The organism is Pseudomonas sp. PME37.24/025 (assembly GCF_055556615.1).
Map to the genome: position 1 here is coordinate 228,293 of NZ_JBVHNK010000003.1, position 57,671 is coordinate 285,963.

Here is a 57,671-nt window from a genome sequence, read left to right on the forward strand (position 1 = left end):
CGTAGACACGCTTGAAGAGGTGATCCAGTACCTGGCGGCCAATACTCCAACCTGCACTTCGCAGGTGTAGAGCTACACAATCAGTCGTTTTCAGCTTCCTGGTCATATCCCGTCAGATGCCATTGTTACTATTGGTCTGCATTCGAAAAGTACAAAACGGCACGCCTGAAAACGCCACTCAATGAGTGGCGTTTTTGTGAAATATGCAGCGCAAAACCCCAATAAAAACTCGCGGGACCGTAAAGCCCCCCTTATTCCATCAGCATCCGGCGCAATACCAATGATTGCGTGGCCTGACCGTGGCTTTCAGAAAAAAACCAGCATCTGTATCGAAAGTTTTCGTTCAAAGCGTGGCGCTTTGCCTTGGTTGAACTACCTTTCAAACAAGAAGAAGACATAACGGTTCGAAATGCCACGTTAGGTTCAGCGATCAGATAGCGGCATGGCAAAAGGAGTTACCTCACTATGGTCCTGGCAAGCATTTTCCGGCTCTTTGCTTTGATTGCCGGTTGCTTTTTAGGGGAGTCAGGTCGGCGCAAAGTGCCGCCTTTAGCTGCTGTTGCTTTCGAGCCCGAGCCTATCGTTCGGCTCGACAGTTCAGGTATCTGGATCACTAAAAACCGTTTATAGCGAAGGTCGCTCGTTGTTCCGTCAGAACAGCGTATTGCAGTTGCTTGCATGTAGCACCAAGGAATATTGCCGGGGCCATTAGTCAGGGGTCTGGCGGGGTAGAGGGCCGACCAAGGCCCCTTGTAGTGATCCGAGGCAACCTAGTTAGCCTCAAAGATGGCCTATTCAGCGAGGATGCACTTAATGAGCTATCGTACCGTGCCCGCTTTCAAGCGAATTATCCATGGCCTGTTCTGGACGGGTCTCAGCGTGAATGCGGCGCAGGCCGCGCCGGCCAATTGTTCGCAACTGAATAGTTTGCCGGCAACGTTCGAGGTCGGTCAGGGACTTCAGAACGAACTGCGCGTCCCCGTGCCGGTGACAAAACTGGCGATAGGCGACCCGAAAATCGCCGACGTGCAACCCAGCGGCAACAATCTCGACGCCTTCTTACTCACCGGTATAGCGCCGGGAACCACCAGCCTGATGGTCTGGACCGCCTGTTCGAAAGAACCGCGCCAAAGCATGGTGTTCGTCAAGGGCAGGGCCACCGCGGCGCTGACCAGCGTGTCGACGGTGCCTTCAGAAGACCCGCTGCTGCCGAGCCAGGTGCAGACCGATATCCGCTTCGTTGAAGTCAGCCGGACCAAGCTCAAGGAGGCTTCCGCCTCGATTTTCGGCACCCGCGGCAACTTCCTGTTCGGCTCGCCAAGAACCTTGCCCACCATCGGCGGCATTGTCACGCCGTCGGTGCCGGTGGACAACGGCATGTTCAACCTCAATTTTGCTACCGGCAATACCTTGGTGGCGATCAACGCGCTCGAAGGCAGCGGTTTCGCCTATACCCTGGCGCGGCCAAGCCTGGTGGCGCTCAGCGGGCAGAGTGCGAGCTTCCTGGCCGGCGGTGAAGTACCGATTCCGGTGCCCAGTTCAGGCAGCGATAACGTGTCCATCGAGTACAAGGAATTCGGTATCCGCCTGACCCTGACGCCAACCATCGTCGGGAAAAACCGCATCGCGCTGAAGGTGGCGCCGGAAGTCAGTGAACTAGACTTCACCAACGCTGTGAGCATCGCCGGCACCATAGTCCCGGCGCTGACCATACGCCGTACCGACACCAGCATCTCCCTGGCCGACGGTGAAAGCTTCGTCATCAGCGGCCTGATCAGCACCCGCAACAGTTCCCAGGTGAACAAGTTTCCGGGGCTGGGCGATATCCCGATTCTGGGCGCCTTCTTCCGTGATAACTCCATCAACCGTGAAGAGCGCGAACTGCTGATGATCGTTACCCCGCATCTGGTCCAGCCCCTGGCTGCCAATGCACAACTACCGTCGTTGCCTGGCGAGCAGCTGCGCAATTACGACCCGAACTTCTACCGCATGTTCTTCCTCGAAAATGGCGATTTCGACAGTCGCTCCGGGCTCTCGCAATGAACCTGAATCAGACTTGCCTTGCCCTCACTCCTAACGGTGATGTTGAGCGCTTGCCAAACCAGCTTTATTGCCATTGGCCAGGCGTTCAACGTGTTGTAGCCAGAGGACACTCGATGAAAGCAGTCATTGCAATAGCGGCGACAATAATGCTCACAGGTTGTGCCAGCAATGGCCTGTCTTCGCGACCGGCTATGTGTGCCAAGCCCGGTTCGGAGCAAGAGCTGGCCCTGAGCCTGGCCGACAACATGGCCAACGAGGGCCGTTTGTATGCCAGCCTGGCGAATCTGGAAGGCTTGCCCGACAACCTGGTCCAGGTTCGCCTGCGCAAGGCTCGAGTACTGCGCTTGATGGGGCGAAAAGACGCGGAGCCGTTGTATCAAAGCTTGATCGGCACCTGTCTGGCCGCTGACGGGGAACATGGCCTGGGCCAGTTGGCCGCGGCCAAAAATGATTACGCCACCGCGACCACTCACCTTGAGCGTGCAGTGAAGATGGCCCCCACCGACGACAAGATGCGCAATGACCTGGGGGTCGTCTACCTCAATCAGCGACGCATCCCTGAAGCACGCTTCGAGTTCATGACCGCCATGGAACTCAAGCAGACAGATTCACTGGCGGCACTGAATATGGTGACGCTGCTGATCTATCAGGATAACTGGAAGGCAGCTTCCGAACTTGTGACTCGCGCAAGCTTGAGTCCTCAGCAAGTCGCAGAGGCTCAAACCCGCGCGGAAAAACTCAAGGCTTCTGCTAAGAAAGCGGTGGCTTCCGAGGGGAATCGCAAAACTGAGGTAGCCGATGCCTCATCCAGTGCGACCAAGTAAAACGTACGAGGAGTCGAGATGAATACCAAGAGGCTGTTGATCGTGTGCATGGCTTGCCTGTCCACCAGTGCCTGGGCTTTTGAACCAGGCCCCTCTTCGAAGGAGCAAAAAGGCACCGAGCAGTGGATGCAGCTACAGATTCGCGGCACCGTTGCTTCACCCAAACTGCAAACCGCTTCGGCCACCGAACGTGACCTGGCCATGCAGCGTTGGATCAATAGCTTCAGCCACCCGATTCCGGAGTTTTTTGACCAGGATGCAGCGGGTGAAATGACCACCGGCAACTGAGGCATGTAATGAGTGATCAGCCTCTGGCGTCGTTCAGAGTGGCCTGGCTGCAAAGCCGGGCTAGACGTCGTATGCAGGAAAGCATTGGCATCTACACATTATCCAAGCCTGGCTGAATTACCCTGTAGGAGCTGCCGTAGGCTGCGATTTTTTGCTCTTCAGCGATTCCCCTCGACCATCAAAATCAAAAGATCGCAGGCTTCGCCAGCTCCAACATCTGACCGACGTCGGTGTTCCTTAAAGGGGTGCCTGGCAACTATTGCTTCCGCCTTGACCTGCCTGTCACCGAGCGTATCGCGACAATTAGCGCCAGGTCGTGATTAACAGACGTACGCAATCTCTGTAGGCGCTGCCGCAGGCTGCGATCTTTTGCTCTTCAGCGATCCCTCCGCCGTCAAAATCAAAAGATCGCAGGCTTCGCCAGCTCCTACGCTTGACCGCGGTGTTCCTTAAAGGGGGGGTCTGGTAACTATTGCTTCTGCCTTGACCAGCCTATCACCGAGCGTGATCGCGGCAATCAGCGCCAGGTCATGATTAACAGATGGACGAAAAAACTGGGTGATCGGCCTCTGGCGTATTCCAGAGTGGCCTAAAGAGCCAGGCTCAGTCACGTGTGCAGAAAAATACAGATGAAGTACGAGGTGGAGCAGGCGATTGGAGTCAAGACCCTCCGCTCGCCTGCTCCACCTCGTGTTTACGCAGTACAACAACCCTGTTCGAAACAAACACTCCTGTTCACTTACCGAATGCCTTGAATACCCCGATCAGGGCGGGACCAATGGCTATCAGAAAGAAGCTCGGCCACAGACAGAAAATCAGAGGGAATATCATCTTGGTGCCGATTTTCGCCCCCATCTCTTCGGCGGCCTGTGTACGCCGGTCACGGAACTCATCGGCATAGATGCGCAAGGTATCGGCCACGCTGGTACCAAAACGGATACTCTGCGCCAACAGGCTGACTAACCCTTGTACGTCCTCCAGCCCGGTGCGTACGGCCAATTGTTTGAGTGCCTCGGTACTGGAGATGCCCGCGCGGATTTGCGCATTGACCGTAGCCAGTTCTTCAGCCAACTCAACCTGACTGACCGACATCTCCTCTGCCACCCGCTCAATAGTCAGAGGCAAGGCCAGACCCGACTCCACGCAGACCACCATCAGGTCCAGGGCATCCGGAAAGGCCGCCCGCAGCCTGCCCTGCCTGGCCTGCTTGCGCTTTCCGACATACAGCGCAGGCACCAGCCATCCAACAGCAGCGGCTATCAACACCAACGCCAACCCCGAAATCAGAGAAAGCTTGGGGATTATTGGCAACACCAATAGCGCTACGCCAACCAACACCAGTGGCAACAACAAGCGCACCGCCCAGTACATCTGGACTGCCGACTGTGAGCGGTAACCGGCGTGCATCAACAGGGTTTGGGTGGCGGACGTCTGAGCCGTCTCAGTCGAGCCAAAGCGTTGGCCGACCCGCTCCAGCAATAATTGCAGATTGCTCGGTGCCTCCTGCCCTGAATTCCCTGAATGACCACGCTTGATCAACGCCAGACGACGCTGCACAGGATCCTGCAGCCCCAACAGCAGTAGCATCACGGTGATGACCGCGAGGACTGCACTCAAACTCATCGCACCGACAAACAACAGGCGCGCCATCTCTTCATTGCCTGTTACTCGACTGAACAACCCGAGTAAATAGTCCATGACCTGCACCTCCACATGGCGAATAGCGCTTAAACCTGAATCCGGATGATTTTGCGAATCCAGAAAATCCCGACCAACATGGCGCAGAAAGCCCCGATGATCAGCTTATGTCCTAGGGGATCATTGAGCAGCATAGGCATGTAGGTGGGGCTTGTGATAACGATCCCAATGGCCAGCACGAAGGGAATGGCCACCAGTATCCAGGCCGACATCCGCCCTTCGGCTGACAGGGTCCTGACCTTGCGCTGAAAGCGAAAACGTCCGCGGATCAGGCGACTCAAACGCTCTAGCACCTCGGTCAGATTGCCGCCGGTTTCGCGATGGATAAGGATCGAGGTGACCAGCATCATCACCGTCATGCTCGGCATGCGCTCCAGCAGGCCGAGCATGGCCCGGCGTACATCGTTGCCATAGTTGATATCGGCGAAGGTCAGGCCAAACTCATGAGCGACCGGCCCCTTGTGCTCCTCGGCGACCAGGCGCAGGGTTTCGTTGAACGGGTGCCCGGCGCGCAGAGCCCGGCACATGGCATCCAGCGCATCCGGCAGGCCTTCCTCGAACGCAGCGAAACGTTTGCCACGGTCACGAGAAATTTTCAGCAGGGGTAACCAGAACACCCCGAAGCTCGCGAGCAGCGCCATCCACCAGACTGACGAGATTATCCAGATCGAGATGCCCACACAGGTGCTCATTAGCAGCCCGAGCAACATCACCCGATAAGCACGATATTCATGGCCGGCCTGCTCGATCATCTGTGTCAGGTTCGCCATAAAGGGCAATTGCTCGAGCATGGCCTCCAGTGGCGACAAGCGTGTCAGGTATTTCTGCCGCAACACCGTCTGCATGTTGGGCAAATTGTTGGCTTTCTCCAGAACATGCAGACGGCCGCGGATACGCTTGCGCATCTTGCCGGCCTCGCCGAACACTGGCACCACCACGCCCTGGGACAGGAGGAATACGGCGATAAACACCATGCAGAGGAATATCAGAATAAATTCACCAGGAATATGGCTCATGACTGCCGTGCCTCCATCCATTCAGGCCTGAACATGGTAAGCGGCAACTCGATACCGCGCTTGGCCAGCACATCGCGGAAGGCCGGGATCATGCCACTGGGGCGATAATCACCGAGCACTTCGCCATTTTCGCCCATGCCTTGACGGGTAAAGGAGAAGATTTCGGTCATGGTGATGATCTCGCCCTCCATGCCGTTGATCTCCTGCACGCTGACCAGCCGGCGCTTGCCGTCTTCCTGACGCTCCAGTTGAATCACCACATCGATGGCTGAAGCAATCTGCTGCCGCATGGCTTTGATCGGGAAGGTCGCCCCGGTCATCGACACCATGTTCTCGATTCGTCCCAACGCATCGCGCGCGGTGTTGGCGTGGATGGTGGTCAACGAGCCGTCGTGGCCGGTGTTCATCGCCGTCAGCATGTCCAGCGCCTCGGCGCCGCGCACTTCGCCGATCACAATGCGGTCCGGGCGCATCCGCAGACTGTTGCGCACCAACTCGCGCTGACTCACCTCGCCTCGTCCCTCTATGTTGCAAGGACGGGTTTCCAGGCGCACCACGTGGGGCTGCTGCAGTTGCAGTTCGGCCGAGTCTTCGATGGTGACGATCCGCTCGTTTTGCGGAATGAAACTGGACAGCACATTGAGCATGGTGGTCTTGCCGCTGCCGGTACCGCCGGAAATCAAAACGTTCAGGCGCCCGCGGACAATCGCCTTGAGCAGCAGGGCAATGGCCGGGGTTAATGTCCCCACCGAGATCAGGCTGTCGGTATTGAGCAGGTCCACCGCAAAGCGGCGAATCGACATGCTCGGGCCGTCGATGGCCAGCGGCGGGATAATCGCGTTGACCCGTGAACCGTCCTTGAGCCGGGCGTCCACCAATGGCGAGGACTCGTCGATACGCCGACCAAGGCTGGATACAATGCGGTCGATGATGTTCAGTAAATGCTGATCATCGCGAAAGCGCACATCGGTCCGTTGCAGTTTGCCAAAGCGCTCGACATAGACCGAGGCATGGCCGTTGACCAGAATATCGGACACGCTGTGATCGGCCAGCAACGGTTCCAGGGGACCCAGGCCGAGCACCTCGTCGGTGATTTGCTTGATGATCAACTGGCGGCTGGCGGTACTCACCGGCGCCGAATGCTCATCGAGCAGGCGCTGGCAAATGTCGCGAATCTGCCGCGTGGCCTCGGCCTGTTCGAGGGAGTCCAGCAAAGACAGGTCCATGACCTTGAGCAACTGCTGGTAGATCTTTTCCCGCCACTCGGCTTCCACTGGGGTGACCTGGCTTCTTGTTTCGTAAAGAACGTCCGGTGCCGCACGTTCCCACGCCATTATTTCCTCTGCCGGGTCCAGCAGGTCGTCGCCCAACTGAGTAGCCGACGAAGAGGCGGGTTTACCGGACTGTTTGCGCAAGCGGTTACGAAAGTCGCTGATCATGGGTCATCCCCCGAAAAAACGGTTGAAGGCGCGTTTGAGTAAGCCTTTGTTCCCGGCCACCTGTTGACCGACCAGGTCCTCGGTCATGTCGCGCAGTGCGGCAGTAATCGCTGCCCTCGGCGCATGCAGCCCCAACGGCACGCCAGTGTTCTGACTCTGGCTGACCAGGTTGAAGTCGTTGGGTAATTTCGACAGATTGGTGCAGCGCAGTGCCTCGCCAATGTCTTTGAGGCTGATCGCTCCCGCCTTGTCAAAGCGGTTGACCACTATCTGCAATTGATCCCCGCGCACGCCCAGGTCATCGCGAAGAATCCGCACCAGGGAGCTGGCATCGCGCAGATGGCTGACACTCTGCTGCACCACTACGTACACCCGATCCACCTGTTCCAGCACGGAGCCGGTGAGGTGATCGATTTGCCGCGGCAGGTCGATCACCACCCAGTCATAGCTGGCACGGGCCAACTTCAACAGGGCATCAAGCTGCTCGGGTTGGGCATCTTGCGGCAGGCACAACTCGCCGGCTCGACCACCCAGCACATGCAAGGTGGGGCTGAAGTGACTGCAAAAACCGCGTAGCGCGACGCTGTCCATGCCGTCGATCTGATGCAACACCTCGAGATGGCTGTGCGACTGCGCCACATCCAGGTAATGCGTCACGCTGCCAAATTGCAGGTCCATGTCCAGCAACAGGGTACTGCCGCCCCTGGCACTGAGCTGCTGGGCCAGGTTGCAGGCCACCAGGGTTCCGCCGGAGCCGCCCTTGGCGCTCATCACAGCGATCAATTTCCCTTCCGCCCCACTGCCGGTCCGAACCTCCATGACCAGCCGATTCAAGGCGGCAACCAATTCCGTCTCGGCGATGGGCTCGGGCAGCACGTCACGGGCGCCGGCCTGCATCGCCATACGCATGCCTTCCTGATCGCTCAGCAGACCGCAGACCAACATCGGCGGACGCTCATGGGCCGGGTGCAGCAACAGTGCCGCCAGCTCCTCGCGCCACAGGTGGCTGACGCGCAACAGCAACAGATCGGGCATCCGGTCCAGACCGTAGAGTGGGTCGACATGCCCGTTGCTCACCAGGCGAGTGCTCACCTCAAGGCAAGGCATGCGCTGGCAGACGCTCTGCAAATCGCGCAAAGAGGTGGCATCACGGCTGCTGATCAGCAACCGGAGCCCGGCTTTGCCAGTCGAAGTGGAGAGTGGTGTGTCCTTGGTATTCAGCATGGCGTGATCTCCCCGGAATCGGAATGACGCCCGAGGCTTTCGCGTGGCAAGGTTGCCCTGAATACGGGCAAGGTAATGGGCACGCCAAACCCGGGAATAAACAGATTGAAAACGAAGTTTTGCAGACTCAACCGGACATATCGGACGGCACGAAAACCGTTGACGCTGACCAGGTCGCCGGGGTTGGCCACCTGAGCACCGTTTACGTCCAGATAGGTCAGCGTCAGGTTGCTGGTGTTCAGGTTGGTGATCAGCTGGCTCGTACCGGCGTCGGTCGCGGCATTGAAGATCGCCCGCCGCAACACCACCGGATCGCTGATATTGCACACCGACGCCAGGCGCGCGCCACGGCGCACGGCTTCATCCAGCGCATTGACCGTGAAGTACAGACGGCCCATTTCCAACACGGCGAACAACAGCGTGAACATCAGCACGCCAATGATGGCGAACTCCACCGCATAAGTGCCCTGCATGCGTTTGCGATTCATCACAATGCCCTCATGACAGTAGTGGCGACCAGCGGAATACTCAGCGCAATCGGATTACCGAAAAACCCGGGAAGCGATCCGGTGCAATTGCCACCACCAATCACCGGGCAGAACGTATAAGTGATGGTGACCCGCACATGGTCGGGGTGGGCGGGATCGGCACCCAGAGCGGAGACTGTCACCATGCCGGTCGTCAACCCTGACACCACCGCGGTCCCGGTGTTTGTAGGCACACCATAGACCGCCACGTTTTTCGTCTGGGTCTCCAGCGTGCTACCACTCGGAACAACGGCAGCGCCGACGGTCGAGTTCCATGCCTGGCTGGCGACGAAACGGTCGGCATCACGACTGGCCTGTAGCAGGACGTTGTATTGATAGAGCATGCGGCCGAACTCACCGAAGGCCAGCAACAGCAACAGCAACAGCGGCAGGGTGAGGGTGAATTCCACCATGGCCAGGCCTTGCTGGCGCCGCGAATGTTTAAACGTGTGAAGTCTCATGACGCCTCCTATGAGTCAGTGCTCGGAGTGCCGCTGCCGTTAAGATAGGTTTTGTAGAGTTGAATGATCTGCGGGCCAACATCGCTCGTCGTATTAGGACCGGGCACGTTGTCGCCTTCGCACTCCTTCACGAACTGGCCGAATATCTGCGATTCCGTGCCGCCGTTGCTCATCGGCTGCACCACGAAATAGCAACCAAAACCCAGGACAGGGACCGAGGTGGTACCGCCCTGTTTACCGGTGCAGTTGCCCACCACGATTTTCAGCATCCGACGCTCGAACACCCCACCGCTCTGACAGCCACTGCCGCCTGCCACACACGCGGCAGTACTCGTACGCCAGTCGTTGTAGTCAAATATCGCGTTACTGCCCGCGGTGAGATTGCCGTTGCTCGAGGTGACGGATTGCCCCTGGTACTTCATTTGTGGCGGGGTGACCGAGTCGTCGTAAGTGATCGCGGGGTTGCTGGACGTGGTCACCAGGTCCGGCGGATAGTCCGAAGCACTGACCGGGCCGTTGTAGATGCCGAAGCGCGTATTCAACCCTTGAGAGGTAGGGCCGACCTTGTTGCCGGGGGCCGTCTGGACATTGTCCCCCACATTGCGGCAGACCGAGCCGCCTCCGGCCAGGTCATCCCTGACCGTACTGCCGCCCGAGCCAAAATCGAGCAACTGAAAGTTGCCTGGACCAATGGGAGACGAATTGCCGGCAGCCGTCTTCAATACCTGCAAATCACCAAACTGGAAGCCCCAGAACATGCCGGTACCCGGGTTGTATTTAGTCGGGTCGCCACAGACCATCAAAGGGGCAAGATCGCACGGGCTGGTAGGGCTTGGGCCTGCGGTGGCGATCGCCGACACCGCTTTGTTTCCCAGGCCGCTAGTGCCTAATGTCTGGACGAAGTTCCAGAAAAAACCCGTCAGGCTATAGGTCGGTACCGATACCCGAACGTATTTGGCATCCGAAGGCCCAGGATAGGCGAACGGGCCATAGACGCTGCTTGCCAGTTCCACCACCGCAAATGTGCCGACGCTGCCACCGATAGCCGTAGCCAATTCGCTATTACCCGTGGCATTGGCATTCCGTGTCAGCGTATTGAGAGCGGCAGTGCGTGTTACGCTGGCAATGTTGACACCACCTTCCACCTGAAGCAGGGTTTTAGCGCCACTCAGGGCGGCGGCGTCTACAGCGTTCTGCAGGCGCGACTTGTTCAACAACATGTGGCTCACGTCTAGAGCCAGACCCGCCACCATTAAAATCGCCGCCAACGCGATTACCATCAATACGCTCACCGATCCTTCCTGGCGCCTTGGCGTCGCAGTGAACGGCTGCTGAATACGAAGATTCATCATCAAGCCCTCATTTGCCGATGCTGATCCGGATCGGCTCCGCCAAGACCTGGGTGTCCAGGCACCTGTTGCGCTCTGTCAGCGAATGTTGACTACCTTGGTTTCGACCCCACGGATAATGGTGATGGCTCCGCCACGCTCGCCACTGCGGTGCTGCACTACGCGTGTTGGCACAGTGGCGGTGGCCACAGCCATGACCGGTGCGGCAGGCGCAACGGCCGCGATTTTTTTCTCGGAGTTCAGCGGGTTGCGCAGGGTCAGTTGCAATTTCCCTTCCGTTTGCGCCGTGACCAGGGTTTCAGCCTCTGCGGTCGTCATCTCCAGCGTTACCGCACGCACCACCACCGGTTGGGTCTTGTCGGTACCCGCCGTCTGGTCCACTGCCAACACCCGCAAGTTTTCGAGGATGGTCTTGGACACGGCGTTGTTGCCGGTGCCATCAGTGCGTTTGGTTGCCAGTACATCGACCCGGTTACCCGGTAACAGGAACCCGCCCACGCCGACCACGTCGTCCACGCGTACCGAGATGGCACGTTTGTCTGTCGCAATCAGAGAGGCCAGGGTACTGCCCCCCAGGTGCTCGCTCAGCCGCGCGCCGCGCATGATGTCGCCCTTCAGGATGTCGAACGTTGCGATCTTGCCTACTGCCTTTTCGCTGGAGTCGAAAGCATCGTCCGGTATCGTGTCCATGGGCATGCGCATGGTCGTGACTTGTTGAGCCTCGACCATCTGCCCGAATGGAATCTCGACCGTGGCGACTACCACGCTTCGAAGGTGGTCATCCGGGCTGGCATTGAGCCGTGCGCTCAGCCAGGAGTCGGCCATCCATGCAGCACCAAGGCCCATGACCAGGGAAACGCCTATCAGGGGAAGAGTACGAGAGCTCATGTCAGTATCTCCGTATCAAAGAAAGTCGAGCTGGACGAAATAGTTGTGCCAGGCCCATTCCAATTCTTGCGGTGACAGGGGTCCGGAACCGCCCAGATAACGCTGACGATCGAGCGCCATGTTCAGGAGATCGCGGGGATGGCAAGGCACCAGAGGCATGCCTTCACTTGCATAAAGCCTTTGCAGCACATAACGCAGCAGCAGCGGGTCGAAAGGAATACCCAGACGCTCGCTTTCCTGACGCCAGATCTTTTCGTACTCCTCAGGCTTCAGGTAACCGAATTGCAACTTGTAGCCAATCCGCCGGAGGAAGGCCTCATCGGCCAGTTCCAGAGGATTGAGGTTGGTGGAGAACACCAGAATAAGATCGAACGGCAACTCGCAATGCCGACCGCCGCCCAGGTTGAGGAAGTCGCGCTTCTCTTCCATTGGGACGATCCAGCGATTGAACAGCTCGGCGGGGGCCATGCGCTGGCGCCCCATGTCGTCGATGATGAACAGGCCATTGCTGGCCTTGAGCTGCAAGGCGGCCTGGTACTGACGGGTGGAGGGGTCAAAGCGAACGTCCAACTGCTCCATGCTCAACTCACCACCCGTAATAACGATCGGGCGTTTGCAGCACAGCAGTCGACGGTCGATCCCTTCATTGAGCATCAGATTATTTTGTTGGCTGTTGTCATCCAGACGCTGATGCACCTGCGGGTCATAGATCTCGATCACCGACTCGTTGATGATGATGGCGTGAGGCACCCAGATGGCCTCGGCGAACAAACGAATCAGCCGGCTGCTGACATAAGTCTTGCCGGTACCCGCAGGGCCATAAATCATGATTGCGCGGCCGGAGTTCAGCGCCACGCCCAACTGATCGAGCATCCCTTCGGTAAGCACCACGCCAGCGAGGGCGTTGTGCATATCGTTGGAGTTGATGCGACCATGGTGAATGGTCTGGATTTTGATCAGGGACCGATAGGTACTCACCGGTAAAGGTGCAGCTCCAATATAGCCACTGCGCGACAAGGCATCGCGGGCGGCGCTGCGACCGCGTTCGGTCAGGCCATAACGCAGCATCTGCCCACTGGATTGCCCCATCTGGCCAAGCACTTCGACACGGCCGTCCTTGCGCAGAAACGCCAGGACCTCTTCAAGTACGGCGCCGGTCAGGGCCAGGCGCTCCACCAGACGCGACATGTCCAGCACGCCGGCGTCATACAAATGCTTGCACACCAACTCGCCGAGAAAACTGTCAGTCAGACCAGTTTCGCGGATAGTGCAAGGCTGAGGAGCCAGCCGCTGCACCGCTTCTCGTTCGCTGGGGTAGGCATCACTATCGACGATGACGTGCATGACTAACCTCCGAATCCACCGACTCCACCGACAACGAGTTGCCAGTAGACGCTGTTCAACGTCCCGAGCAGGATCGCTACCGTATAAGGAAAGGGCTTGCCAGCCACCTCGTCCGAGTTCGGCGCCATATAGGCCCGCGCTCGAAACATCAGCCGATAGCGCCCCAGGGTCTGCAACAATTGACCGCGCACCAGCACGATCAGGAAACCGCACAAGCCTCCCCATAGCAGACTGAAGAACACAGCCCACAAGGCGAAATGGGGGGGTAGAAAACTGCCAACCATGGCCATCAGCTTGACGTCGCCGGCAGCCATGCCGCCCAACGCATACATGGGCAGAAACAGTGCAAAACCGATCAGGAGGCCCTGCAGGCCGTCCCCCAGCCCGCTGACTCCGCCTGAGTAAGTCTGGCCGGCCAATCCCAAGGCCAGCCCCACCAGGATCAACAGGTTGGGAATGCGGTGGCGACGCAAGTCGCTCACCACCGCCACGCCCAGCAGTCCTATCAGCACAATGGTAGCAATCAGCTGTTCCATGGACATGGTGTATCTCCCTATCAGAGTTGTTATAGGCAGAGTTGTTATGGGCAAGAACCAGCGATAATGGCATTGCAAAGTTGCCGGATTCTGGTATCCACTACCCCGCCAAGAAGGGTGAACGCCACGACAACAGCCCCTGTAATCAACCCACCGGCCACCGCGTATTCCACAATGGTCAGGCCGTCTTCATCTTTGGCGAACTTCACTGCCGAAGCTTTGATTGCTTGAATGATCATTTTGCCCACCTCACTCGAATGTTGTTTTTCCGGAAGGCAGTACGTTCTGTGCTGCCTGGATGCAACACTAGTCAGGGGCAAGGCATGTGCGTTAGGAAGATTTTGCACATCACTAGGACTTTTTTGCGGGTGAGCCAAATACGGGTCATTGGCCTTTGAAGAGATATAAAGAGGGGCAAAACGAGGGGTGGCAGGCAAAGGAGATTGCTATTGATTCACAAGCGACGAGCGGTTGACGCCGTATGTGCCAAACCACGTCAACAAACAGTTGTCCTAGACCGACTTCAGGCAACACATAGAGCAAATAGAACTAACTTTCGACTTTCTTATCAGCATTTAGTCTGCAAAGTGATAGCACGTTAGCAATACTACTCAGCGAAAGAGGGGCACTAAGAACCGCAGAGTAGAGACATGACGTCCAATTTGACCAGAAGGCCATCGCTACTGTGGTTCGATCTGACTCACGATCGTTCCACGAAGGAACTCATCGCGCAGTTCGAGGGTACCTGCGACTGCAAATTGACGAAAAACTCCGTGCTGCCCCACGGGGAACAGGCAGACATGATCTGCATCCATTTCGATCGCCCCGACACACCCGGCTTGAGGCTGTTGCTGGAGATCAAACGCACCACCCCCACCATCCCGATCACCATGTTCACCGTGCAGCACTCTGAAGAACTGGCCGTCTGGGCCATGCGTTCCAGTGTCTGGGAATACATGGTGCTCCCGCTCTCAGGCACTGAGAGGAAGCGCTATCTGACAGCAGTGGTGCAGCTGTGCGAGTTGCGCGGAAACATCAACGGCCAAGGCCAGACATCGCTGATCGATCACTCTCCGACCCTGCCGGACAGCATCCGCCTGACCTCGGGGCACCAAAAACACCAGGCGCTGAGCAACATCATGCTGTACATCGATCAGCACTTTCGCGACAGCATCGATCAGAGGGATTTGGCCAAGCGCTGCGGCATGACGACCTTTCGCTTCAGCCGCTTGTTCAAGGAAGCCAATGGCGTTGGCTTCACCGATTACATCCTGGACAAACGCATGAGCTTCGCCAAGCAACTGCTCGACAACAGCCAGATGCCCATTACCAGCATCGGCTATGAGGCCGGCTTCAAGGACCCATCCTACTTCGCTCGCGCATTCAAGCAGTTCGTCAACTGCACGCCCAGCGAGTACCGTTTGACATGCCAACTCAGAGCGGTAGCAGCACAACCAGCGCTGGAGGATACAACCGCTGAAGTGCTTGAAAGCCTGGTGCAGAGCCTCGGAAGTTGAGCCAGCTTTTTTCACGCGCATAAAAAAACGCCGCTCAAATGAGCGGCGTTTTTTTGAATTTGGAGCGGGAAACGAGACTCGAACTCGCGACCCCGACCTTGGCAAGGTCGTGCTCTACCAACTGAGCTATTCCCGCAAATGGCGTCCCCTAGGGGACTCGAACCCCTGTTACCGCCGTGAAAGGGCGGTGTCCTAGGCCACTAGACGAAGGGGACACGCTGCCCGGAACACATGGTGTGTGTTTCGGTGCCCAGATCCGCATCCGAAGATTTGGTTCTGGTTTCACTCAGCCCTGCCCGAAAGCAAAGCCGTTTAAAACTGGAGCGGGAAACGAGACTCGAACTCGCGACCCCGACCTTGGCAAGGTCGTGCTCTACCAACTGAGCTATTCCCGCATTGGCGTCCCCTAGGGGACTCGAACCCCTGTTACCGCCGTGAAAGGGCGGTGTCCTAGGCCACTAGACGAAGGGGACACACGTACAACATTCACTCCTTACCGCGTTTCGCTGTGTGCTTTACGCTGTAAGTGGCGCGCATTCTATGGATGGATTGAGGGGTCGTCAACCCCCAGATATAAATTTATTTAAATCAATGACTTCGCCCTGCTTTCAGCAGCGATTCAGGCTTTTCCGTCGACTGACCTTTGGCGCCTATATTCTGGCATCCAGCAAGGCGCTATAGTCCACGCCGAGATGATGGCAATGTGCACCTCATACGCTATTTACTTATATATGCAGCAATACGGCCGATATAAGCAGAGCCATAGCCGATTCAACTCGTCGAGCGGCCCTAGGCGCCCAAATGCCAAGCTACTACACTCGACTCGCACGCGAACCCTAATAAAAGAGGTCTTACCGGTGACACCACTCATGATCACCCTGCTAGTCGTAGCCGGGATCGCACTATTGATCGCCATTGGCTACATGAACCATGTGGTGGAAAACAACAAGCTGGAAAAGGCCCGCACCAAGGTTGAACTCAACGACCGCCTGCGTCGCTGCGGCGAAATCACCGAGACCTTCCCCGGTCAGTTGATGACACCGACGCTCAAGCTGCTATTGACCCGTCTGGAACTGAACGTCTGCCAGCGCCTGCTGAACCTGGAAAAAACCAGCGCCACGTTGAAGGCACGGATTACCGAGCTGAGTGCGTTGGTCGCCCAAGGCGAATCGATCCCGGTCAACAACCCGCCGGCACCGATCCAGACCGAAGCCAAAGCCAAAGACGTGCGCTTCCTGCTCGAAGCCCTGCATGGCCAGATCACCCGCGCGGCACAGGACGGTTTCCTGCCGACCAACGAAGCCAAGCGCTGGATCCGCGAAGTACGCCACATCCTGGTCCTGCTGCACATCGAGTTCTTCAACAACCTGGGCCAGCATGCTCTGCAACAGAACCAGCCCGGCCAGGCCCGTCTGGCCTTTGAACGCGGTGTGCAATACCTGCGCAAACAACAGGAACCGCAGATTTACGCTGAACAGCTGGAATACCTGGAGAAACTTCTGGCCCGCGCCAACGCCCAGGTCATGGACAAGATCGCTCCGGTTGAAGGCGAGGTGAACCAACTGACCGAAGGCCTCAAAGACGTCGAGGCTGATGCAGACTGGAAGAAAAAAGTCATCTACGACTGATCATCTAAATGCTGAAAAGCCACCGTTCAGGTGGCTTTTTTTTGCGTTGGGATTGATGGAGGGCAGCCCCTACAGCCTGAAGTGCCCCACCATCCCCTTCAGTTCAACCCCCAACTGCGCCAACTCAATACTCGACGCCGCATTGCCCCGCATCGCCAATGACGACTGATCCGCACTGGCGCGAATACTGGTGACACTGCGATTGATCTCCTCGGCCACTGAACTCTGCTCTTCGGCAGCCGCCGCAATCTGCTGGTTCATCTGCTGAATCAACGACACCGCTGCCGCAATGCTCCCCAACGCGCTCTCAGTCTGCAACGCATCGCTCACCGCCAGCTTCACCAATTCACCACTGTTCTGAATTTGCTGCACCGACGACTGCGCCGCCGAGCGCAAGGCACTGACCAGCCGTTCGATTTCTTCGGTCGATTGCTGGGTTCGCTTGGCCAGCGCCCGAACTTCATCGGCCACCACCGCAAAGCCCCTGCCCTGCTCGCCGGCGCGTGCCGCTTCGATGGCCGCATTGAGCGCCAACAGGTTGGTCTGCTCGGCAACGCTTTTGATCACGCTGAGCACCGTGCCAATGTTCTGGATTTCCGCACTGAGGCTTTCGATGCTGGAGCTGGCCGAGGTGGCTGAGTCCGCCAGTTGCTCGATTCGCGCCATGCTCTGACGCACCACCTGCTGACCGCTGTCGACCTTGCCGTCGGCAGTCTGCGCCGCCTGGGCGGCCTCTTCCGCGTTACGTGCGACGTCGTGCACGGTGGCGGTCATCTGATTCATCGCGGTGGCGACCTGCTCGGTTTCTTCCTTCTGGCTGCTGACTTCAAGGTTGGTCTGCTCGGTCACCGCCGACAGCGATTGCGCAGAGTTTGCCAGCTGTTCGATACCGGCCTGCAAACCACTGACGATACTGCTGAGCCCCGCCCCCATTTGCTGCATGGCTTGCATCAACTGGCCGATCTCGTCACGGCGGGTCACTTCAATCGTGGCACTCAAGTCGCCCGCGGCAATCTGCTGAGCGACACGAATCACACTGCGCAGTGGGGTAACGATCAATCGGGTAATCACCCACGAAGCAATCAGCCCCACCAGCAAGGCCAGTGCCGAAGAGCCGATGATCAACAGCGAGTTCTTTTTCAGCTCAGCCTGCATCGAATGGTCTTCGGCAACGTAGGCCTGGTCCACCCGCGCCACCACTTGAGCGGCGCGCTGGTGAAGTTGCTCGTAGACGGTCTTTTCCTGTGCCAATAGACCGGTGTACTCGGCAAGTTTTTCACTGAAACCGGCGATGTGACCGGACACTTCATTGAGGACGGTCTGGTAACCCTCATCCTTGATCGTGGTTTTCAGTTGCTCGGCCTGGGTCAGTGCCTGATCGGCTTGCTCAATCTTGCCCTGCCCACCGCTGTCGTCGCCCTTGCGACTCTGGTCCAGGCGTACGCGTGCTTCGTTCATGGCCTGCAACATCAGCCGCGAAACCTGGCTGACCTGATTGGCCTGCTCGATGAATTGCGCGCCGTCCTTGCCCTCGGACTCCTTCAAGGTATAAGCACCATCGTCGGCGAGCCCGGCCTGTAGCACATCCAGGTTATTGGCCACGCTGGACACCGACCAACTGGCCATTTCCAGCGCCAGGTCCTTGGCCTGACTCAGCGAGACGAACTCGTCAAACGCCTTGCGATAGGCCCCCAGAGATTGCTCGACGTCATTCATGACCGCCACGTTGGCCGCCGACTGTGCCTTGAGTTCGGTCGCCAGAGCGATCAGAGCGTCCACCCCGGCGTGCAAGGCGTCCGCGGTTTTCGGATTACCGTGCAAGGCGTATTCCTGCTCGAGCAGGCGAACCTTGAGCAAACCACTGTTGAGCGACGACATCTGCTTGAGCCCGTCGAAGCGTTGACTGATGGTTTGCAGGGACCATACGCCGATGGCCGCCACCAGGGCTGTCAACAGCAGCACCAGTACAAACCCGACACCCAGTTTTTTCGCCATACCGAGGTTGGCAAAACGTCCTTGCACGGCCGAAATCATTGCGCTTAGTCCCCTGCCATTGTCTGTTGATGCAGATTCGCAACGGGCTTGTGCCAACACAAGTCTCTGGCGTCGGAATAATGGCAAAAAGCTACGCCCGCGTCGCTTTCAGAACGCTTGAGGTCGATCCTCAGGGTCTGTTGACGTTCACATCGCAACGCGGTTCGTCACCAAACGTCAACAGACCCTGGCGGTGGCCTGAAAAAATGCCCGGGCGCGCGGATCACAGGCATAGGCAACGTTGATCCGCTGCCAGTCATGAGTTTGGCCGGTCGGACTGAATGCCGTTGGGCAAGACAGCACGATACCGAAGCGTCGCGCCTGAGCTCGCACATGAGCGTAGTCAGACTTGCGCGATCGCGCCCAGATAAACAGGCCGCCCGCCGGTTTGCCGAAAACCTCCCACTCCGCGTCTTCGAGCACCTGCAAGGCCGCTTCCCTGCCAGTGCTTAAACGCTGACGTTGACGCTGCACCAATTTGCGATAGGCACCACTGGCCAACAGACAAGCCAGCACCGACTCGCTAAACCGTGAAGCGCCCATGCTGCTGATCATCTTGACCTCTGCCAGTCGCGAAATTACATCGGCACTGGCCACTACAAAGCCGACCCGCAACGAACTGCTGAGGGTTTTGGAGTAACTGCCAACATAGATCACGTTGTCATCGATGCCCAGTGCCGCAAGACGCGTGCCCGGACCGCTGTGCAAATCCGCATAGACGTCGTCTTCGATCACCAGCACGCCATGTTTTTTGGCCAGTTGCAGGACCTGCTGAGCCACCCCCAGGGTCAAACTGCTGCCGGTGGGGTTGTGATAAAAACTGTTGATGAACAAGCCACGGGGCTTGTACTTCAGCAACAATACCTCGAGTGCTTCAGGGTCTGGCCCGCGAGGGGTTCGTGGCACCTCGATCATGCTGATCCCGTGCAACCTGAGCAGATCGAACAGCATCGAATAACCGGGACTCTCCACCACCATACAATCGCCCGGCTTGAACAAAGTGCGCACAATCAGATCGAGCCCATGACTGGCCCCCGCCGTGGTCAGGATTCGGCTTTCATCCACCGCAATACTCAGCTGTTTCAGTCGTTTGAGGATCTGCAGGCGCAAGGCTGGCAGGCCCAGCGACGTGCTGTAGTTGAACAACCCCGCCATGTCGGTGCGGCTGACCTGGCGTATGGCGTAGCTCAGGTCGTCAGTCTCGCGCCAGCTTTCAGGTAATCCGCCGCAACCCAGTTTCAGTTCGCCGATGAGATTGCTCTGCTGCTCAACCCCTTCGAACCAGGGAAGATCCCGTTGCTCCTGAACGGCCAGCACCGTTGCCGCGACAAAGAAACCCACCCCATTGCGCGTCGCCAATACTCCTTGAGCCACAAGCCGTTCACAGGCCTCGACGACACTGGACTGACTGAGCAGATTGATTCGCGCTATTTGCCGCACAGAAGGCAAACGCGTCCCCGGCGACACCTCGCCACGACGGAGCCAATCCGCCAATGCGTCGACAATTTGCTGCACGACAGGCACCAATGCCTGTCGATTGATTCTCAACTCCATGAGCAAGCAAACTCCTGTCTGTTTTGCGGGAAACAGTTAATCACAGGAGCGCTCCAGGGGATGTGCGACAACGCCGCCAAAACCCTCAGATCTAATCATTTGAAACACATTGACCGGCGTATTCAGGGAACCGGGGCCGATCGATAAAAAAACCTGTGGGAGCGGGCTTGCCCGCGATAGCGGTGTATCAGACAACATAGATGTCGACTGACACGCCCTCATCGCGGGCAAGCCCGCTCCCACATGGATTGCGCTTTGATACGCATTACGCGGCCTGCAGCATTAAAACGCCGTAACCCCACCATCCACCGCCAGCGAATGACCGGTGGTGAATGCCGCGCCGTCGCTGCACAGGTAGAGCACCGCGCTGGCAATTTCTTCGACTTTGCCAATTCGCCCGACCGGGTGCATGGCGTTGGCGAACTCGCCCTTCTTCGGGTCCGCTTCATAGGCACGACGGAACATGTCGGTGTCGATCACCGCCGGGCACACCGCATTCACGCGAATCTTTTTCTTGGCGTATTCGATGGCCGCCGATTTGGTCAGGCCGATCACCGCGTGTTTCGAGGCGGCGTAGATGCTCATCTTCGGCGCAGCGCCCAGGCCGGCGACTGACGCGGTGTTGACGATCGCGCCACCGCCCTGGGCCAGCAGCAACGGCAACTGATACTTCATGCACAGCCAGACGCCTTTGACGTTGACGCCCATGATCGCGTCGAACTCATCGATCGTGCCTTCGGCCAGTTTGCCTTTCTCGATTTCGATACCGGCGTTGTTGAAGGCATAGTCGAGACGGCCGTAGGTATTCACGACCTCGTCCATCAGATTTTTTACATCGCTTTCCACAGTGACATTGCAGCGCACGAAGGTCGCTTCACCGCCCGCGGTGCGAATCAGCGCCACAGTGCCTTCACCACCGGCCGCGTCCAGATCGGCGACCACCACTTTCAAACCTTCGGCGGCGAACGCCAAAGCGGTCGCGCGGCCAATACCATTGGCCGCACCTGTCACAACGGCGACCTGGCCGGAAAACGTCATGCTCATTGTTATGTCCTCGGAGGGAAGAATGCGGGGGGGATCGTGTGTGCCCAGTCTAGTCACAGGGGCATATGGCACGGCAGCACTATCAGAAGGCCGGTTGGGCACCCATGAGTTGCAGTGATAGAACCGCCGCCATGACTATCACTGCACTGGATCGATGTGCATTCGCAGCGTCAGCCAACCTTGCAGCATCGCCCATGAAGGTCTATCAACAAGACTTCATTCATCTTGAGTGCCTGTCATGACTACCCAGACCAATCGCCAGTTCCTGCTCGCCAAACGCCCCGTCGGGGCGGCCACTCGTGAGACGTTCACGTATCAAGAAGTACCGGTCGGCGAGCCGGCGACGGGTCAGATCCTGGTCAAGAATGAATACCTGTCCCTGGACCCGGCCATGCGTGGCTGGATGAACGAGGGCAAGTCCTACATCCCTCCGGTCGGTATTGGCGAAGTCATGCGCGCATTGGGCGTAGGCAAAGTCATCGCTTCGAACAATCCGGGTTTCGCCGTGGGGGACTACGTCAACGGCGCCCTCGGCGTGCAGGATTACTTCCTCGGCGAGCCGCGTGGTTTCTACAAGGTCGATCCGAAACTGGCGCCACTGCCGCGTTATTTATCCGCGCTGGGCATGACCGGGATGACCGCCTACTTCGCCCTGCTCGATGTCGGCGCGCCGAAAGCCGGCGACACCGTGGTGCTGTCGGGCGCGGCCGGTGCGGTGGGCAGCATTGCCGGGCAAATTGCCAAGATCAAAGGTTGCCGGGTGATCGGCATTGCCGGCGGCGCGGACAAGTGCAGATTCCTGATCGACGAGCTGGGTTTTGACGGTGCCATCGACTACAAAAACGAAGACGTGCAGGCCGGCCTCAAGCGCGAATGCCCGAAAGGTGTCGATGTGTATTTCGATAACGTCGGCGGCGATATTCTCGACGCTGTGCTGAGCCGCCTGAACATGAAGGCGCGGGTGGTGATTTGCGGCGCCATCAGCCAGTACAACAACAAGGAAGCGGTCAAAGGCCCGGCCAACTACCTGTCGTTGCTGGTCAACCGTGCACGGATGGAAGGCTTTGTGGTGATGGATTACGCCGCGCAGTTCGGCGCTGCCGGGCAGGAAATGGCCGGGTGGATGGCCAAGGGGCAGCTCAAGAGCAAGGAAGACATCGTTGAAGGGCTGGAAACATTCCCGGAGACGCTGATGAAATTGTTCAGCGGCGAGAATTTCGGGAAGTTGGTGTTGAAGGTTTAACCCATTACCTGACGACAACAAAACCTTGTGGGAGCGGGCTTGCCCGCGATAGCGGTGTATCAGACAACAATGATGTTGACTGACACGCCCTCATCGCGGGCAAGCCCGCTCCCACAGGTTTAGCGGCGTTTACGCGATTTCTGCGACGACCGCCGCCAACGCCTTCGCCGGATCCGCTGCCTGGCTGATCGGACGGCCGATCACCAGGTAGTCGGAACCAGCGTCCAGCGCCTGACGCGGGGTCAGGATGCGGCGTTGATCGTCCTGGGCGCTGCCCGCCGGGCGAATCCCCGGGGTCACCAATTGCAACGACGGGTGAGCGGCTTTCAAGGCCTGGGCTTCCAGGGCCGAGCAGACCAGACCGTCCATCCCGGCTTTTTCCGCCAGCGCGGCCAGGCGCAGTACCTGCTCCTGTGGCTCGATGTCCAGACCGATACCCGCCAGATCCTCACGCTCCATGCTGGTCAGCACGGTCACGCCGATCAACAACGGTTTCGGGCCGCTACGCTGATCGAGCACTTCACGGCAGGCTGCCATCATGCGCAGACCGCCGGAGCAGTGCACGTTGACCATCCACACACCCATTTCCGCGGCGGCCTTGACGGCCATGGCGGTGGTGTTCGGGATGTCGTGGAACTTGAGGTCCAGGAACACTTCGAAGCCTTTGTCGCGCAGGGTGCCGACGATTTCCGAAGCGCAACTGGTGAACAGTTCTTTACCGACTTTGACCCGGCACAGCTTCGGGTCCAGTTGATCGGCCAGCTTCAGTGCGGCATCACGGGAGGGGAAATCCAGGGCGACGATGATAGGCGTCTGGCAGGCGGACATGAGTGGGCTCTCAGGCAAGTCGAAATCGGCGCGCATTGTAGCGGAACCAGCGCCGCTGCGGGACCCGATGATCGGTAATTCGTCGTCGCGGCTAAGACAAGACTAGCTCCTGCGGCAATTGTGTCGAGTTCGATACACACACGACACGCCCACAACACCCTTCAACGCTACCCTCGGGAGCCGCAACAGGTCCTACAGCACTTCCCGCCTCACGGCCGGACGCCTATGCTGAAGCCACAACCTCGCAGCCTATCTTTGTGGTTGGCAGCCTATCTGGCAGATGAACGCACGCATGCACAACTCCCCAGCACCTCTGAACGACGATCAAAAAGCGCCGGCCGACGATAAACGCTGGAGCATTCGCGCCCTGATCGTCGACGATGACGTCCCGATCCGTGAACTGATGATCGATTACCTGGCCCGATTCAGTATCCACGCCAGCGGTGTCACCGATGGCGCCGCCATGCGTCAGGCCCTGCAAGCCGAACATTTCGACGTGGTGGTGCTCGACCTGATGCTGCCGGGCGAAGACGGTTTGTCGCTGTGCCGCTGGTTGCGCGCCGAATCGGACATTCCGATCCTGATGCTCACCGCCCGCTGCGAACCCACCGACCGGATCATCGGCCTGGAACTGGGTGCCGACGACTACATGGCCAAGCCATTCGAGCCGCGGGAACTGGTCGCACGGATTCAGACCATTCTGCGTCGGGTGCGCGACGACCGCACCGAACAGCGCGCGAATATTCGCTTCGACACCTGGCGCCTCAACAGCGTGCTGCGCCAGTTGATCGCCGCCGATGGCCTGGTGGTGCCGCTGTCCAACGCCGAATTCCGTTTGCTCTGGGTGTTCATCGAACGTCCGCGCCGGGTACTCAGCCGCGAACAACTGCTGGACGCCGCCCGTGGTCGCTCGATCGAAGCCTTTGATCGCAGCATCGACTTGCTGGTGTCGCGCCTGCGCCAGAAACTCGGCGACGACCCGAAAGCCCCGCAGCTGATCAAGACCGTTCGCGGCGAGGGTTATCTGTTCGATGCACGAGACATCGGCTGATGCGTGCGCGCTTCGATACGCTGTTCGGCCGCCTGTTTGGCGTGCTGCTGCTGGCGATCGTACTGGCGCATTTGTTAGCGTTTTTCTGGTTCAAACATTACGGGCCACCACCTCCCCCACCTCCACCGTCGGAGTTTTCCGAGCGCTTCGACGGACAACGCCCACCGATGGACCCGCGCTTCGACAATCGGCCGCCACGGCCGTGGTTCGGCGGGCCGCTGGTGCCGCTGACCTTTCAGTTTATCTCGCTGATCATCGCCGCCTGGTACGGCGCCAAGCTGCTGACCCGCCCGATTCAACGCCTGAGCGACGCCGCCGAGCGCCTGAGTGAAAATCTCGACAGCCCACCGCTGGATGAATCCGGCCCACGGGAAGCGCGGCAAGCGGCCCACACCTTCAATCTGATGCAGCAACGCATTCTTGAACAGATGCAGCAGCGCTCGCGGATGCTTGGTGCGGTGTCCCATGACCTGCGCACGCCGCTGTCGCGACTCAAACTGCGACTGGAGCAGATCGCCGACGACAAGCTGCAAGGCCAGATGCGTCAGGACCTGGACGACATGATCAACATGCTCGATTCCACCCTCACCTACCTGCACGAACAGCGCACCAGCGAGGCGCCACAATGGATGGACGTGCAAGCGCTGGTGGAATCCCTGAGCGAAAACGCCCAGGACCAGGGCGCCGACGTCCAGGCCAGCGGCCATTGCGCCCCGTTGCAGGTTCAGCCGATGGCCTTGCGCTCGTGCATCAACAACCTGCTGGACAACGCCCTGCGTTATGCCGGGGACGCGCTGATCACGCTAGAAGACAGCCGCGAGGAACTGGTGATCCGGGTTATCGACCATGGCCCGGGTATCGCGGAGGATAAACGTGAAGCGGTGTTCGAACCGTTCTTTCGCCTGGAAGGTTCACGTAATCGCAACTCCGGCGGCGTCGGCCTGGGCATGACCATCGCCCGGGAAGCAGCGGAGCGTCTGGGTGGGCAATTGAGCCTGGAAGAAACCTCCGGTGGAGGCCTTACGGCAGTCATCCGCCTACCCCGCCAATAAGTCACACACAAATCACCTGTGGGAGCGGGCTTGCCCGCGATAGCGGTCTGACAGCCAACATCGATGTTGAATGTGCTGGCCTCATCGCGGGCAAGCCCGCTCCCACAGGATCTGAGCCTGGCCAATACTTGTGTGTACCAATCGGTACAAACCCCACATACCCACGACACCTTATCCCTTGAGGCTGCATAAGCCGGTGCACCCCACCGGTTTCCCATTCCAAGGAGTGAGCACAATGATCGGTAGTGTCAGTAACTACACGAGCTATACCAGCACCAGCAGCACCTCCACCAACAGTGCCCGCAGCCAGCAATTCCAGAAAGAACTGCTCGCCAAACTCGACAGCAACAGCGACGGCGCGGTGGATCAGGACGAGCTCACGAGCGCCCTGTCGCAGAAAACCGATGACGGTCTGCTGGTCAGCCTGAGCAAGAACTTCAGCGACCTGGACAGCGACGAAAGCGGCAGCCTGAGCAGCGAAGAAATGGCCGCGATGGCTCCTCCGCCACCACCACCGAGTGATGAGGCGCCGAGCACCGAACTGGCCGATGCGCTGATCAGCGCTCTGGACACTGACGGCGACGGCGCCATCAGTAGCGATGAGCTGAGCAACGGCCTGACCAGCGCCGGCAGCACGGCCGACAGTGCAGAAATCTTCTCGGCCCTGGACAAGAACGAAGACGGCACCGTCAGCCAGGACGAACTCGTCGCCAGCCTGACCCCACCGCCGCCGCCACCTCAGCAGATGTCCGGTGAAGAGCTGTTCAGCCAGCTCGATACCGACAGCGATGGCAGTGTCACAGCCACCGAACTGAGCAGCGCCCTGGCCAGCGACAACACCTCGTCGACCAGCACCGACACCAACGCCGCGTTGCTCAAGATTCTGGATAGCGACAGCAGCGATGGCATCAGTAGCGATGAACTGAAAACCGCCCTGCACGCCAGTCGCGAGCAGAACACTGACAGCTCCACCAATCAGTTCAACGTGACCGAAGCGCTGAACAAAATGATCGCCAACCTGAGCAAACAGTACTCGCTCGACAACGTGGCGACCGTGGGCAAATACCTGAACGAGGCGACCTGAGTCAAAAGCTTCGAGGCCCTAAGCCCCAACAAAAAACCAGGGCCGGCGATATTCAACCCGGGCCTGTTTTTTTGCTTCAGAGGCACAGAGTTGGTAGATCAAAAGATCGCAGCCTTCGGCAGCTCCTATATAGGATTGTGTTCAACCGCGATATGGCGGTGAACACCGAATCTGTAGGAGCTGCCGAAGGCTGCGATCTTTTGACTTTCAAAACCCCAAACAACAAAAAACCCACCATGTCTTTCCAAAGAAATGGTGGGTTTTGTACTTTCAGCTCACACGGTATCCACCTTCAACGAATGATCATTGAGCATGCCGTTGATGATGGTCGCGGTATCGTGACCGCCGGCAATCACCCCACCCGCCCCCGGTGTCACGCCGTAGTGGCTGGCCAGGTTCACGCCGGCCAGGTCGATGGTCTGGTTCGGCGTGGCGCCGGCCATGGCGCTGACGTCGATGCTGGTGATCACCGACGCGCCACTGCCGCTGACGGTGAAGTGCAGGTAGTCATCCAGCGATGCCGCGGTGCCGTTTTCTCCTTGCAGCAGTTGCGACAGGTCGAGTTTGTCGGTGCCTGGGGTGAAGTCGGTGATGACGTCATGGCCGCTGTTGCCTTTGAGCCACTGGAAGGTGTCGGCGCCGCTGCCGCCGGTGAGGGTGTTGTTGCCGAGGCCGCCGATGAGGAAGTCGTCGCCGCCCCTTCCGTTGAGCACATCGTTACCCAAACCGCCGTTGATGATGTTGCTGTTGTTATCCCCCATGAGGCTGTCGTTGAAGTTCGAGCCGGTGAGGTTTTCGATGCCGGTCAGGGTGTCGGTGCCGGCGCCCAGGGTGTTTTGCGCGGTGAGCAGGTTCAGGTCGACGGTGACGCCGGCGGTGGCGTGCGCATAGCTCGCGGTGTCATTGCCGATGCCGCCGTCGAGCAGGTCATTGCCTGCTCCACTGAACAGCAAATCATTGCCGGCGCCACCGTGCATCTCGTTGTTGCCGGAACCCGCGGTGAGCACATCATTGCCGTCGCCGGCATTGATGACGTTGTTGCCAGCGCCCGCCACCAGTACGTCGTCGCCCGAAGTGCCGGTCAGCGTATGGCCGTCCTGATAGCTGATGGTCACATTGGCCGAATCGCTGCCGCCGTGGTTGTCGTTGGTGGTGTAGGTGCCGTGGAAATCCGGCGTGGTGTCGTGGGCTCCGGCGTAGTTGACGGTCATGGTCAGCTGGTAATTTTCCGCCCCCTTCCCGCTGTTGCCCGGACCGCCGTCGTCGATGTTGGTGATGTGGATCTGGTACGTGCCGTCCGCCGTGGCGGTGATGGTCTGGCCGTCGGCGATGGCAATGAAGGCACCGCCGTTGACCGAGTACTCCATGGTGACGTGGCCGGCCGCCAGGTTGTGGTCCAGGTTGAGGGTCTCACCCTGTTTGAGGGTGACGGTGATGCTGTCCTCATCATTGGTATTGTTGGCGCTGACCGACCCCAGTGCCCCGCTGACCACCAACATCGCCGTCATGGCCGCTGTGTTGGCGACAAATGCGCTGCGGGCGATGGTGACTGCCTGGGTGTTATTGGCGGTGAAGCTGAAGCTTGAGTTGGTACCGGTAAAGTCCGCGCCCTTGGCCCCCCATCCGGTGTTGAAGGTGGTCGGCGATGCAGTGAGCGCATCGCCATTGACGTCGGTGTCGTTGGCCAGCAGCAGTTCGCCCGGCACCACAATGCTGCCCGACAGGACGTTGGTGATGACGTGGTCATCGACCGCCACCGGTGGCGTGTTCGGAATCACGTTGATCACCAGCGTGGAGCTGGCCAGATCGCCGTCGTTGTCGCTGGCAGTGAAGCCAATGTGTTCGGTGATCGTCACGGCCGTGGTTTTCTGCGAGAGGTAGGTGTACTCGCCGGTGTCGAGGTTCACCAGCAGCGTGCCGCTGTTGTCGGTGGCGATGCTCAGAGTGTTGTTGGCGGTGTTGAAGGTGCCGTGGTTGACGCCGCCGCTGAAGATCAGCGAACCCTGATTGCTGTTGCCTTTGGGGTCATAGGTATAAGTGGTGCCATCGACGGTGATGGTTTTGATGAAGCCGCCATCGGCGCCGAACGTACCGCCCTCGCTCTCGCCCAGCAGCAAGCCGGTGACCGGCGCGCCTTGCACGGTGCCCGAGAGTACCGAGTTGAGTTGATTGAGGTCGGTCACTGCCACGGCATTGGTATCGGTGTGCGTGCTGCCGTCATAGGCCACTGGATCGAGGCTGTCATTACTGACGCCGCTGCCCAGGCCGATGGCGTAGTTTTTGATGCCATTGGCGTCGAGGAAGGCTTTGAGCGCGGCCTCGTCCGCAGTGCCGATGTCGCCTTCGTTGGGTTTGCCATCGGAGAAGAAGTAGCCGACATTCTGCGCCCCGGTGAGTTTGCCCGTTGTGTTGAACGCACTTTGCATGGTCGCCACGGCCACGTCGTAGTTGGTCCCGCCACCCGCCGTCAACGTCGCGATGATCGACTTGGCCGTCGCCACATCGACCCAGATCGACGTCTGGTCCGTGGCGCTGCTGCTGAAGGTGACGATCTGCACCTTCACGTCGCCCAGATTGTCGTACTTGTCGAGCAGTGCGCTGATCGCCTGCTTGGCCAGGTCCAGCCGCGACAGGCCCGATACGCCGGAGGGATCGTCCATGCTCCCGGACACGTCGATCACCAGCAGCAGGTTGGAGTCGATCTGCACCGCGGGCACCGAACGGTCCGAGGCGACGGCGTTAGACGGCACGTCATCGACGATGCTGACCACAAGGGTGCCGGTGGTGCTGTTGCCCACCGAATCGGTGGCGGTGTAGGTGAAGCTTTCGTTCAGGGTGTTCGCGCCGTCGTTGGCGTTGGGCGAAGTTTTCGGCGCCGAGGTCAGGGTGTAGGTGTAGCTGCCATCGGGGTTGAGCAGGATCTGCCCGTAGGTTCCGGTGGCGCTGCCAACCAGCGTGTAGGTGATCGTACCGCTGGCACCGGTGACTGAGCCGACCAGCGTACCGGAGCCGGTTTCACCGGTGTTGCCAGGCTCGCTGCCAGTGACCGAGCCCGCTGCCAGGTCCTGGCCGTTCTGGGTCAAATCCAGGGCTTTTTCGTAGACCGTCACGTCGGTATCGGTGACCGTTACGAGGCAGCTATTGGACACGTCGATGGTGAGAGTCGTGGTGCTTTCATCGCCATCGGCATCACGCACGGTGTAAGTGAACACATCTGTGGCACCCGGTTCGCCGACCGAGTTCGGGTTGCTGTGGTACACGGCATTGCCGTTGGCATCCAGCGTCAGATAGCCGTAGGTGCCGTTGATTTGCGTATTCAAACCACCGATGGCCGAGGTCGAGGTGTCGCTGCCGGCGCGCACGCCGACCACTGCGCCACCCACGGCTGGGCCATCGGCGCCGAGCACATCGTTGTCCAATACATTACCGCTGACTGTCCCGCCTTCTGACACCGAGACTGAATCGCAGTGAGCGGTCGGCACGTCATCGACGATGTTGATCACGATGGTGCTGGTGACGCTATTGCCCACGGCATCGGTGGCGGTGTAGGTGAAACTTTCGCTCAGCGTGTTCGGCCCATCGTTGGCATGGGGCGTGGTCGCGGGTGCGGACGTCAGGGTGTAGGTGTAGCTGCCGTCCGGGTTGAGCAGGATTTGCCCATAAGTCCCGGTAGCACTGCCGACCAGGGTGAAAGTGATTGCGCCAGTAGCGCCCGTGATGGCGCCGACCAACGTCCCAGAGGCGGTTTCGCCAGTGTTGCCAGGCTCACTGCCGGTAACCGTGCCCGCGGCCAGGTCCTGGCCGTCCTTGGTCAAATCCAGGGCTTTCTCCAGAACCGTCACGTCGTTATCAGGGACCACTACGAGGGAGCAGTTGGACACGTCGACGGTAATGGTCGTGGTGCTTTCATCGCCGTCGGCATCGCGTACGGTGTAGGTGAATACATCCGTAGCGCCCGGCGCGCTGACCGAGTTCGGATTGCTGTGGTACACGGCGTTGCCGTTGGCATCCAGGGTCAGGTAGCCGTAGGTGCCGTTGATTTGCGTATTCAGACCACCGATGGCCGAAGTGGATGTGTCGCTGCCGGCGCGCACGCCGACCACTGCACCACCCGACGCAGGGCCGTCAGCGCCGAGCACATCATTGCCCAACACATTACCGCTGACCGTCCCGCCCTCCGCCACCGAGACTGCATCGGCGTGAGCGGTGGGTACGTCATCGACGATGTTGATCACGATGGTGCTGGTGACGCTGTTGCCCAAGGGATCGGTCGCTTGATAGGTGAAACTTTCGCTCAGGGTATTTGGCCCATCGTTGGCATGGGGGGTGGTCGTTGGTGCGGAGATCAGGGTGTAGGTGTAGCTGCCGTCGGGGTTGAGCAGGATTTGCCCATAAGTCCCGGTGGCGCTGCCGACCAAGGTGTACGTGATCGTGCCAGTGGCACCGGTGACCGAGCCGACCAACGTGCCGGAGCCGGTTTCACCGGTGTTGCCAGGCTCACTGCCGGTGACCGTGCCTGCCGCCAGATCCTGGCCATCCTTGGTCAAATCGAGAGCTTTCTCCTGAACCGTCACGTCGCTATCGCTGGCCGCTATGAGGGTGCAGTCCGCCACATTGATGGTGATGGTCGTGGTGCTTTCATCACCGTCGGCATCGCGCACGGTGTAGGTGAATACATCCGTGGCGCCCGGCGCGCTGACGGAGTTCGGATTGCTGTGGTACACGGCGTTGCCGTTGGCATCCAGAGTCAGGTAGCCATAGGCGCCGTTGATTTGCGTATTCAGGCCACCGATGGCTGAAGTCGAAGTGTCGCTGCCGGCACGCACGCCAACCACTGCACCACTGAGTGCTGGGCCATCGGCGCCACCGATGTCATTGTCCAGCACGTTGCCCGAGGCCGTTGCGCCCTCGGCCACCGTGGCGTGATCAGGGTTGGCAGTGGGCAAGTCATCGACAATGTTGACGTTGATCTGACCCGATGCCGTACTGCCATCGATGTCGGTGGCGACGACATTGAGGTTCTCGGTGATGCTGTTGGTGCCGTCGGCGTTCGGGTGGGTTTCGTTATCCACCAGGGTGTAGCTGTAGCTGACTACACCGGTGGTGCTGTTGAAACCGGTGATGGTCAGCGTACTGCCGAGCGGCGTGACAATCGATTGCGGGAAGCCTGCGGCCACGCCACCGGTGACCACCGCGATGCCACCCACGGTCAGGGTTTGCAAACCGTCGAGGGCGGTGACGGTGAAGGTGCCGCTCTGGGTCAAGGCCGGTGTGTTGGGGCTGGTGCCGTCGCTGAGGTTTTTCTCATAAACGGTGAGTTCGCCGCCGTTGACGTTCAGGCCATCGAGCGTCACCGGGTCATCGTTGTTATGGATGTTCAGCACCAGCGTCGCGGTGCTGGTATCGCCATCGGAATCGGTGAGGGTGTAGACGAAATTCTCGGTGCCGTTGCCCCCACCACTCAGGGCTTTGAAGTCGGCATCGTTGGTATTCAGGGTGTAGGTGTAGGTGCCGTTGGGATTGAGTACCAGCGTGCCGTACGTCCCGTTGAACGTACCGCCGATGATCGGCCCGCTATTGGGGCCAGTGGCAATGCGGTCAGCGCCCTGGATGTCGTTGGGCAGTACGCTGCCGGTCAGGGTCAGCTGGGTTTCCGAGGCGGTATTGGCATTGCTGTCGTTCACGGCCTGGGGCAGGTCATCGACGATGTTCACATCGAGATTGCCGTTGGCGGTGGTGCCGTTGTCGTCCACCACGGTTACCGCGAACTGCTCGGAGATACTGTTGGCGCCGTTGGCATCCGGGTGCGTTTCGTTATCGGCGAGGGTGTAGCTATAACTGACCACGCCAGTCGCGCTGTCGAACCCGGTGATGGTCAGCGTGCTGCCGAGCGGGGTGACAATCGATTGCGGGAAACCTGCGGCCACACCACCAGTGACCACGGCGATGCCGCCGATGGTCAGGGTCTGCACGCCGTCCAGCGCAGTGAGGGTGAAGGTGCCGCTTTGGGTCAGCGCCGGTGCATCGGGGTTGCTGCCGTCCGAAAGGTTTTTCTCGTGGACAGTCAGCTCGCCGCCTTCGGCATTCAGCCCATCGATGATCACCGGATCATCGTTGTTGTGAATCTCCAGCACCAGGTTCGCGGTGCTGGTATCGCCATCGGCATCCGTAAGGGTGTAGGTGAAGGTTTCCGTAGCACTGCCGCCGCCGTGCAAGGCTTTGAAGTCGGCGTCGCTGGTATTCAGGGTGTAGGTGTAGGTGCCGTTGGGATTGAGTACCAGCGTGCCGTACGTCCCGTTGAACGTACCGCCGATGATTGGCCCGCTATTGGGGCCAGTGGCAATGCGGTCAGCCCCCTGGATGTCGTTGGGCAGCACGCTGCCAGTCAGGCTCAGCAGGGTTTCCGAGGCGGTATTGGCGTTGGTGTCGTCGATGGCTTTGGGCACATCGTCGGTGATGTTGACGTCCAGCGAACCGGTGGCGGTATCGCCGTTGCTGTCACTCGCGACCACGGTGAACTGTTCACTGAGACTGTTGGCGCCGTCGCCAGCCGAGTGGGTTTCGTTGCCAACCAGGGTATAGCTGTAACTCACCACGCCGGTGGCCGGGTTGTAGCCGGTGATCGTCAGGGTGTTGCCCAGTTGCGTGGTGATCGACTGCGGAAAACCGGCGGGCACACCGCCACTGATCACATTGATTCCGCCGATGTTCAGGCTGCTCAGCCCGTCAGCGGCAACGATTGTGAAGGTGCCGTTTTGAATCAGCGCTCCGGGGTTGCTGGCCGAACCGTCCGCCAGGTTGGCTTCATTGAGGGTCAGTTCGCCCCCCGCCGCCGACAAGCCAATGAGGGTGACCGGGTTATTCGGCGCGCCTGTCCCCCCTGCACCACCTGCACCACCCGCACCGTTATCGCCATTGCCCGGATCAGCGTCCCGGCGCTCCAGGGGGAATTCGGGAATACCGTTGAAGCCCGCAGTGGGGAAACCAATGATGGGATCGACCCGGCCCGCCACTTCCTCCAGCAACACAAAACTGTGACCGCCGCCCAGTGCGCCACCCGGTGCCCCAGTTGCGCCCGGTCCGGCAGCGGTGGCCTCACCGGTCTGGGTCGGGTCGGCGCCGGCGGCAATGGCTTTTTGCAGTTGCTCGACATCGGTCAGTTGCGCCTGGCTCGGCGTTACCGCATCGGCGGTCTCCACGTGCGGGACCTGATGCGCCAGTAATTGGGACGTCATCTGCAGGCTGCTGTCACGACCCAGGGTCAGCTCCTGGCCATTTTGCAGTTGCACCGCCACCGCGCCTTCGGCCCCGGTGACCAGTTGCTCGCCGGCAAACAGCCGATCGCCCTCGACCAAGGTACGTCGGGTGCCATCACCCGCCACTGCGTACACCTGACCGATGACTTTACTGACGATACCGATGAGCGTTGCCATGTGCATTTCCTCCGCTGCCAACTGCTGTCGGCATCCTGTTTGCGCGAAGACGTGCTCATGGTTCAGGCAGGTTGTCTGGCGGATTGTTTGCCGAGAAGGTGTTTACCTGAAGTAAACCACTGCCTCCCGACACTCGCGCCAGGCGTATCGCTCGCAAGGGGAACTTCTGGATCGGGATAAAACCCTCTGCAATCAATGGCATCGGGGTCCACTTCCAAAATAACCGGCCTGCTAACGATGCGTAACGGTTTTGAATCACTCGAGCGACAAAAAATTGTCGCCTATAAACCGTCTCGCTTCCCTCCCCTCCAGCACTTCTTCGCCCTGTGTCGAAAAGTGAATGGAACTTTTCTAAAGCCCGTTGATGTCCTGAGAGCTCATAAAAACAAGGCTTTCGCATTGAACAATGTGCTGGATTTTTCAGAGCGCATAAGTTTTTTTCGGAATAAGACTTATGAGAAATCCTTCTTAGCTTCTCTTCAGGATGTTCTTAGCTCTGTTGTAACAAGCGTGAGACGGTTTCACTTAAAAATAACGTCAAATATTTGGCGACTCGCTAAGTACCATCAGGAATCAGGGAGAGGCATTCATGCGCGTTTTAACCCCCCTCTGCAGCGCGATTTTGCTGGCCATGGCCTGCACTTCTCAGGCACAGGCGATGTCATTGACCGAGGCGATCCAGAGCACCATTGCGACCCACCCGGAACTGGCGTCGCGGGTCGATGCCCGGCTCTCGGCCGACGAGCAGATTAAAGTCGCCAAAGGGGGCTTCTATCCATCGGTGGATTTGAACGCCGGCTACGGGCGCGGGTACAGCGATAACACCACCACTCGGGCGCAGGGCAATCACCACACCGAAATCCTCAACTACACCCAATCGGAACTGCGCCTGCGGCAGATGCTGTTCGACGGTTTCAACACCTCCAACGAGGTCGCACGCACCAAAGGCGTGGCCAACTCGCGAGCCTATTACGCTCAGGGCACTGCCCAGGATCTGGCCCTGCGCACCATCGAGGTTTACCTCGAAGTGCTCAAGCGCCGCGAACTGGTGACCCTGGCCAAGAACAACCTGCAAGCGCACATGCGGGTCAACGATCAGATCGGCCTGCGCACCCAGCGCGGGGTCGGCAGCAACGCCGACTCCGACCAGTCCAACGCTCGCCGGGCGCTGGCGCAAAACAACCTCGACACCGCCGAAGTTGATCTGGCCGATGCCGAGACGAATTTTTACAGCGTCGTGGGGCGCATGCCCGATGAACTCGAAGCGCCGCCATCGACCCGCGGCGAATTGCCCGTCACCCTGCCGGAAGCCCAGCAGAGCATGGTGGAAAACAACCCGTACCTGAAATCCGCCCAGGCCGATGTGCAATCGGCCGAGAGCCAGTACGAAGTCGCCAAGTCGCCGTTCTACCCACGCTTTGACGCTGAAGCGGCGGTGGGCGCGAATAACAATATTCAGGGCGACGAAGGCCACGACAACGAATGGCGAGTGGGTGTGGTGATGAACTACAACCTGTTCCGCGGCGGCAGCGACAAGGCCCGGCTGGCCTCCGATGCGCACCAGATCAACCAGGCGCTGGACATCCGCAACAACGCCCTGCGCCAGCTCAACGAGAACATCCACCTGGCCTGGAACGCCATGCTCAACGCCAAGAAACAAACCCCGACCGCCCGTGAATACGCCGAAACCACCACCCGTGTGCGGGCCGCGTATCAGGATCAATTCGGCCTTGGGCAACGAACCTTGCTCGACTTGCTCGACAGTGAAAACGAGCTCTACAACGCCAACCGCCGCTACACCGAAGTGCGCTACACCGAGGAGTTTTCGATGTACCGCGTGCTGGCGAACATGGGTCAGTTGCTGAGCAAACAACGGGTGGTGCTGCCCGCCGATGCGATCGCCTCCACCGAAGTGAAAAACGAAGCTCGTTTGCCTGAACTGAAATGAAGTAACCCGACGTGACCAATTGTGGCGAGGGAGCTTGCTCCCGCTGGGTTGCGCAGCAACCCCGAACACCGATTGAAGATGAAGACAGTGTGAGTGCTGCGCACTCAAGCGGGAGCAAGCTCCCTCGCCACAGGCAATCAATATGACCAGCATGGAAACCGGCAACACGGGTGTCGATCCGCGTCTGAGCTTCGATGACCCGCTTCTGGACGGTCTGTTGATCCTCTGCAAACTTCATGGCGCGACGGTCAGTCGAGCCAGCCTGAGTGCCGGGCTGCCAATGGCACACCAACGTTTGAGCCTGGACCTGCTGCCGCGCGCAGCGGCCCGGGCCAGTTTGCAGGCGCGTGTGTTGCGCCGTGAACTGGGGGAGATTTCCGCGCTTAACCTGCCTGTGATGCTGATCCTCAACCATGGCCGCTGCGCGGTCTTGCGTCGCTTCGGCGATGACGGTCAGGCACTGATTCTGCCGAGTGAAGCCGACGGCGGAGAACAATGGGTCAGCACGGACGAGCTGGCCGCCAACTACAGTGGCCAGGCCTTGTTCGCCCGGCCGCGGCACGAACTCGAAGACTTGCGCGCGCCCCTGGTGCCGCGCGTCGAGGCGTGGTTTCGCGACACGTTGAAGTTGTCCAAATGGCTGTACAGCGATGCGATTCTGGCGAGTTTTCTGATCAACCTGCTGGGCCTGATGGTGCCGCTGTTCGTGATGCAGACCTACGACCGGGTAGTGCCGAACCAGGCCACTTCAACGTTGTGGGTGCTGTCGATCGGCTTGCTGATCGGCACTGGTTTCGAACTGGTGCTGCGGGTGGTTCGCGCGCACTTGCTGGACACCGCCGGGAAGAAAACCGACGTGATTCTTTCGGCGACCTTGTTCGAACGCATCACCGGCATGGCGATGAAAGCGCGGCCAGCGACCATCGGTGGTTTCGCCCAGAGCATTCATGACTTTCAGGGCCTGCGGGAGTTTCTCACCGCCGTCACGCTGACCAGCCTGATCGACTTGCCCTTCGCGGTGCTGATGCTGGTGGTGATCGGCCTGCTCGGTGGCTGGCTGGTGGCGATTCCGCTGTTGGCCTTCCCCATCACGATCATCTTTGCCATGGTGATTCAGGCACGTCTGCGCGACACCGTGCAGAAGAGTCTGAGCCTCGGCGCCGAGCGCCAGGCCCTGCTGATCGAAACCCTCGGCGGCCTGGAAACCCTCAAGGCGTGCAGCGCCGAAAGCGAACGCCAGCACAAATGGGAAAGCACCCACGGCGCCCTCACCCGCCTCGACAGCCATGCACGCAACCTCTCGGCGCTGGCCACCAACGGCACGCTGTTCATTCAGCAATTCTCCGGCATGGCGACCATCGTCGCCGGGGTCTACAGCATCATCGCCGGCAACCTCAGCGTTGGCGCGCTGGTGGCGACCTACATGCTCGGCAGTCGTGTGCTCGCGCCGCTGGGGCAGATCGCCGGGCTGATCACCCGTTATCAGCAAGCGCAACTGACCATGAAAAGCACCGATGCGCTGATGTCGTTGCCGCAAGAACGTGACGCCAAACAGCGGCCATTGGAGCGCACGCAACTGCAAGGCGCACTCGACGTCAGCGGCGTGACGTTCCACTACAACGGCCAGAATGCTCCGGCCCTGGCCAACGTCAGCTTCAGCATGAAACCGGGCGAACGGATCGGCATCATCGGTCGCAGCGGCTCGGGCAAAAGCACATTGGCGCGACTGGTGATGGGGTTCTATGCGCCGGAAGAAGGCCAGTTGCTGCTCGATGGCCTGGACCTGCGGCAACTGGACGTCGCCGACCTGCGTCAACAGATCGGCTACGTCGCCCACGACCTGCCATTGCTCGCCGGCAGCCTGCGCGACAACCTGACCCTCGGCGCGCGTTACGTCAGCGATGCCCGGATGCTTGAAGTCGCCGAACTGACCGGCGTCACTGAATTGGCTCGTCAACATCCACAGGGTTTCGACCGTCCGGTGGGCGAACGCGGTCAGTTGCTGTCGGGCGGTCAACGCCAAGCCGTGTTGCTGGCGCGGGCCTTGTTGCTCGACCCGCCGATCATGCTGCTCGACGAACCCACCAGCGCCATGGACAACAGCAGCGAAGACGTCCTGCGGCAAAAACTCCACGGCTGGATTCAGGGTAAAACCCTGCTGTTGGTCACTCACCGCACCTCGATGCTCAGCCTGGTGGACCGGTTGGTGGTGCTGGACAACGGGCGGATCGTCGCCGACGGCCCGAAAGAAGCGGTCATCGATGCATTGCGCAAGGGCCGTGTCGGCTCTGCGACGGTTTAGGGGCGCCCACTCGATGCCAATACAAAACCTGTGGCGAGGGGGCTTGCCCCCGTTGGGTCGCGAAGCGGCCCCAAAGCCATTCGCCCCGTTAGCTGGCAGGTTTACGACTGCTTCGCAGCCGAGCGGGAGCAAGCTCCCTCGCCACAGGTTTGTGTTCGGCTTGATTTTTCTTAACTGACGGGTATTGCCCATGTCTGCTCAAACACCGGATTCAGCGGCTCGAAGCTACCTCGGCAGTTTCAGCAAAAGCGCCGAAAGCGAATTCATGCCGGAAACCGCCGGCGCCTCGTTGCAGGATTCGCCGCGCTGGTCGCGGATCACCGTGTGGCTGGCGGCGGCACTGCTGATCACCGCGCTGGTCTGGGCCAAGTTCGCCGTGTTGCAGGAAGTCACCACGGGCGAAGGCAAGGCGATTCCGTCGAGCAAGATTCAGGTGATCCAGAACCTGGAGGGCGGCATCGTCACGGAAATTTTTGTTCGCGAAGGGCAAATGGTGAACAAGGGCGACACCTTGCTGCGCCTGGATGACACGCGATTCCTGTCGAACAAGGGTGAAAGCGAAGCGGACCGCTATGCGCTGACCGCGCAGGTCGAACGGCTATCGGCCGAAGCGGAAGGTCGGCCGTTCAAGCTGTCTGCGCAAGTCATTGCCAAAGCCCCGCAAGTGGCCGAGGACGAACGCTCGCTGTACGAACAACGTCAGCGCCGACTGGCCAGCGAACAGCGCACGCTGACCGAACAACTTCGGCAGAAAACCCAGGAACTGGCGGAATTCCGCTCCAAACAGGGGCAGTTCAGTTCCAGCCTGGCATTGCTGCAACAAGAGATGAATATGTCTGCGCCGCTGGTGGGCACCGGGGCGGTTTCGCCGGTGGAAATCCTGCGACTCAAACGCAGCGCCGTGGAAATCCGCGGCTCGCTGAACGCCACGACCCTGGCGATTCCCCGTGCCGAATCGGCGATCAATGAGATCAAAAGCAAGATCGATGAGTCCGAACAATCCTTCCGCTCGGACGCGGCAAAAGAGCTGAATGAAAAACGCACCGACCTGTCGAAAATAACCGCGACGAGCATCGCCATCGACGACCGGGTGACGCGCACCACCGTGGTGTCGCCGGTTCACGGCATTATCAAAATGCTGAAGGTCAACACCATCGGCGGCGTGGTCCAGCCGGGCAACGACATGGTGGAAATCGTGCCGCTGGAAGACAACCTGCTGATCGAAGCCAAGGTCCGCCCTCAAGACGTGGCGTTCCTGCACCCGGGCCAGAAAGCCATGGTCAAGTTCAGCGCTTACGACTACACGATTTACGGCGGGCTGAGTGCCAAGCTGGAGTTGATTGGCGCGGACACCATCACCGATGACAAGGGCAACAGCTTTTATCTGATTCAGGTCAGAACCGACAAGAATCACTTGGGCGGGGATGTGAAACCGCTGCTGATCATTCCGGGAATGGTGGCGACGGTGGACATTATTACCGGGGAGAAGAGCGTGCTGGATTATCTGCTTAAACCGGTGTTGAAAGCGCGGACTGAGGCGATGCGGGAAAGGTAGGCCTGACTCATTCCCTGTGGCGAGGGAGCTTGCTCCCGCTGGAGTGCGAAGCACTCCAAAAACCTACCAACACGGTACCCCTGACCCACCGGGGTGAATGGTTTTGGGTCTGCTGCGCAGCCCAGCGGGAGCAAGCTCCCTCGCCACAGGGGATCATCGCCCGTGATTTTTCTGATAGGTATCCTCCCCCATCGCCTCAATCTGCCCCTCGATCAACGCCTCGAATGGTTTCAACAACAGCTCAAAAGTGCTCGGCGCTTCGAGGGTCTGCAACGCCTGCACAATCGCCTCCACCGTCGACAACGCCCCCGGCCCCGGAGCCTTGCGCAAGCGATAACGCGACACCCCGCCCTCGGCCAATGTCACTCTGGGCAATGCCGCCAACAATGGATTGAGATGCAGCATTTTGCGCGCCTTGCGCCAGGTGCCGTCCGGAACCACCAGCAGCAACGGCTCATCATTAGCGGTGTAGGCCTGCATCGGCTGCGCCTCCTCGCCGGGAAACAGCAACCGTGCCTGATAGCCCGGCTGATTCAACAGCGCCGGCAAATCCTCGAACACCTCGCCAACAATCAACTCGGCATTCTTCAACCCCAGCGCCGCCAATCGCGCGGTGTTCAGCGCGTGGTTCACTTCGCTTGGATGCTGAAGCAGCAACACCCGAGTGCGACTATCGAGGCTCGGGATCAGCGGGCACAGGCAATGGGTTTGCGGACGCAGGCAACGCGGGCACTGGATTCTGGACATTGTCTTAAGCCTGATTGAGCTGCGCTTTGAGCAGGTCGCGGAAGGTCTGGATCAGCGGTTCGCGGCTGCGGCCACGGCGCACGATCATCGAAAACGGTGCCTGATAACCGAACGTCGCTGGCAGCAACACGCGCAAATCCCCTTTGTCGGCCCAAGCCTGGGCATAGTGCTCCGGCAGGTAACCGATGTAGGCGCCGGACAGCACCAGAATCAACTGGGCTTCCATACTTTCCACGGTCGCCGCGCTGTGCTTGAAACCGTGCCGGGCCAGTTCGGCCTGGCTCCAATAGCCGCGACCGACCATGCGCTGTTGGGTGATGACTTGCTCGGGGATGCGCCGCTCGGTGAACAGCGGATGACGGCTGCTGCAATACAGCCAGTGTTGCTCGCGGTACAGCGGCATGTAGACCAGACCGCTCATGCGCGTGGAAAAGGCACCGATGGCCAGGTCGAGGCGGTTGTCCTGCACACCGAGTTGCAGTTCGTAGGGGCTCATGACCGACAGATGCAAATGCACCGCTGGGTGTTCCTGACTGTAGGCGCCGATGGCTTCGGCGAACGGCAAGGCCTTGTCGCTGACGGTGGAGTCGATCACCCCCAGGTTCAAAGTGCCGCGCAACTCGCCTTTGAGGGCGGCGGCGTATTGTTCGAAACCTTCGAGTTCGGCCAATAGACGCAGGGTTTCCTGATGGAACAGCTCGCCCTTGCTGGTCAGGCTGAAACCACCGCGACCGCGATGGCAAAGCACCAGGCCGAGGGCCGCTTCGAGCTGGCTCATGTAAGTGCTGATGGCCGAGGTCGAGAGGTTGAGCTCTTGCTGGGCGTTGGCGAACCCCTGATGGCGAACCACGCTGACGAAGATGCGCAATAGTTTCAGGTCGGGTAAAGCGTTGGCCATGGGGGGCTCCGGTTGCAAGGTAATGCATGTTGCTTTTGTGGCGAGGGAGCTTGCTCCCGCTCGGCTGCGCAGCAGTCGTAAAACTGCCAATGCGTTCCACCAGACACAACGAAGTGAATGGTTTTGGGGCCGCTTCGCAGCCCAGCGGGAGCAAGCTCCCTCGCCACAGGGGTTCTGCGTGTGGTCAGAAGTCTATCTCTGCTCTCGCCATTAGTTTAGAAAAATCTGAACTAAGTATTTGCCCGTAGCGATTCTTCCCGGTCACTACATTTCGCAGAATCGGCCCACAGCGGTGCCCGTCTCTCCCCGAGCGTGCAACCGACATAAATAAAACAACGACGATGAGGCCTTACCCGTGGACAAGATTCTTCACCAACCACTGGGCGGCAACGAAATGCCGCGCTTCGGCGGCATCGCCACCATGTTGCGACTCCCCCATTTGCCATCCGCTGCCGGCCTGGACGCTGCCTTTATCGGCATCCCGCTGGACATCGGCACTTCCCTGCGCCCCGGCACCCGTTTCGGGCCGCGTGAAATCCGCGCTGAATCGGTGATGATCCGCCCGTACAACATGGCCACCGGCGCCGCGCCGTTCGATTCGCTGTCGGTTGCCGACATCGGTGACGTGGCGATCAACACGTTCAACCTGCTGGACGCCGTGAGGATCATCGAAGAGGCCTACGACAATATCCTCGAACACGATGTGATCCCCCTGACCCTCGGCGGCGATCACACCATCACCCTGCCGATTCTGCGTGCCATCCATAAAAAGCACGGCAAGGTCGGCCTGGTGCACATCGACGCTCACGCCGATGTGAACGATCACATGTTCGGCGAGAAGATCGCCCACGGCACCACCTTCCGTCGCGCTGTAGAAGAAGGCCTTCTGGATTGCGACCGCGTGGTGCAAATTGGCCTGCGCGCTCAGGGTTACACCGCCGATGACTTCAACTGGAGCCGCAATCAAGGCTTCCGTGTGGTTCAGGCTGAAGAGTGCTGGCACAAATCCCTGGCACCGCTGATGGCCGAAGTTCGCGAGAAAGTTGGCGGCGGTCCGGTGTACCTGAGTTTCGATATCGACGGTATCGACCCGGCTTGGGCACCAGGCACTGGCACCCCGGAAATTGGCGGTCTGACAACCATTCAGGCGATCGAAATCGTGCGCGGCTGCCAAGGCCTCGACCTGGTCGGTTGCGACCTGGTAGAAGTCTCGCCAGCGTACGACACCACCGGTAATACCTCGCTGTTGGGCGCCAACCTGCTGTACGAAATGCTCTGCGTACTGCCGGGCGTGGTCCATCGCTGAGGATCGGTCATGAACGAACGTGATCAGGTACTCAACGCCGCCGCCGAATTGGTGTCGGCCTTTGCCCGTAACGATCGAGAAGCCTACTTCGGCGCCTTCAGCGCCGACGCAAGCTTCGTGTTCTACACCCTCGAGCAGCCCCTGCTGTCACGCGATGCCTATCAGGCGTTGTGGGACACCTGGCGCACCGAGGACGGCTTCGAGGTGCTGTCGTGCACCTCGAGCAACGCCTTCGTCAGCCTGCAAGGTGACGTGGCGATTTTCATCCATGACGTAGCCACCGAGCTGCGCATGCAAGGGGAGCAACACTTCAGCCAGGAGCGCGAGACGATTGTGTTTCGCCGACAACAACAAGGCCTATGGCTGGCCTGCCACGAACATTTGTCCGCAATGCCGGAAGGGCTGCCACCCCCTTAGCCAAACAGGTGACGCTCACGCACGATGAGCGCGCCTTTATGATCGGAGCAGATCATGAATAACAACAACAAAGACCAAAGCCTTACGCAAATCGAAACCTACGGGGTCGAACAGATCCCGGACAACGAACGCACCGCAGGCCCGACGGACTTGTTCCGGATGATCTTCGGCGGTTCCAATACCTTTGCCACCGCCGTGCTCGGCAGTTTCCCGGTACTGTTCGGCCTGTCTTTTCAGGCGGGCGTCTGGGCGATTGTGCTGGGCGTGTTGCTGGGTTCGTTGATCCTTGCGCCGATGGGCCTGTTCGGTCCGCTCAATGGCACCAATAACGCTGTTTCGTCGGGTGCGCACTTCGGCGTGCACGGGCGGATTGTCGGTTCGTTTCTGTCGCTGCTGACCGCCATCGCCTTCTTCTCGCTTTCAGTGTGGAGTTCGGGTGATGCGTTAATCGGTGGCGCGAAACGCCTGATCGGCCTGCCGGAAACCGACCTGACCCTGGGCCTGGCCTACGGTCTGTTCGCGATCCTGGTGCTGACGGTGTGCATCTACGGTTTCCGCTTCCTGCTGTGGGTCAACAAGATCGCCGTATGGAGCGCCAGCCTGTTGTTCCTGTTGGGCATCTTTGCTTTCGCCGGTCCTTTCGATGTGAATTACGCCGGCAGCGTCAGCCTCGGTCAACCGGGTTTCTGGGCGGCCTTCATCGGCGCTGCGCTGGTAGCGATGAGCAACCCGATTTCCTTCGGCGCGTTCCTCGGCGACTGGTCACGCTACATCCCGCGTGACACCTCCAAGCGCCGGATCATGGCGGCCGTGGTGATCTCGCAGATCGCCACCTTCATCCCGTTCCTGTTCGGCCTCGCCACCGCCACCATCGTGGCGATCAAGGCACCAGATTACATCGCGGCCAACAACTACGTCGGAGGTCTGCTGGCGGTGTCGCCGAGCTGGTTCTTCCTGCCGGTGTGCCTGATTGCGGTGATCGGCGGCATGTCCACCGGCACCACTTCGCTGTATGGCACCGGGCTGGACATGTCCAGCGTATTCCCACGGGTGCTGTCGCGGGTCAAGGCAACGCTGCTGATCGGCGTGATGTCGATTGCCTTCATCTTCATCGGACGCTTTGCGGCGAACCTGGTGCAGAGCGTGTCGACCTTCGCCGTGCTGATCATCACCTGCACCACTCCATGGATGGTGATCATGATCATCGGCCTGCTGGTGCGTCGCGGCTTCTACTGCCCGGATGACCTGCAAGTGTTCACTCGCGGCGAGAAAGGTGGCCGCTACTGGTTCACCCACGGCTGGAACTGGCGTGGCCTGGGTGCCTGGATCCCGAGCGCGTTGGTGGGTTTGTGCTTCGTGAACCTGCCGGGGCAGTTTGTCGGGCCGCTCGGGAATCTGGCGGGCGGGATCGACATCAGCCTGCCGGTGACCCTCGGTCTGGCGTCGCTGGTGTACCTGACGCTGCTGAGCCTGTTCCCGGAACCGGCCACGGTGTTCGGCCCCAACGATGCACGCAGCAAGGGCACGGATTCGCTCGGTAAACCAGCGATGCGACAAGCCGCCTGATTCAACACAAAACAGTGGTCAACGGAACTTCTGTGGCGAGGGAGCTTGCTCCCGCTCGACTGCGCAGCAGTCGCAAAGCAGGCTAATGGCGTTTCTCCCGAAGAAACCCGGTTGCAGGATTTGGGGCTGCTTCGCAGCCCAGCGGGAGCAAGCTCCCTCGCCACAAAAAGCGGTTTCATGGCCACATTGCTTTTCAGCCTCACCATAAAAAAGACAATCGGAGACACGCCATCATGGCTTTGGATTTATTCGTCGTACTCATCTACGCCGCCGCGATGCTGATACTCGGCTACTACGGCATGCGCAAGGCCAAGACCAACGAAGACTTTTTGGTCGCCGGTCGTAACCTCGGCCCGAGCCTGTACATGGGCACCATGGCCGCTACCGTTCTGGGCGGCGCATCTACCGTCGGCACCGTGCGCCTGGGCTACGTCCATGGCATCTCCGGTTTCTGGCTCTGCGCGGCCCTCGGTTGCGGGATCGTGGCGCTGAACCTGTTCCTCGCCAAACCGCTGCTGAAACTGAAAATCTACACCGTTACCCAGGTGCTGGAAAAACGCTACAACCCGATGGCCCGCTCCGCGAGCGCGGTGATCATGCTGGCGTATGCGCTGATGATCGGCGTGGTCTCGATCCTGGCCATTGGCACCGTGCTGCAAGTGCTGTTCGACCTGCCGTTCTGGCTGTCGGTATTGGTCGGCGGTGGCGTGGTGGTTATTTATTCGGCGATCGGCGGCATGTGGTCCCTGACCCTGACCGACATCGTCCAGTTCGTCATCAAGACCGTGGGCCTGATGTTCATCCTGCTGCCAATCTGCCTGTACCGCGTCGGTGGTTGGGATGAGTTGGTGTTGAAACTGCCGGCAAGCGCCTTCAGCTTCACCACGATTGGCTGGGACACCATCATCACTTACTTCATGATCTACTTCTTCGGGATCCTGATCGGCCAAGACATCTGGCAGCGTGTGTTCACCGTCAAGAGCGCCAAAGTGGCTCAGGTCGCCGGTACATTCGCAGGCTTCTACTGCATCCTTTACGGACTGGCCTGCGCCCTGATCGGCATGGCCGCTCATGTGCTGATCCCGGACCTGGACAACGTCAACAACGCCTTCGCCGCCATCGTCAAACTGTCCCTGCCGGACGGTATCCGTGGCCTGGTGATTGCGGCTGCCCTGGCGGCCATGATGTCCACCGCCAGCGCCGGCCTGCTTGCCGCCGCCACCACCCTGACCGAAGACCTGCTGCCAAAACTGCGCGGCGGTAAACAGTCGAGCCTGGGCATCAACCGCCTGTTCACCCTGCTGACCGGCATCGCCGTGCTGGGTATCGCGCTGGTGGTGAACGACGTGATCAGTGCCTTGACCCTGGCCTACAACCTGTTGGTGGGCGGCATGCTGATCCCGCTGATCGGTGCAATCTTCTGGAAACGCGCAACCACTGCCGGCGCTATCGCCAGCATGGGACTGGGCTTTGCCACCGCGCTGCTGTTCATGTTCAAGGATGGTATGGATTCCAACACCCCGATCTACTACAGCCTCGGCGTAGGTCTGGTGAGTTTCGTGTTGGTCAGCTTGCTGTCCCGTCGCCCGGCAGTGGTGGCGAGCGCCGCCTAAGCTGATGTTGTAGCAACAATTTCTTCGACGGGTGTGGCGTCGGTTGCCACACCCGTTTTTTTTCGCCTGAAGGAATCTACCCACGAAGATCGTCAGCCGCGATCGGTGGTTGGAGGTGAGGCGAGAGGCTCGATCTCGTTTGCACGTTGGCTACGATGATTGACGAGTGGCAGCGCCGGCAAGCCTGAAGCCTGCTGTACTCAGCACCAGGGACAACAACAATGACGCCCTAGAAGAACAATCATGACAAGAGACGCCGTTCGTACAGCCGTGCATCGCTTTATCAGCCGCCTGCAGGAAAATCAGGATGACTTTGACGACAACACCAGCCTGGTGCAGTTGGGACTGGATAAAGAAGATATTGAAGAGCTGATTTTCCAACTGGAAGATCTGCTGGGATTGACAGCGTCTACCGCCGAAGAAGACCGGATGCTCAAGACTGCGACGACCGTCGACGACTTGAGCCGGTTTTTGATTGAGATTGGGCGGTATTGAGACGGGTTGCTACATGCATCTTTTGTGGCAGATGCAGTTACCTGTGGCGAGGGGGCTTGCCCCCGTTGGGCCGCGAAGCGACCCCAAAAACCATTCACCCCGGTGTATCAGATAGAACGCAGTGCGTCGGTCTACGACTGCTGCGCAGCCGAACGGGGGCAAGCCCCCTCGCCACAGGCAAGCCCCCTTGCCACAACAAGCCGATTGCCAAATAGATCAGGCGCTTACCGGCGGCGCTGCTGCTGCTGGCGGCGACGTTGTTCGTCGTCAGTGCGAATAGGCACGGGTTGCAGAGGCGGTTCGATCAAACCGAGTGCGACACCCAGGTCATGCAGCCAGTTTTGGATTTTCTCTTTCATGGTGCCCCCTTCAGGGTAGTGCCGAGCGGCCGAAGTTCTGTAGCCCCTTCGCACTGATAATAGTCCGAAGTCCTACGCAATGCTCGTCCAACATCGCAATGATCTGTTACTGAATTGATCCAAATCCTTGGACGTTCGTTCAAGCAATTGCCTGGGTCTGAATCGCTGCCGACGGATACACCGCCTGCTGCTGTTCGATCCACGCATTCAGATTGGCGCCGACCATGCCCTTGCGCCACATCAGCCAAGTGGTCGCGCTGGCGAACGGCTCGGCCAACGGGTGCACCGCCACGCTTTCGCGCCCCGGCAGGCTGGCGAGCATCGACTCCGACATCAGCGCCACGCCGGAGCCGGCAATCACGCAGGCGAGCATTCCCGGATAAGACTCGATCTCCATGGCCCGGCCCATGGCCGCGTGATCATGGGCGAACCAGGCTTCCAGGCGCATCCGATAGGAACAGCCCTGCCGAAACGTGAACACCGAACGCCCTTCGACATCCAGCGCGCTGCATACTGGCGGATGATCGGCCTCGCTGATCAACACCAGCCGTTCGTCGCACAACGGCACGCCGTCGAGCCCGGCCAGTTCCAGCGGGCCGTCCACCAGCGCCGCATCGAGACGCCCGGTGAGCAGACCTTCGAGCAATTCGCCGCTGGGCCCCGACTGCACTTGCAGGTTTACCGCCGGATAGCGGCGGTGATATCGCGCCAACAGCGCGGGCAGGTGAATCGCCGCCGTGCTGTACATGGTGCCGAGCACGAAATCCCCGGCCGGTTGCCCGCCCTGCACCGCGGCGTGGGCTTCATCATGTAAAGCGAACAGCTTGGCGGTGTAGTCCAACAAGACTTTTCCCGCAGGTGATAGCTGCAAACGCTGACGTTCGCGTAGGAACAGTTCGACACCGAGTTGCTCTTCGAGCTGTTTGAGCCGGGTCGACAGGTTGGACGGCACACGATGCAGGCGTTCAGCCGCGCGGGTAATGGAGCCCTCCTGCGCCACCGCCTGGAAGATCCGCAATTGGCTGAACTCCACACCATTCTCCAAATCAGAACAAGTTTCTCACTATTATTCATTTTTAAAGAAAGTCAATCAGTCCTAGCCTGACGGTCATTGATCCTCGAAACGGAACTCAGACCATGCCCCCTCTGATTCGCTTAACCGCCAGCTTCATCGCCCTGATGATGGCCATGGGCATCGGGCGTTTCGCCCTGACGCCGCAACTGCCGCACTTGCTCAGCGAAGGCCAGATCGACCTGACCGCCGCCGGTCTGATTGCCGCTGCCAACTACCTCGGCTACTTCGTCGGCGCGGTGGACGCGATGTTCGCCAGGCGCCCCGATCAGGTTCGTCGGCGCCTGCTCGGTGGTTTGTGGCTCTGTGTATTGCTGACCCTGGCCTCGTTCTGGGCCGACGGGTTCTGGTCGCATCTGGCGCTGCGTTTCGGCACGGGCGTGGCCAGCGCCTGGGTGTTGGTGATGATTACCGCATTGAGCCAACCGCTGGCAGCGGCAGCCGGTCGTCCGCGGCTCGGCGCGCTGGTCTTTGCCGGGCCGGGGCTGGGGATTTTTCTGACAGGATTGTTAGCCTTGGGCTCGAATCTGCTGGGGCAGACGTCCGCGACCTTGTGGCTGGTGTATGCCGGGGTCGGGCTAGTGATGCTGCTGGGGATTCTGCCGTTCCTGCCGCAACCGGCCGCCCTTTCTACGGCGACACCGTCTGCCGTTACATCGGGCACCCAAGGTGTCGGACGTTTACCGGTGATCTATGGGTTATACGGTTTGGGCTACATCATCCCGGCCACTTTCCTCTCGCAAATGGCCAGTGCGCAGTTCCATGGGCAATGGCAAGCCGATCTGTTCTGGCCATGCTTCGGCCTGGCGGCAGCAATCGGAGTGGTATTGGTGAGCCTGCGTCGGCACAACCCGAATGCCACCCGCCATTGGCTGATGGCAACGTTGTGGTTGCAGGCGGCCGGGGTCTTCGCCTGCCTGTTGGGCAGCGGTGCCGGCCTGGCGTTGGGGGTGATCCTGTGTGGCGGGCCGTTCCTGGCCTGTATGCAACTGGTGATGCAGCGCTCCCGGGAACTGGCGCCCCACGCCACTCAGCGCAACGCCGGGCTGCTGACCGCGTGCTTCGCCGTGGGTCAGCTCAGCGGGCCGTTGCTGGCAGCGCTGAGCAGCCATTTCAGCGGTGGATTGCAACCGGCGCTGGTGATCGCCGGCAGCGGTTTGCTCTTCGCAGGAGGCCTGTTGCTGTGCCCGGTCAGGGTTGCCCAAGTGCTTTGCGCAAACGACGGCGGACCCACTGTTCTGCGCTCACAAAAGTGATCCCGAGCAGAACCAGCACCGCGCCGATCACAAAGTTGAGGCTCAGTTCTTCGCCCAACAGCACCACACCGAACGTGACGCCGAACAGCGGCGTCATGAACGAAAACACCGCCAGGTTCGCCGCCAGATAACGGCGCAGCAGCCAGAACCAGGTCAGGTAACTGAAGAACGACACCACCAATCCCTGGAACAGCACGCTGGTCACCGCAACAGTGGTCAGGCTGACATGGGTGACCTGCCCGCTGAGGATCGCGATCAACAGCAGACCAACGAAGCCGACGATCAGTTGATAAAACAGCGTCAAGGTCACCGGCGCTTCCGACAGACGCGAGGCGCGTACCACCACGGTGGTCGCGCCCCAAGATGCGCCGGCCAGCACGCCCAACGCATCGCCCATCAGCATGCGGTGGTCGAGGTTGTCCCACGACACGCCACCGGCAAACGCAATGGCAATGCCGACGAAGGCAAGAAAAATCCCCAGCCACTGCACCGGTCTTAAACGCTCACTTGGCAGCAACCAATGCACGCCCAACGCGGTGAAAATCGGCGCGGTGTAGAGGAACACCGACATGTGCGCCGCCGTGGTCAATTGCAGGCCTTCGGAAATGAAGAAGAACTCCAGGCCAAACAACGCACCCGCCAGCAAGCCGCCGCGCCAGGTACTACCGACCTGATCCCAGCCGCCCTTCCAGCAGATCAACAATCCTACGAGCAACGCGGAAATACCCGACCGCCCCGCCGCCTGCATGACCGGCGCGATGTCGGGTGCCGCCCATTTGATCATCACCTGCTGCACGCCCCAGATCAGGCACAGCCCGACCATCACTTGCAGGGCAAATCCATCGGCGCTACGCCGGGTGGCGCTCACCGGAACACCTCGACAACACAATCCATGGCAGTGACTCGACAGTAAAAGCAAAGCCCCGACCTTCTGACTGAGCAGAGTGCCGGGGCGAAAAATTATGCCGTCGATTATTAACCAGATGGACAGAAAAAGGTGTCTGCAAAAGACCTTTAAATCGCCGCTTGCGTCATCCCGCTATGACCAGCGCCGCCGACTGCTGTGCCTGCTCGCGTTTGGCCAGTGCGAAGTACAGGACGCCGCCAAGGAAGCAGCCGGTAAACCAGGCAAAATTAGCCATCGGCTGCAGGACCGGAATGAACGCGATAGCAACGCCCATCAAGGTCGCCGGAATCAATGCCTTGACCGCCGTCCAATTGATCCCGCCGCTGTAGTAATAACGCCCGCTCGGGCTATCGTTGAACAGCGCATCGATGTCGATCTGCTGCTTTTTGATCAGGTAGTAATCCACCAGCAGAATCCCGAACAGCGGCCCGATGAACGCCGCCAGCACGTCGAGGGTGTAGTGAATCACTTCGGGGTTGTTGAACAGGTTCCACGGGGTGATGAAGATCGAAGCCACGGCGGCGATCATGCCGCCGGCACGCCAGCTGATTTTGCTCGGGGCGACGTTGGCGAAGTCGAACGCCGGGGACACGAAGTTGGCGACGATGTTGATGCCAATGGTCGCGGTGACGAAAGCAAAGGCGCCGAGCAGCACCGCCACGCTGTTGTCGATGCGCGCCACGGTGGCGATTGGGTCGTGAAGCATTTCACCGAACACCGGCAAGGTGCCGGAAACGATCACCACGGTCACCAGTGAGAACGCCAGAAAATTTACCGGCAAGCCCCAGAAATTGCCACGCCGCACGTCGTTCATGCTGCGGCAATAGCGACTGAAATCGCCGAAGTTCAGGGTCGGACCGGAAAAGTACGACACCACCAACGCCGTTGCCACGATCACTTGGCCGAAAGCTTCCCAGCCAGACAGGGATTTTTCCGCCAGGGTGAAGCTGATGTTGCTCCACCCGGCCTGCCAGACGATCCAGCCGGCGAGCAGGAACATCACGCCGTAAACCACCGGGCCGGCCCAGTCGATGAAGCGGCGGATCGACTCCATGCCAGTCCAGAACACCAGCGCCTGGACGAACCACAGGCTGAGAAAACCGAACCAGCCGAGGTAGGACAAACCGGCAAAGTGCGGTTCAGCGTAGGCCGCCATTGAAGGAAAAAACCGCAGCACGACGATGATCAGGGCACTGGACGCCAGGTACGTCTGAATCCCGTACCAGGCCACCGCGATCAGGCCGCGGATGACCGCAGGAATATTCGCCCCGAACACCCCGAACGCCAGTCGGCAGATCACCGGGTATGGCACCGCGGCTTGCTGACTCGGTTTGGCCACCAGGTTGGCGATCAACTGCACGATGCAAATCCCGCCCAGCAACGCAATCAATACCTGCCAACTGGCCAGCCCAAGTGCAAACAGGCTGGCGGCGAACACATAGCCGCCGACGCTGTGCACATCACTCATCCAGAAAGCAAAGATGTTGTACCAATTCCATTTTTGCGGCAGCGGCCCCAAGTCCTGGTTATACAGGCGTGGGCTGTAGCCGTTGGGCAATTGCTCGGTCATCGCAGGGCTCCTCGAAAGTACAGGCGCGGCCCCCGAAATTGATGTGGCGACCACACTGCGTACGGGAGCTGGCATGGTTTGTATACGAGTTGCTACGCAGAATGCGTGCCATACGTTCGAAAGATGCGACAAGTCGGGCTTTCAACTCTGTTCAGAGTAAAGACTTTAAGAAGTAGAGGTGGGGGCAATGCCCATGAACAGGGCATCAGCGCCTGCAAACGGTGCAGGACGTTATGTATACAACGAGATGGGTGACTGCTGCGCAGTCAATCGCGAGCAGGCTCGCTCCCACATTGGATTTGTGGTGAGCCCGAAGTTTGTGCCCGACGCATATTGTAGGAGCTGCCGCAGGCTGCGAGTCAAAAGATCGCAACCTGCGGCAGCTCCTACAGGGGCCGGCGTAAGGTCAGCTGAGCTCGATACGATCGGCGTGAATGACGATCTGGCCGTTCTTGTACAACGCACCGATGGCCTTTTTGAAGTTGCCCTTGCTGACGCCGAACATACTGCTGATCAGCGTCGGGTCGCTCTTGTCGCTGACTGGCAGGGTGCCGTTGTTGTCGCGCAACTTGGCAAGAATCTTCGAGTTCAGACTGGTGGCGGCTTCTTCGCCCACCGGTTGCAGGCTCAGGCTGATCTTGCCGTCGGCGCGGACTTCCTTGATAAAGCCCTTCTCTTCTTTGCCGGCACGCATGAACTTGAAGATTTCGTTCTTGTGGATCAGGCCCCAGTGCTTGTTGTTGATGATTGCCTTGAAGCCCATATCGGTCGCTTCGGCCACCAGCAAATCAACTTCCTGACCCGGGGTGTAATTGGCCGGGGTCTTGTCCAGGTAGCGATCCAGACGTGCCGTTGCGGTGATGCGTCGCGTATGTTTGTCGAGATAGACATGCACCACGACATACTCGCCAGCCGTCATCTGACGCTTTTCTTCGGAATACGGCAGCAGCAGATCCTTCGGCAAACCCCAATCCAGGAACACGCCGATGCTATTGACTTCAACGACTTTCAAACTGGCGAATTCACCGACCTGAACTTTCGGCTTTTCGGTGGTAGCGATAAGTTTGTCATCGCTGTCCAGATAAATAAAAACGTTGAGCCAGTCTTCATCTTCGCTGGGAATATCTTTGGGGATATAACGATTAGGCAGGAGGATTTCGCCATCCGCGCCACCGTCCAGATATAAACCGAAGTTAGTGTGTTTAACCACTTGCAAACTGTTGTAGCGCCCGACTAAAGCCATGTCCAATACCCTCATTGCGTGGGCGGCATTCTACCCGGTTTTGCGGGTGGCGTTCGGCGGCCGGCCCGGTGGCGCAAGAAAATCCGCGGAAGGGCTTAATTTTCCTGGATTTTGCCGTGTGCGTTTGGCCACTCGTCAGACCATTTGGGTGCTCCGCACCCGGGGCTGCCCATCCGAAAAGCGCCTTTTTTCCACTTGGGTTTTTAGTTAAAACAGTAGCTTAGGGGAACATTGCGAATAATAACTTGCGATGAATCGCGTTTCTCCAACGTGTATTTCGGGAGGATATTTACCAAGCAATTGTCAAGTATTTCCTGTACGATGCCTGGCCAAGTTAATTTCTACAGGTTAATGGCCGCCATGCGTGTAAAAGCATCCAACAGCAAAGCAAAGCCAGCTCCAGCCGTTGAAACCAGCGAATCGATCAACAACCAGATTGCTGCGTTCCTCAAGTCCGGCGGCGAGATCCAGCAAATTGCCAAAGGCGTCAGCGGCCAGACGTTCGGCCCGTCCAAGCAGATCACGCTGGGCAAGAAGTAATTTCCCCCGCGTTAACTGGTCCGTAAGCGCTTTGAGCTTCGAAGCGCTTGGACTGGAACCCTCCGCAATACCCCATCAAACAAATCAATATTTCAAAAATCGACGAACGGCCCTCGATGCCGAACATTCGCCGGTATGCTTGCACGTGTCTGGATCAAGCGTTTCAGCAGGTTTTCAGAACCTGCTCCTCGCAGTTCATGGAGTGACGCATGCTCAAGCCCCTCCTTTTCCTGCTCGGCAGCCTGCTATGGTGTTCGATCGCCCATGCGCAAGTCTTTCAGCGCGAACTGGGTGACTTCGATCTCAAACTCGCCACCACGCCCAGTCGCAGCATGGCCCAAGGTCTGGTCAAGCCCTCGACGACTGGCTCGTTCCACGGTGGTCTCGACCTGAGCCACGACAGCGGTTTCTACGTGGGTCAATGGTCCCCCAGCATGGGACTGAGCCCGTCGAGCAACCTTGAAGTCGATTCCTACATGGGCTTTAAACAGCCTTTCGATCACTCCCTCGGCTACGAAGTGGGCATGATCCATTACAGCTACCCGAAAGTGGACACCCTAGACAGCCAGGAGCTGTTCGGCGGCCTGACCTTGCTGGGCAGTCGCTTCGGCGCGGCCTTCAGCAACGACCCGGACAAACAGAACAGCACCCTGTTCGCCGACCTCAGTGGCAATCAGCCGTTTGGCATCGGGATCAGCCTGAAATACACCACCCACCAACTCAACACACCGGTGTCCGTTGACGATGGGTATGTCGGCAGTTTTACCGACTGGTCAGTGAAATTGTCCCGGCCATTCATGGGCATTGATCTGGACTTGATCTACAGTGATTCAAGCCTGAGCGGCAGCGACTGCTCCGCCTATTCCGGCCACAATAGCGAGTGCGACGGCCTGGTGACGCTCAAGGCTGCGCACAGCTTCTATTAATCGGCTGAACTGCCGGGCTCATCCCGCGATCACACAAGAGAACCCCAAAAGAAACCAGGTCTTCGCAAGGACTCGCCATGTCGCACTGGTTCAAACAGATCGGCGTCATCATCACCCTCAGCCTCACCGTCGCCGCGTGCAGCCGCGTAGGCCTTGCTTATCGCAACCTCGACGTGATCATTCCCTGGACGCTCAGCGACTACCTGGAGATGAACCACGAGCAAAAAGACTGGTTCAACGAGCGCCTCAAAGAACACCTGAGCTGGCATTGCACGACGCAATTGCCCGGTTACCTCGACTGGCTGGATCGTTTACAGGCCATGGTCGAAGACAACCAGATCACGGACGCCGCACTGCAAATCCGCACCCAGGAAGCCAAACAAGCCATCGCCGAAACCGCCCGGGAAATCACTCCGTCAGCCACCGAGCTGCTGCAGCGCCTTGATGACAAGCAAGTCGCGGAAATGAACGACGCCTTCGCCAAGGACCAGCGCAAACGTCAGGAGGCTTACCTCAAGCCGTCTCTGGAGCGACAGATCAAAGAACGGAGCAAGCGCATGGAGAAGCGCCTGAATGACTGGCTCGGCCCGCTCAGCCCAACCCAACAGCAACGGGTCATGGCCTGGTCAAATGCCTTGGGTGATCAGAACAAGCAATGGATTGCCAACCGCGCCCATTGGCAACAGCAATTCAGCGCGGCAGTCGCGCAGCGGCAGAGTCCAGAATTCCCACAACAAATCGAGACACTTCTGGTGAATCGCGAGAGTTTGTGGACGCCGGCTTATCGCGAGGCCTACGCCAACACCGAAGCCCAGGCTCGGGCGTTATTGGTGGACGTGATGGCCGAGAGCACACCGGTTCAGCGTGAACGCTTGCTGCAGAAGATTGAAGGCGTGCGTAAGGATTTCACTGATTTGAAATGTCTGAAAGCGGCGCGGCAAGGTTAAGCGGACCACCACAATCCAATGTGGGGCTTGCTCGCGGATGCGGTTTAAAACGTAAAGGATGTCTCCGGTTTCTACCCGAGCAAGCCCGCTCCCACAGGGGGTAAACGCGATCTTCAAGCAATTTGCGCCTTCGATGTCAGCTCATCAAACGTCAGCTCCTCCAGCGCATCTTCCTGTTCATCCAGCACCTGCCGTGGATGCTCATTACCCGGAATGCTGCTGTCGATCAGGCTCAATAAACTCGAGCCCCGGGGCGTCAAAATGTAGTTCTCGCCATTGCCACCCTGTTCTTCTGGCCGAGGCTCGATATAGCCCCGTAGCAACAGTAACTTTTCGTACTCGCCAGCCACCGTTTTCAGGTGATCCAGGTTCTCAAACGGCTCATCTTTCGACGCTTTCTCCGCCGCATACTGCTCGGCGTAGGGCCGTGGGGTGAAACTGTGGCCAGCGCCGTTCTGCACCTCATGCAGCAAGCGTTCAATCAAATCCCAGTTATAAGTCGTCATCCTGATTCAACCTCCAGTACCCACGAATGAGATGGCCTTCATAGGTTGTGACCGACAGGGAGGGCGGCCGTTCAGCCGAGGTATTTCGCCCTACCGACCGGCGGTATGTCGATTAGGGCACAGACCAAACGACTAGGCTGTGTAAGACGGTTTACCCCTCTGCGCGGATCGACTTTCGCCAAAGCATGCAGGAGAAATCACCATGAACATTCAGAATCATCCGGTCGTGTCCCGAGAAGAATGGCTCGCCGCCCGCAAACAACACCTGGCCCACGAAAAAGCCTTCACCAAGGAACGAGACAAACTTAGCGCCGAACGCCGCGCCCTGCCCTGGGTGAAAATTGACAAACCCTACCGCTTCCAGGGCCCAAACGGTGAACTGAGCCTGGCCGACCTGTTCGGCGGCCGCAGCCAGTTGATCGTTTATCACTTCATGTTCGCCGCTGGCTGGGACGAAGGCTGCCCGGGTTGCTCGTTCCTGTCCGACCACATCGACGGCGCCAACCAACACCTGGCCCACCATGATGTTACCGTTGTCGCGGTTTCCCACGCCCCGTTCGCCGAATTCCAGCCCTTCAAACAACGCATGGGCTGGAAATTCGACTGGGTGTCGTCGGAAGGCTGCGACTTCAACTACGACTTCGGCGTCTGCGCCCGAGCCGAAGACGTCGCCGCGGGAAAAGCTACCTACAACTACGAAAAAACTGACGGCGCCGAGGAAGAACTCCCAGGGCTCAGTGTGTTTTATCGCAATGAAGCGGGGGAGATTTTCCACACCTATTCCACCTATGCCCGAGGCCTGGACCTACTGGTCGGCGCCTATAACTATCTGGACCTCACGCCCAAGGGGCGTAATGAAGAGGAAATCATGGACTGGGTGAGGCATCACGATCGGTATGAGAACAAGGCAGCGGGCAGTTGCTGTCATGGGAGGTAGGCCCTCTGGGATCGAGGCACAGCCATCGGGGCATTGGTCCGACTGGACACAGTTCCCATAAACACCACAAATCCCCTGTGGCAGCGAGCCTGCTCGCGATGACTGACTAACATTCAACATTGATGTCGACTGATACACCGATTTCGCGAGCAGGCTCGCTCCCACAAGGTTGCGTGATGGTAGTGATTTGATGGATGTCATTGGCAGACGGCTGCGGGCGCAGACTGCGGAGTGAAATGAAAAACGGGCGACCTATGGGTCGCCCGATTTACATAGTGAATACAAATAAATGAGCGTCCTTTGCGCAGAAGGCATGCTCGTCACGGGAATGCGTTCCTGAGGCTGGGTGATATCGTAGACATGCTGTTCACAACGGCTACCAACAAACTGGAACTCCACCAAATAGACCTTGCTTCTTTGCGGTGTAAAAGTGGTTTTGATCGGACCGCAGCTGTA

At 59.3% G+C, this 57,671-nt stretch carries 47 protein-coding genes, 4 tRNA genes and 2 pseudogenes (2 of these 53 running past the window's edge); 23 read left to right on the forward strand and 30 right to left on the reverse strand.

Features of this window, described 5'->3' with window-relative positions:
• The 4 genes from ACZ3HH_RS07070 to ACZ3HH_RS07085 form a co-directional block, all read left to right on the forward strand.
• Positions 1–70 carry the 3' portion of a hypothetical protein gene (locus tag ACZ3HH_RS07070; RefSeq protein ID WP_465803665.1) on the forward strand. The gene continues 488 nt to the left of window position 1, outside the view, so 70 of the gene's 558 nt are visible here — the last part of the coding sequence; its start codon lies off the left edge, out of view; its stop codon occupies positions 68–70.
• Between the two features lie 743 nt (positions 71–813).
• Positions 814–2,043 carry a type II and III secretion system protein family protein gene (locus ACZ3HH_RS07075; RefSeq protein ID WP_465803666.1) on the forward strand — a complete coding sequence of 410 codons (1,230 nt, stop codon included), beginning with the start codon at positions 814–816 and terminating at the stop codon, positions 2,041–2,043.
• A 113-nt stretch (positions 2,044–2,156) separates the two neighbouring features.
• A complete protein-coding gene (locus tag ACZ3HH_RS07080; RefSeq protein ID WP_465803667.1) occupies positions 2,157–2,867 on the forward strand; it encodes a tetratricopeptide repeat protein in 711 nt (236 codons plus the stop codon).
• An 18-nt stretch (positions 2,868–2,885) separates the two neighbouring features.
• Positions 2,886–3,155: a DUF3613 domain-containing protein gene (locus ACZ3HH_RS07085; RefSeq protein ID WP_465803668.1), complete on the forward strand. Its 270-nt coding sequence runs from the start codon at positions 2,886–2,888 to the stop codon at positions 3,153–3,155.
• 735 nt (positions 3,156–3,890) lie between these two features.
• Here the strand turns inward: ACZ3HH_RS07085 and ACZ3HH_RS07090 are convergent.
• From ACZ3HH_RS07090 to ACZ3HH_RS07140, 11 genes are all read right to left on the reverse strand, one after another.
• Entirely contained in the window at positions 3,891–4,853 is a 963-nt protein-coding gene (locus ACZ3HH_RS07090) for a type II secretion system F family protein (protein ID WP_465803670.1), read from the reverse strand.
• A gap of 29 nt (positions 4,854–4,882) precedes the next feature.
• Positions 4,883–5,869, reverse strand: a complete 987-nt coding sequence (locus ACZ3HH_RS07095; RefSeq protein WP_465803671.1) for a type II secretion system F family protein — start codon at positions 5,867–5,869, stop codon at positions 4,883–4,885.
• Complete coding sequence (locus tag ACZ3HH_RS07100) at positions 5,866–7,308, reverse strand: CpaF family protein (RefSeq protein ID WP_465803672.1); 1,443 nt, start codon at positions 7,306–7,308, stop codon at positions 5,866–5,868. The genes ACZ3HH_RS07095 and ACZ3HH_RS07100 overlap by 4 nt, the downstream gene beginning before the upstream one ends.
• Before the next feature lie 3 nt (positions 7,309–7,311).
• On the reverse strand, positions 7,312–8,532 hold the full coding sequence (locus tag ACZ3HH_RS07105) for an AAA family ATPase (protein ID WP_465803673.1): 1,221 nt from the start codon (positions 8,530–8,532) through the stop codon (positions 7,312–7,314).
• Complete coding sequence (locus ACZ3HH_RS07110; RefSeq protein ID WP_367372585.1) at positions 8,526–9,020, reverse strand: TadE/TadG family type IV pilus assembly protein; 495 nt, start codon at positions 9,018–9,020, stop codon at positions 8,526–8,528. Before ACZ3HH_RS07110 ends, ACZ3HH_RS07105 begins: the two co-directional genes overlap by 7 nt.
• Positions 9,020–9,520 carry a TadE/TadG family type IV pilus assembly protein gene (locus ACZ3HH_RS07115; protein ID WP_465803674.1) on the reverse strand — a complete coding sequence of 167 codons (501 nt, stop codon included), beginning with the start codon at positions 9,518–9,520 and terminating at the stop codon, positions 9,020–9,022. The genes ACZ3HH_RS07110 and ACZ3HH_RS07115 overlap by 1 nt, the downstream gene beginning before the upstream one ends.
• An 8-nt stretch (positions 9,521–9,528) precedes the next feature.
• Positions 9,529–10,872 carry a TadE/TadG family type IV pilus assembly protein gene (locus tag ACZ3HH_RS07120; protein ID WP_465803675.1) on the reverse strand — a complete coding sequence of 448 codons (1,344 nt, stop codon included), beginning with the start codon at positions 10,870–10,872 and terminating at the stop codon, positions 9,529–9,531.
• 75 nt (positions 10,873–10,947) lie between these two features.
• The gene (gene cpaB / locus ACZ3HH_RS07125) at positions 10,948–11,757 is read right to left on the reverse strand and encodes a Flp pilus assembly protein CpaB (protein WP_367372588.1); all 810 of its coding nucleotides are present in this window, start codon (positions 11,755–11,757) and stop codon (positions 10,948–10,950) included.
• Between the two features lie 15 nt (positions 11,758–11,772).
• Entirely contained in the window at positions 11,773–13,101 is a 1,329-nt protein-coding gene (locus tag ACZ3HH_RS07130; RefSeq protein WP_465803676.1) for a P-loop NTPase family protein, read from the reverse strand.
• 2 nt (positions 13,102–13,103) lie between these two features.
• Positions 13,104–13,643 carry an A24 family peptidase gene (locus ACZ3HH_RS07135; protein WP_367372590.1) on the reverse strand — a complete coding sequence of 180 codons (540 nt, stop codon included), beginning with the start codon at positions 13,641–13,643 and terminating at the stop codon, positions 13,104–13,106.
• Positions 13,644–13,681: 38 nt separating this feature from the next.
• Entirely contained in the window at positions 13,682–13,876 is a 195-nt protein-coding gene (locus ACZ3HH_RS07140; protein WP_205891278.1) for a Flp family type IVb pilin, read from the reverse strand.
• A 411-nt stretch (positions 13,877–14,287) separates the two neighbouring features.
• Here ACZ3HH_RS07140 and ACZ3HH_RS07145 point away from each other — a divergent pair, with 411 nt between their 5' ends.
• Entirely contained in the window at positions 14,288–15,154 is an 867-nt protein-coding gene (locus ACZ3HH_RS07145) for an AraC family transcriptional regulator (RefSeq protein WP_465803677.1), read from the forward strand.
• A gap of 60 nt (positions 15,155–15,214) precedes the next feature.
• Here ACZ3HH_RS07145 and ACZ3HH_RS07150 read toward each other — a convergent pair.
• From ACZ3HH_RS07150 to ACZ3HH_RS07165, 4 genes are all read right to left on the reverse strand, one after another.
• Positions 15,215–15,290: transfer RNA gene (locus ACZ3HH_RS07150), tRNA-Gly, on the reverse strand.
• Between the two features lie 3 nt (positions 15,291–15,293).
• Positions 15,294–15,369: transfer RNA gene (locus tag ACZ3HH_RS07155), tRNA-Glu, on the reverse strand.
• Positions 15,370–15,473: 104 nt separating this feature from the next.
• Positions 15,474–15,549 (reverse strand) — tRNA-Gly (locus tag ACZ3HH_RS07160).
• Positions 15,550–15,551: 2 nt separating this feature from the next.
• Positions 15,552–15,627 (reverse strand) — tRNA-Glu (locus ACZ3HH_RS07165).
• A 396-nt stretch (positions 15,628–16,023) separates the two neighbouring features.
• On the opposite strand from ACZ3HH_RS07165, the gene ACZ3HH_RS07170 reads away from it, so the two are divergent.
• A complete protein-coding gene (locus ACZ3HH_RS07170) occupies positions 16,024–16,782 on the forward strand; it encodes a hypothetical protein (protein WP_465803679.1) in 759 nt (252 codons plus the stop codon).
• A 69-nt stretch (positions 16,783–16,851) separates the two neighbouring features.
• Here the strand turns inward: ACZ3HH_RS07170 and ACZ3HH_RS07175 are convergent, their stop codons facing one another.
• From ACZ3HH_RS07175 to ACZ3HH_RS07190, 4 genes and pseudogenes are all read right to left on the reverse strand, one after another.
• Positions 16,852–17,733, reverse strand: a complete 882-nt coding sequence (locus tag ACZ3HH_RS07175) for a methyl-accepting chemotaxis protein (RefSeq protein WP_465804031.1) — start codon at positions 17,731–17,733, stop codon at positions 16,852–16,854.
• A gap of 27 nt (positions 17,734–17,760) precedes the next feature.
• Positions 17,761–18,816: pseudogene (locus ACZ3HH_RS07180) on the reverse strand (methyl-accepting chemotaxis protein); the annotation flags it as partial.
• 177 nt (positions 18,817–18,993) lie between these two features.
• Positions 18,994–20,370 (reverse strand): aminotransferase-like domain-containing protein, encoded by a 1,377-nt coding sequence (locus ACZ3HH_RS07185; RefSeq protein WP_465803680.1) that lies wholly within the window; start codon positions 20,368–20,370, stop codon positions 18,994–18,996.
• A 282-nt stretch (positions 20,371–20,652) separates the two neighbouring features.
• A complete protein-coding gene (locus ACZ3HH_RS07190) occupies positions 20,653–21,414 on the reverse strand; it encodes an SDR family oxidoreductase (protein WP_007905153.1) in 762 nt (253 codons plus the stop codon).
• 238 nt (positions 21,415–21,652) lie between these two features.
• On the opposite strand from ACZ3HH_RS07190, the gene ACZ3HH_RS07195 reads away from it, so the two are divergent.
• Entirely contained in the window at positions 21,653–22,657 is a 1,005-nt protein-coding gene (locus ACZ3HH_RS07195; protein ID WP_465803682.1) for an NADP-dependent oxidoreductase, read from the forward strand.
• A 129-nt stretch (positions 22,658–22,786) separates the two neighbouring features.
• On the opposite strand, the gene pyrF is transcribed toward ACZ3HH_RS07195, so the two are convergent.
• The gene (gene pyrF / locus ACZ3HH_RS07200) at positions 22,787–23,485 is read right to left on the reverse strand and encodes an orotidine-5'-phosphate decarboxylase (RefSeq protein WP_176466926.1); all 699 of its coding nucleotides are present in this window, start codon (positions 23,483–23,485) and stop codon (positions 22,787–22,789) included.
• A gap of 292 nt (positions 23,486–23,777) precedes the next feature.
• Between pyrF and ACZ3HH_RS07205 the strand changes: the two genes are divergently transcribed.
• From ACZ3HH_RS07205 to xopAW, 3 genes are all read left to right on the forward strand, one after another.
• Positions 23,778–24,536: a response regulator gene (locus ACZ3HH_RS07205; RefSeq protein WP_223484365.1), complete on the forward strand. Its 759-nt coding sequence runs from the start codon at positions 23,778–23,780 to the stop codon at positions 24,534–24,536.
• The gene (locus ACZ3HH_RS07210) at positions 24,536–25,588 is read left to right on the forward strand and encodes a sensor histidine kinase (RefSeq protein WP_465803685.1); all 1,053 of its coding nucleotides are present in this window, start codon (positions 24,536–24,538) and stop codon (positions 25,586–25,588) included. Before ACZ3HH_RS07205 ends, ACZ3HH_RS07210 begins: the two co-directional genes overlap by 1 nt.
• A gap of 235 nt (positions 25,589–25,823) precedes the next feature.
• A complete protein-coding gene (gene xopAW / locus ACZ3HH_RS07215) occupies positions 25,824–26,672 on the forward strand; it encodes a XopAW family type III secretion system calcium-binding effector (protein WP_465803687.1) in 849 nt (282 codons plus the stop codon).
• A gap of 275 nt (positions 26,673–26,947) precedes the next feature.
• On the opposite strand, the gene ACZ3HH_RS07220 is transcribed toward xopAW, so the two are convergent.
• Positions 26,948–34,105, reverse strand: coding sequence for a retention module-containing protein (locus ACZ3HH_RS07220; protein WP_465803689.1), 7,158 nt, complete (start codon positions 34,103–34,105; stop codon positions 26,948–26,950).
• A 589-nt stretch (positions 34,106–34,694) separates the two neighbouring features.
• Between ACZ3HH_RS07220 and ACZ3HH_RS07225 the strand changes: the two genes are divergently transcribed.
• The 3 genes from ACZ3HH_RS07225 (at position 34,695) to ACZ3HH_RS07235 (ending at position 39,910) form a co-directional block, all read left to right on the forward strand.
• On the forward strand, positions 34,695–36,053 hold the full coding sequence (locus ACZ3HH_RS07225) for a TolC family outer membrane protein (RefSeq protein ID WP_460144970.1): 1,359 nt from the start codon (positions 34,695–34,697) through the stop codon (positions 36,051–36,053).
• 142 nt (positions 36,054–36,195) lie between these two features.
• Positions 36,196–38,355 carry a type I secretion system permease/ATPase gene (locus ACZ3HH_RS07230; RefSeq protein WP_465803691.1) on the forward strand — a complete coding sequence of 720 codons (2,160 nt, stop codon included), beginning with the start codon at positions 36,196–36,198 and terminating at the stop codon, positions 38,353–38,355.
• A 190-nt stretch (positions 38,356–38,545) separates the two neighbouring features.
• A complete protein-coding gene (locus tag ACZ3HH_RS07235) occupies positions 38,546–39,910 on the forward strand; it encodes an HlyD family type I secretion periplasmic adaptor subunit (protein ID WP_465803692.1) in 1,365 nt (454 codons plus the stop codon).
• Between the two features lie 153 nt (positions 39,911–40,063).
• Here the strand turns inward: ACZ3HH_RS07235 and ACZ3HH_RS07240 are convergent, their stop codons facing one another.
• Together ACZ3HH_RS07240 and ACZ3HH_RS07245 are read right to left on the reverse strand one after the other, a co-directional pair.
• On the reverse strand, positions 40,064–40,657 hold the full coding sequence (locus ACZ3HH_RS07240; protein ID WP_465803694.1) for a tRNA-uridine aminocarboxypropyltransferase: 594 nt from the start codon (positions 40,655–40,657) through the stop codon (positions 40,064–40,066).
• A 4-nt stretch (positions 40,658–40,661) separates the two neighbouring features.
• On the reverse strand, positions 40,662–41,555 hold the full coding sequence (locus tag ACZ3HH_RS07245; RefSeq protein WP_008013540.1) for a LysR family transcriptional regulator: 894 nt from the start codon (positions 41,553–41,555) through the stop codon (positions 40,662–40,664).
• Positions 41,556–41,910: 355 nt separating this feature from the next.
• Here ACZ3HH_RS07245 and speB point away from each other — a divergent pair, with 355 nt between their 5' ends.
• The 5 genes from speB (at position 41,911) to ACZ3HH_RS07270 (ending at position 46,952) form a co-directional block, all read left to right on the forward strand.
• Entirely contained in the window at positions 41,911–42,861 is a 951-nt protein-coding gene (speB, locus tag ACZ3HH_RS07250; protein ID WP_030131905.1) for an agmatinase, read from the forward strand.
• A 9-nt stretch (positions 42,862–42,870) separates the two neighbouring features.
• Entirely contained in the window at positions 42,871–43,278 is a 408-nt protein-coding gene (locus ACZ3HH_RS07255) for a YybH family protein (protein WP_465803695.1), read from the forward strand.
• Between the two features lie 54 nt (positions 43,279–43,332).
• On the forward strand, positions 43,333–44,844 hold the full coding sequence (locus ACZ3HH_RS07260; protein WP_465803696.1) for a purine-cytosine permease family protein: 1,512 nt from the start codon (positions 43,333–43,335) through the stop codon (positions 44,842–44,844).
• A gap of 233 nt (positions 44,845–45,077) precedes the next feature.
• Positions 45,078–46,457 carry a sodium:solute symporter family protein gene (locus ACZ3HH_RS07265; RefSeq protein ID WP_465803697.1) on the forward strand — a complete coding sequence of 460 codons (1,380 nt, stop codon included), beginning with the start codon at positions 45,078–45,080 and terminating at the stop codon, positions 46,455–46,457.
• Positions 46,458–46,700: 243 nt separating this feature from the next.
• Positions 46,701–46,952: an acyl carrier protein gene (locus ACZ3HH_RS07270; RefSeq protein ID WP_465803698.1), complete on the forward strand. Its 252-nt coding sequence runs from the start codon at positions 46,701–46,703 to the stop codon at positions 46,950–46,952.
• 224 nt (positions 46,953–47,176) lie between these two features.
• On the opposite strand, the gene ACZ3HH_RS07275 is transcribed toward ACZ3HH_RS07270, so the two are convergent.
• Positions 47,177–47,311, reverse strand: coding sequence for a PA1414 family protein (locus tag ACZ3HH_RS07275; protein WP_310659955.1), 135 nt, complete (start codon positions 47,309–47,311; stop codon positions 47,177–47,179).
• Positions 47,312–47,450: 139 nt separating this feature from the next.
• Entirely contained in the window at positions 47,451–48,344 is an 894-nt protein-coding gene (gene ptrR / locus ACZ3HH_RS07280; protein WP_465803700.1) for a putrescine utilization regulator PtrR, read from the reverse strand.
• Positions 48,345–48,448: 104 nt separating this feature from the next.
• Here ptrR and ACZ3HH_RS07285 point away from each other — a divergent pair, with 104 nt between their 5' ends.
• A complete protein-coding gene (locus ACZ3HH_RS07285; protein ID WP_465803702.1) occupies positions 48,449–49,639 on the forward strand; it encodes an MFS transporter in 1,191 nt (396 codons plus the stop codon).
• Here the strand turns inward: ACZ3HH_RS07285 and ACZ3HH_RS07290 are convergent.
• From ACZ3HH_RS07290 to ACZ3HH_RS07300, 3 genes are all read right to left on the reverse strand, one after another.
• Positions 49,575–50,507 (reverse strand): DMT family transporter, encoded by a 933-nt coding sequence (locus tag ACZ3HH_RS07290; RefSeq protein WP_465803703.1) that lies wholly within the window; start codon positions 50,505–50,507, stop codon positions 49,575–49,577. The two genes, ACZ3HH_RS07285 and ACZ3HH_RS07290, sit on opposite strands and share 65 nt — an antisense overlap.
• 163 nt (positions 50,508–50,670) lie before the next feature.
• The gene (locus tag ACZ3HH_RS07295; RefSeq protein ID WP_465803705.1) at positions 50,671–52,116 is read right to left on the reverse strand and encodes an NCS1 family nucleobase:cation symporter-1; all 1,446 of its coding nucleotides are present in this window, start codon (positions 52,114–52,116) and stop codon (positions 50,671–50,673) included.
• A gap of 406 nt (positions 52,117–52,522) precedes the next feature.
• Positions 52,523–53,359 carry a CvfB family protein gene (locus tag ACZ3HH_RS07300; protein ID WP_030131899.1) on the reverse strand — a complete coding sequence of 279 codons (837 nt, stop codon included), beginning with the start codon at positions 53,357–53,359 and terminating at the stop codon, positions 52,523–52,525.
• Between the two features lie 351 nt (positions 53,360–53,710).
• Between ACZ3HH_RS07300 and ACZ3HH_RS07305 the strand changes: the two genes are divergently transcribed.
• The 3 genes from ACZ3HH_RS07305 to ACZ3HH_RS07315 all read left to right on the forward strand — a co-directional run bounded on the left by ACZ3HH_RS07305 (position 53,711) and on the right by ACZ3HH_RS07315 (position 55,772).
• Entirely contained in the window at positions 53,711–53,899 is a 189-nt protein-coding gene (locus tag ACZ3HH_RS07305; RefSeq protein WP_017337097.1) for a hypothetical protein, read from the forward strand.
• 209 nt (positions 53,900–54,108) lie between these two features.
• Entirely contained in the window at positions 54,109–54,825 is a 717-nt protein-coding gene (locus ACZ3HH_RS07310; RefSeq protein WP_465803708.1) for a TorF family putative porin, read from the forward strand.
• Positions 54,826–54,902: 77 nt separating this feature from the next.
• Positions 54,903–55,772: a DUF6279 family lipoprotein gene (locus ACZ3HH_RS07315; protein ID WP_465803709.1), complete on the forward strand. Its 870-nt coding sequence runs from the start codon at positions 54,903–54,905 to the stop codon at positions 55,770–55,772.
• Between the two features lie 113 nt (positions 55,773–55,885).
• On the opposite strand, the gene ACZ3HH_RS07320 is transcribed toward ACZ3HH_RS07315, so the two are convergent.
• Positions 55,886–56,278: a transcriptional regulator gene (locus ACZ3HH_RS07320; RefSeq protein WP_465803711.1), complete on the reverse strand. Its 393-nt coding sequence runs from the start codon at positions 56,276–56,278 to the stop codon at positions 55,886–55,888.
• A 202-nt stretch (positions 56,279–56,480) separates the two neighbouring features.
• On the opposite strand from ACZ3HH_RS07320, the gene ACZ3HH_RS07325 reads away from it, so the two are divergent.
• Entirely contained in the window at positions 56,481–57,215 is a 735-nt protein-coding gene (locus ACZ3HH_RS07325) for a DUF899 domain-containing protein (RefSeq protein WP_465803713.1), read from the forward strand.
• A gap of 252 nt (positions 57,216–57,467) precedes the next feature.
• Here ACZ3HH_RS07325 and ACZ3HH_RS07330 read toward each other — a convergent pair.
• A pseudogene (locus ACZ3HH_RS07330) lies at positions 57,468–57,671 on the reverse strand (hypothetical protein) (its annotated part continues 93 nt past the right edge of the window); the annotation flags it as partial.

Coding starts and splice junctions, on each gene's coding strand:
- ACZ3HH_RS07075 (WP_465803666.1), top strand. CDS start 814: ATGAGCTATCGTACCGTGCCCGCTTTCAAGCGAATTATCCATGGCCTG.
- ACZ3HH_RS07080 (WP_465803667.1), top strand. CDS start 2,157: ATGAAAGCAGTCATTGCAATAGCGGCGACAATAATGCTCACAGGTTGT.
- ACZ3HH_RS07085 (WP_465803668.1), top strand. CDS start 2,886: ATGAATACCAAGAGGCTGTTGATCGTGTGCATGGCTTGCCTGTCCACC.
- ACZ3HH_RS07090 (WP_465803670.1), bottom strand. CDS start 4,853: ATGGACTATTTACTCGGGTTGTTCAGTCGAGTAACAGGCAATGAAGAG.
- ACZ3HH_RS07095 (WP_465803671.1), bottom strand. CDS start 5,869: ATGAGCCATATTCCTGGTGAATTTATTCTGATATTCCTCTGCATGGTG.
- ACZ3HH_RS07100 (WP_465803672.1), bottom strand. CDS start 7,308: ATGATCAGCGACTTTCGTAACCGCTTGCGCAAACAGTCCGGTAAACCC.
- ACZ3HH_RS07105 (WP_465803673.1), bottom strand. CDS start 8,532: ATGCTGAATACCAAGGACACACCACTCTCCACTTCGACTGGCAAAGCC.
- ACZ3HH_RS07110 (WP_367372585.1), bottom strand. CDS start 9,020: ATGAATCGCAAACGCATGCAGGGCACTTATGCGGTGGAGTTCGCCATC.
- ACZ3HH_RS07115 (WP_465803674.1), bottom strand. CDS start 9,520: ATGAGACTTCACACGTTTAAACATTCGCGGCGCCAGCAAGGCCTGGCC.
- ACZ3HH_RS07120 (WP_465803675.1), bottom strand. CDS start 10,872: ATGATGAATCTTCGTATTCAGCAGCCGTTCACTGCGACGCCAAGGCGC.
- cpaB (WP_367372588.1), bottom strand. CDS start 11,757: ATGAGCTCTCGTACTCTTCCCCTGATAGGCGTTTCCCTGGTCATGGGC.
- ACZ3HH_RS07130 (WP_465803676.1), bottom strand. CDS start 13,101: ATGCACGTCATCGTCGATAGTGATGCCTACCCCAGCGAACGAGAAGCG.
- ACZ3HH_RS07135 (WP_367372590.1), bottom strand. CDS start 13,643: ATGTCCATGGAACAGCTGATTGCTACCATTGTGCTGATAGGACTGCTG.
- ACZ3HH_RS07140 (WP_205891278.1), bottom strand. CDS start 13,876: ATGATCATTCAAGCAATCAAAGCTTCGGCAGTGAAGTTCGCCAAAGAT.
- ACZ3HH_RS07145 (WP_465803677.1), top strand. CDS start 14,288: ATGACGTCCAATTTGACCAGAAGGCCATCGCTACTGTGGTTCGATCTG.
- ACZ3HH_RS07170 (WP_465803679.1), top strand. CDS start 16,024: ATGATCACCCTGCTAGTCGTAGCCGGGATCGCACTATTGATCGCCATT.
- ACZ3HH_RS07175 (WP_465804031.1), bottom strand. CDS start 17,733: ATGCAAGCCATGCAGCAAATGGGGGCGGGGCTCAGCAGTATCGTCAGT.
- ACZ3HH_RS07185 (WP_465803680.1), bottom strand. CDS start 20,370: ATGGAGTTGAGAATCAATCGACAGGCATTGGTGCCTGTCGTGCAGCAA.
- ACZ3HH_RS07190 (WP_007905153.1), bottom strand. CDS start 21,414: ATGAGCATGACGTTTTCCGGCCAGGTCGCCGTTGTGACAGGTGCGGCC.
- ACZ3HH_RS07195 (WP_465803682.1), top strand. CDS start 21,653: ATGACTACCCAGACCAATCGCCAGTTCCTGCTCGCCAAACGCCCCGTC.
- pyrF (WP_176466926.1), bottom strand. CDS start 23,485: ATGTCCGCCTGCCAGACGCCTATCATCGTCGCCCTGGATTTCCCCTCC.
- ACZ3HH_RS07205 (WP_223484365.1), top strand. CDS start 23,778: ATGCACAACTCCCCAGCACCTCTGAACGACGATCAAAAAGCGCCGGCC.
- ACZ3HH_RS07210 (WP_465803685.1), top strand. CDS start 24,536: ATGCGTGCGCGCTTCGATACGCTGTTCGGCCGCCTGTTTGGCGTGCTG.
- xopAW (WP_465803687.1), top strand. CDS start 25,824: ATGATCGGTAGTGTCAGTAACTACACGAGCTATACCAGCACCAGCAGC.
- ACZ3HH_RS07220 (WP_465803689.1), bottom strand. CDS start 34,105: ATGGCAACGCTCATCGGTATCGTCAGTAAAGTCATCGGTCAGGTGTAC.
- ACZ3HH_RS07225 (WP_460144970.1), top strand. CDS start 34,695: ATGCGCGTTTTAACCCCCCTCTGCAGCGCGATTTTGCTGGCCATGGCC.
- ACZ3HH_RS07230 (WP_465803691.1), top strand. CDS start 36,196: ATGACCAGCATGGAAACCGGCAACACGGGTGTCGATCCGCGTCTGAGC.
- ACZ3HH_RS07235 (WP_465803692.1), top strand. CDS start 38,546: ATGTCTGCTCAAACACCGGATTCAGCGGCTCGAAGCTACCTCGGCAGT.
- ACZ3HH_RS07240 (WP_465803694.1), bottom strand. CDS start 40,657: ATGTCCAGAATCCAGTGCCCGCGTTGCCTGCGTCCGCAAACCCATTGC.
- ACZ3HH_RS07245 (WP_008013540.1), bottom strand. CDS start 41,555: ATGGCCAACGCTTTACCCGACCTGAAACTATTGCGCATCTTCGTCAGC.
- ACZ3HH_RS07255 (WP_465803695.1), top strand. CDS start 42,871: ATGAACGAACGTGATCAGGTACTCAACGCCGCCGCCGAATTGGTGTCG.
- ACZ3HH_RS07260 (WP_465803696.1), top strand. CDS start 43,333: ATGAATAACAACAACAAAGACCAAAGCCTTACGCAAATCGAAACCTAC.
- ACZ3HH_RS07265 (WP_465803697.1), top strand. CDS start 45,078: ATGGCTTTGGATTTATTCGTCGTACTCATCTACGCCGCCGCGATGCTG.
- ACZ3HH_RS07270 (WP_465803698.1), top strand. CDS start 46,701: ATGACAAGAGACGCCGTTCGTACAGCCGTGCATCGCTTTATCAGCCGC.
- ACZ3HH_RS07275 (WP_310659955.1), bottom strand. CDS start 47,311: ATGAAAGAGAAAATCCAAAACTGGCTGCATGACCTGGGTGTCGCACTC.
- ACZ3HH_RS07285 (WP_465803702.1), top strand. CDS start 48,449: ATGCCCCCTCTGATTCGCTTAACCGCCAGCTTCATCGCCCTGATGATG.
- ACZ3HH_RS07295 (WP_465803705.1), bottom strand. CDS start 52,116: ATGACCGAGCAATTGCCCAACGGCTACAGCCCACGCCTGTATAACCAG.
- ACZ3HH_RS07300 (WP_030131899.1), bottom strand. CDS start 53,359: ATGGCTTTAGTCGGGCGCTACAACAGTTTGCAAGTGGTTAAACACACT.
- ACZ3HH_RS07305 (WP_017337097.1), top strand. CDS start 53,711: ATGGCCGCCATGCGTGTAAAAGCATCCAACAGCAAAGCAAAGCCAGCT.
- ACZ3HH_RS07310 (WP_465803708.1), top strand. CDS start 54,109: ATGCTCAAGCCCCTCCTTTTCCTGCTCGGCAGCCTGCTATGGTGTTCG.
- ACZ3HH_RS07315 (WP_465803709.1), top strand. CDS start 54,903: ATGTCGCACTGGTTCAAACAGATCGGCGTCATCATCACCCTCAGCCTC.
- ACZ3HH_RS07320 (WP_465803711.1), bottom strand. CDS start 56,278: ATGACGACTTATAACTGGGATTTGATTGAACGCTTGCTGCATGAGGTG.
- ACZ3HH_RS07325 (WP_465803713.1), top strand. CDS start 56,481: ATGAACATTCAGAATCATCCGGTCGTGTCCCGAGAAGAATGGCTCGCC.